We start from the raw sequence: 55,194 nt of genomic DNA, 5'->3' as shown, positions 1-55,194 counted from the left end.
GCCCTCCTCGAATATCGCTTCGGGGCGGAATGGTTACGGAATGAAGTGGTTACTTCGATCCGCTGCCGCTCATTGCCGCCGGCGCCCTGTGCCTTCTTTGCGCGTATCCGCGCCTTGCTGACTGAGGCAGATTAAGGGATATTCGAGTGGTCTGGAAGAATTAATGTCGGTATGCGCAATATAAGTAACTATTGCGGGCTAAATGACGTTCTGTCCATGGCCTGCTTGCGGAGCGAAGCGAGCCGTCTCCTTTAGGTACCCGCGCCGTCGCTGAGCGCATCGAATAGCGCGATACCAGTCAGTCCGTGTGTAGCGTCGTCGCGGGGGCGAAACATTGAGCCTTTTCCAAGCTGATCTTGCAGCTCAGGGCGGTTGCGGTAGGCCCGGTGATCGATGGGTGCGAGGCTCCAGGTAGGACAGCTGTCGACCAAGACTCGAAGCCCCGACCGGGAGCCTCGCCATGCTGTCCTACCCCGCCACGATTCCGTTGTCCAGCCGCACCCTGAACCACCTCGCCGAACGCATCCGCGGCCACCGTAAGCAGCGCCGATCCCGGTGGCGGCGTCTCGAACCCGGCCGGCAGGCGCTGCTCGCTCTCGCCCATCTGCGCAACGGCGACACCTACACCCGACTCGCGGCCGGATTCGAGATCGGCGTCGCCACTGCTTGGCGCTACGTCCAGGAAGCGATCGCCCTGCTCAGCTCGGCAGCCGATGACCTGGACACCGCGATGCGACGCATCCGGCTGCTGGCGTACGCGATCCTGGACGGCACGCTCATCCCGATCGACCGAGTCGCCGATCAGAGGCTCTACTACAGCGGCAAGCACAAACGCCACGGCGTGAACGTGCAGGTCATCGCGGACGCCGCCGGCCGGCTCGTGTGGGCATCACCGGCACTGCCCGGGTCGGTACACGACCTGACCGCCGCCCGCCATCACGGCATCATCGATGCTCTGACCCGCGCGGATGTGATGACCTTCGCCGATAAGGGCTACCAGGGCGCCCGTGGCAGCGTGCGCACCCCGTTCAAGCGACGCCGCTTCCGCCCGAAGCTGTCACGCCGGCAAAAGGCCGTGAACCGGGCCAACGCCAAGATCCGCGCCCGCGGAGAACGAGCGATCGCCACGCTCAAGACCTGGAAAATTCTGGTCAAGCTGCGCTGCTGCCCACGCCGAGCCACCGCGATCGTCCAGGCCATCCTCGCCCTGCACCACGTCGAAGCGAACCGCTACGCAGGATGAAAATGGCTCATTACAACCGTGCTTCGGGTGGCTTCGGCAGCCGTGTCGGACGAGGGCGGCGGCCAGCGTCTGGGCCCAGGGCAACACCTCTGTGACGAATCGATTACGCTGTCGCTTCGTGGTGGGCGGGTGCCCGCTGAGGCTGGAATAGCAGCATGGAAATCCGGGTTCTCGGGGGCTTGACGGCGCGACTCGGCGCCGTGGACCTTCCGCTTGGAACGCCCAAGCAGCAGTTGGTGTTCGCGCTACTCGTCACGCGGGCCAACCGGCTGGTTACGGTGCACGAACTGGTGGACGAGCTGTGGCCGGAAGCTCCGCCACGGTCGGCGATCGCAAACGTCCGGACCTACGCCGCCAATCTGCGGCGGAGTCTCGGCTCGGGTGTAGACGACGAACCGAGGATCGTCCGTGATCCGGGCGGCTACCGGCTTCTCATCGACGAGAATCTGATCGATCTGCACCGACTGGGCGTTCGCTCGCGCCGTGCCCGGGAGCTGATGCGGGAGGGGCGGTCGGCGCAGGCCGCCCCGGTGCTCGTCGAGGTGGTCGACGCGGCGGCCCCGCTACTGGCAGGGCTGGCACTGGGACCGGCGCTCACCGTTGAGCGCGAGGCCGTGAGTCAGGAACGCCAGGCGGCGCTAGAACTGTTGACAGAGGCATATCTCAACCTCGGGCGCCCCGAATCAGCGGTCTCGTTACTGCGTGACCACGTCTCGCATCAGCCGCTGCGCGAGCGGGCGCAGTGTCTCCTGATGCGCGCGCTCATCCAGGGCGGCGACGCAGGGGGCGCGCTGGCCGTCTACCGCGCCACTCGCGAGGCGTTGTCCGATCAGCTCGGGGTGCCACCCAGCGCGGAGATGGAACGACTTCGTGTGGCGGCGACCCGGGCGCGACGCCGGATTCCGGAATCGGTGCGCGAGGTCGAGACGATGCGGAGTGGTGCTCATAAGCGCAATTGGTTGCCGCGAACGGTGATGGATTTCGTCGGCCGGAAGGAAATGGTCGATCGATTGTTGTACGAAGTGCGCGAGGCATCCGGGCAGGGTCCGACGATCCGGGTGGTCGACGGCATGGCGGGCTGCGGCAAGACGACTCTCGCCCTGCACGTGGCCTCCCGGTCGGCCGAGCGCTTCCCCGACGGGCAACTCTTCGTCGACCTGCGGGGACACAGCGCGCGAACACGGATGCGTCCGGCGATGGCACTGGAAACGTTGCTTCGCCAACTGGGTGTGCCGGCCGGCCGGATACCGATGGAACTGCCCGACCGGCAGGAGATGTGGCGGCGCGAGCTGGCCACACGTTCCGTGCTTGTGGTGCTCGACAACGCCGCCGACAGCCGGCAGGTCGAGCCGCTGCTGCCCGTCTCCGGATCGGCCGCGGTGCTCGTCACCAGCCGGCGGCGTCTGCTGGCGCTCACCGAACGACCGCCGGTGTCTCTCACCGTCCTCTCCGAGGCCGAGGCGCTCGAGCTGCTCGCCACCCTCATCGGGGGCGGGCGGGTGGAGGCCGAACCGGAGGCCGCGCGCCAACTGGTCGGCATCTGCGGCTGCCTGCCTCTCGCTGTCGGATTGGCCGGCACCCGGCTCGCGCACCGCCCCGACTGGCGGATCTCCGACCTCGTCGACAGATTGAGCCACAGGTCGATGTTCCTTCCCGGTCTACGTGCCGAGGCGCGCAGCCTGATGGAGGCGTTCGCCGAGTCGTACGAGCCGCTCGACGAGGCGTGCAGGAAAGGTTTCCGATCATTCGGCCTGGTGGCCGGAAACCACCTCGACACCGCGATGGTGGCAGCCCTCATCGATCTCCCTCTGCGGGACACGGCCGACGTTCTCGACGAACTGGTGGACCGTCACCTCGTGCAGGAGACCTCGGCCGGCCGCTATCGTCTGCACGACCTGATGCGGCGTTACGCCGCCGAGCTGGCCCGTCAGGAGGGCGAGTCGACGGCCAGGCGATCGGCCGTCCAGAACCTGCTGGATCATGTGCTGCACTCGGTGGTGCGGGCGTCGGCGTCGATCGAGGACGGCCGCGTACTCTCGCAGCACTTACGGCTCGCGGAACCGCGTCGACCGGATCTGCTCGCGGGACGCGTCGACCGCGACCTGGATTGGCTGGAGGAGCAGCGGCCGAACCTGGACGCGTTCATCCGTCAGGCGGCCGACGAGGGTCATGAATCGATGGCGTGGCGGCTGGCTCGCGCCAGTTGGCGGTTCTTCTACATCCGCGGCTACTTCGACGACATATCGGCCACGAACGGAGTGGGCCTCGTCGCGGCGCAGCGGTGCGGGGACCGGCACGCCGTGGCCCTCATGCACAACTACCTCGCCTCGGCGTGCGTACGCACCGGCGCCTTCCAGGAAGCCTCCGCGCACCTGCACGAAGTCGTGTCGATCCTCACCGGGCTCGGCGACGAACCGGGCACGCAGCGGGCACGGTTCAATCTCGGTGCCGTGCACTGGGTGACGGGGCGACTCCACCAGTCGCTCGAAGCCAGCCGCGAGACGCTGCGCAGTCATGTGCTGGACATCCTTCCGGTTCTGCCGAACCTCGGCCTCACACTTCGCCATCTCGGTCGTTACGACGAGTCGATGGCGGTACATCGGCTTCATCTCTTCGCCGCCCGGATCAAGCAGGATCCGTTTCACATGTCGAACGCACTGGGGCACCTCGGCGGCGTCAGATACCGCCTGGGGCAGAACGTTGCAGCGGAGCGCCTGCTCCGAGCCTCGCTCGCGCTCCGGGATCGCACCGGCAACGGCTTCGCCCGCGCCGAGACGCTCAGCGACCTCGCCGGCACCTACCGGCAACTCGGCCGCCCCGAGGATGCGCTGCGGCACCATGAGGCGGCTATCGAGGCCGCCGCCGCTTCCGGGGAGCGGCATGTCCAGGCGCAGGCACGTAATGAGCTGGCCATCACCCTGGGTGCCATGGGGAGGGCCGATGAGGCCGTGGTCGTCTTCGAGGAAGCGCTCGCCATCGCCACCCGGATCGGCCACCCGTACGAGCAGGCCCGCGCCCTCGACGGCCTGGCCGGACATCTGGCGGAGAAGCAGCCGACCGAAGCGCGACGCTATCGGCAGCGCGCGTTGGCGATCTTCGAGCGGATGGGTGCGCCCGAGCGCCACGACCTGCGCCGACAGCTCGCCGAGACGCCGGCCTGAACCGGCTTATCGATTTCTTATCGCGGCGTTCGTTAGCGTCCCCGGCATCGGCCACGGGGAGGGTTCACCGCCAGAGCGGACCCGGCCGAACGAGCCCCCACCGTCAGTTCCCCCCAGCGAATCGACGGTGGGTAGGTGAGGGAGGGGCGTCGATGGTGCATCGGCACCCGCCACGGCGCTCCTCCCCGCCGCCGGCCGGGGCACCCGTGGCGTCGTACCCGGCGGATAGGGTCGGTCCGTGACCGAACCCGCGCAGCTCACCCACGTCGACCCGGCCGGTGCGGCCCGGATGGTCGACGTCTCCGCCAAGCCGGTCTCGGGCCGGCTCGCGGTCGCCGCCGGCCGCCTCCGCACCACCGCCGAGGTGGTGGAGTTGCTACGCCGCGACGGCCTGCCCAAGGGCGACGCGCTCGCCGTCGGCCGGCTCGCCGGCATCATGGGGGCGAAGCGCACGCCCGACCTGATCCCGCTCTGCCACCCGATCGCACTGCACGGCGTCACCGTCGACCTCGACCTCACCGCCGACACGGTGGAGATCACCGCCACCGCGAAGACCGCCGACCGCACGGGCGTGGAGATGGAGGCGCTGACCGCGGTGGCGGTCGCCGGCCTCGCCCTGGTCGACATGGTGAAGGCGGTCGACCCGGCCGCGTCGGTGGACGCCGTCCGGGTGCTCCGCAAGGAGGGCGGCAAGACCGGCGAGTGGGTCCGGCCGGAGGACCGGCCGTGATCCGGGCCCGGGTGATCGTGGCGTCCAACCGGGCCGCCGCCGGGGTGTACGAGGACACCAGCGGCCCGCTGCTCGTGGCCGGGCTGCGCGAGCTGGGGTGTGAGGTCGACGCTCCGGTGGTGGTGCCCGACGGCGAGCCGGTCGGTGACGCCCTGCGTGCGGCCCGTGCCGACGACGTCGACGTGGTGCTGACCAGCGGTGGCACCGGCATCACACCGACCGATCGCACGCCCGACGTGACGCGCGCGCTGCTCGACTACGAGATCCCCGGCATCGCCGAGGCGATCCGCGCGCACAGCCGCGACACCGTGCCGACGGCGGCGTTGTCCCGTGGTCTGGCCGGGGTGACCGGCCGGACGCTCGTGGTCAACCTGCCCGGCTCGCGCGGCGGTGCCCGGGACGGTCTGGCGGTGCTCGGGCCGATCCTGCGGCACGCCGTCGACCAGCTTCGCGGCGGCGACCACTGAACCCGCGAGGCACGCGCCCCGGCGTTAGGCTCGCCGGATGAGCACGGAAACCGGAGCCGCCGCGGCCGAGGCGGCCACGCCACCCCCGGCCGGGTGGGAGGAGGCCCGCTCCCGGGTGTACGCGGTGGGCCTGTCCGCCGCGCTCCCCGCGGTCGCCCGTCCGCTGGCCGAGGCCGACGGGCACACCCTCGCCGAGCCGCTGACCACGCGTACCGACCTGCCGGCGTTCCCCACGTCCAGCGTGGACGGCTGGGCGGTGCGCGGCGCGGGGCCGTGGCGGGTGGTCGGGCGGGTGCTCGCCGGGCAGACCGCGCCTCCGCTGGAGGCTGACGGCAGCACCGTGGAGATCGCCACCGGCGCGATGGTTCCCGAGGGCACGACGGCGATCCTGCGGATCGAGGAGTCGGCGCGTACGGCGGACGGCCTGGTGTCCGGCTCGCCCCGCCCGGCGCCGGAGTGGCGGGAGCCGGGCGAGGAGGCGTCCCTCGGGGAGGAGTTGCTGCCCGCGGGCACGCCGGTGGACCCGGCGGTGATCGGCCTGGCGGCCTCCTGCGGGCACGACACGCTGCGGGTCCGCCGCCCACCCCGGGCCGCGCTGCTGGTCTTCGGCGACGAACTGCTCACCTCCGGTCCGCCCGGCGCCGGGCGGGTCCGTGACGCGCTCGGTCCGTCGGTGCCGGCCTGGCTGCGCCGCTACGGCTGCCAGGTGCGTGCCGCCGACGTGGTCGGCCCGGTCGCCGACACGCTGCCCGCGCACGTGGCGGCGCTGCGGGGCGCGCTCGCCAACGCGGATCTGGTCTGCACGACCGGCGGCACCATGCACGGCCCGGTCGACCACCTGCACCCGACGCTGGAGGCGCTCGGCGCCGACTACGTGGTGAACACCGTGGCGGTGCGCCCGGGTTTCCCGATGCTGCTCGCCCGGCTGGTGGACGGCGACGGGCGGGTGCGGTTCGTGGCCGGTCTGCCCGGCAACCCGCAGTCAGCGGTGGTGGCGCTCGTGTCGCTCGTCGCGCCCCTGCTCGCCGGTCTCACCGGCCGGCAGATGCCGGTGCTGCCGCACGTGACACTGGCCGAGCCGATTCCCGGCCGCGGCGACTACACCCATCTGGCGCTGGCCCGGTGGGACCGGGTCGCCGGCACCGCGTACCCGGTGCGGCACGTCGGCTCGGCGATGCTGCGCGGGCTGGCCGGCGCGGACGGGTTCGCGGTGATCCGGCCCGGCACCAGCGGCGCGGCCGGTGACCGGGTGCCGCTCGTACCGCTGCCACTGACCTCCGGGGAGCGCTCGGGGTGAGCGCGACGAACGAGCCGACGGGAGACGTCGTGACAGTGGAATCAGGTGTGATGCTCGGCGCGGTGTCCGACCGGCCGCTCGACCTGGCCGCGCACGAGGCGGCGGTCGCCGACCGCCGGGCCGGCGCGGTGGTGTCCTTCCAGGGCGTGGTCCGCGACCACGACCACGGGCGGGGGGTCACCCGGTTGGAGTACGAGGGCCACCCCACCGCCGAGGCGGTGCTGCGCGAGGTGGCGGCCGAGGTGGCGGCCGACCCGCAGGTGTACGCGGTGGCGGTGTCGCACCGGATCGGCCCGCTGGAGATCGGGGACGTCGCCCTGGTGGCGGCCGTCAGCACGGCGCACCGGGCGGCCGCGTTCGCCGCCTGCGCACGGCTGGTCGACGAGGTGAAGGCGCGGCTGCCGATCTGGAAGCGCCAGGTCTTCGACGACGGCACCGAGGAGTGGGTGAACTGCCCCTAGAGTTCTCAGCGCCGGGCGGCGGGCGCGGCGGTGCGGCTCAGCCGGTCGTGGTAGAACGCCGGCTCGGCACCGGGACGCCACGGAAGCGCCGCGACGAGCACGATCAGCGCGATGGCCAGGGAGTTCTCCATCAGGGCGCCGAACAGGCCGTCCTGGTAGTGGGACACCTCGGGGAGCTGGTGCTCGTACGGCCAGATCGGTGAGATCACGAACAGCAGGTAGAGCCCGAGCGCACCGACGCCGTGGCGGAGCCCGGTCAGCGTCGGGTACCAGATCGGCGGGCGCAGTGCCGGCACCCCGTTGGCCGAGGGACCGCCGGTGGCGCGCGGCGGCAGGCCGCGGCTGGCTTCGCGTCGGCGTACCGCGGCGTCGGCCAGCACGATGATCGCCGGGATGACCCAGATCAGGTGGTGCGACCAGGAGATCGGGCTGATTACGTTGGCGGTGAGCCCGACCAGCGTGAACGCGGTCAGCTCGTCGCCGTCGGCGCGGGCGCTCATCGCCCGGGACAGGCCCAGCGCCAGGATCAGCACCGAGAACGCCAGCCAGAGCAGGCCGGGCGTCTCGATCGAGTCGTACAGCCGCGCCAGCAGACCGGCGAGGGACTGGTTGGCGGTCATGTCCGCCGCGCCGACCCGCTCGGTCTGCCAGAGCACGCCGGCGAAGTACGCGCGGGACTCCTCACCGAGCACGCCGAACGTCGCGATGGTCACGCCGATCGTGGTGCCCACAGCGGTGAGCGCGGCCCGCCACTGCCGGGTGAGCATCAGGTAGGCGACGAACAGCGCGGGGGTGAGCTTGACCGCTGTGGCGAGCCCGATGCCCACGCCGGCCCAGGCGCCGCTGTAGACGAACCGGGCCAGCGGCGAATCCGCCGTCTCGTAGTGGGTGCCCCGCCTGGCCCGCCAGCGCAGCCCCACCATGTCCGCCATGACCAGCGCGAAGAGCAGCAGGTTGACCTGCCCGTAGCCGAGCGTCTCCCGGGAGGGCTCGACTGCCGCGGCGAGCGGGGTGGCGATGCCGACGGTGAACCAGAGCGGCCAGCCGAGCCGGTCCACGATGGGGCGTAGCAGCGCGGCGAGGACGACAGCGAGCGCGCCGATGCTGGCGAGCGCGTTGACGAAACCGGCGCCGCCCACCGGCAGCCAGGACATCGGCAGCATGACCAGGGCGGCGAACGGTGGGTAGGTGAAGCCCAGCGTGGTCGACGGCGCGACGAAGTCGTACAGCTCGTTGCCGCCGGCCCACCACAGCACCGCGCCGTGGTAGATCTTCATGTCGAAGAAGTTGTACGGCCGCCCGAAGGCGCTGATGGCGAGCCACGCGGCGTACGACACGGCGGCGACGACGCCGAGACGTACCACGATCCGGCGGTCGACGCGGGAGGTCGGGGCGAGGCGGTTGGTCCGTCTACCGACTGTCGTCGGCATGGCGTGGCCACCCCCGTACCAAGATCGTCGTACCCGTCCAGGTCCAGAACGGAGCCTAGAACGGCGCCTCACGTTGCTGCCTCCCGCGTTACGCGACCGTGTCCGATCCCACACGTGTTTGCGACATTTCCGCCGCGTTAACGGGTCTCGGGCGGTTCAGGTGATTGGTGGCCTTGCGGGGGGTGGTAGGCCGTACGAAATGCCTGGTCAGCCGGGCATGCGTCGGGCGGTCGCCGCCGAGCGTACGGCGATCTTCGCCTCGCGGCGCGCGGTGCGGACCGCGCGCTTGACCGACCGGCGCGAGTGGTCGATCCGGTGGCCGGCGCGCCAGCGCAGGCCCGGCTTGCCCTCGGTGTCGGCGGCGGCGAGGAGGAGGCCACCGAGCAGGCCGAGGTTCTTCAGGAAGTGGATCTGGTTGTTGTTGCGGGCGGCCGGGTCGTCGTTCGTCCAGAAGGCGTGGCCGGCGGCGGTGGTCGGGACCAGCGTGCCCGCGAGCACCAGCGCGGCCGGACGGGTGAACCGGCCGGTGGCGAGCATCAGGCCGCCGACCAGCTGGGTGGCGGCATTGGCCCGGATGAGCGAGACCGTGTCGGTGGGGATGCGGGGGTGCACGTTCCGGATAAGCGGGGCGACCTTCCCGGTGACCGGTTCCGCGGCCTGCACCAGGCGTTCCGGGTTGCGCAGGTTACGGGCGCCGCTGACCACGAAGATGCCGCTCAACATGACTCGGGCGAGGGAGCGCACGGGCTTCATGCCTCAGTCTTACCCCGTCGGGGGCGTCGTCATCCCCGCAACACACGAAAGGTATCGGCCGACGTGGACGTCCGATCGGTATCGATTTCAGCGACCGTCGCGGATGGACCGGTCGCGTTCGGTAAGGTCGCGCGGGTGACGACGCTGCGACTACGCCCGGAGGGCCCGGCCGACGAGGCGCCGGTGGCCCGGGTGCTGGCCGCCGCCTTCGCCCGGCCCGACGTGGCGACCCCGCCCGAGGTCGGCCTGGTGGAGGAGCTGCGGCACAGCCCGGCGTGGATCCCGGAACTGGCCATGGTCGCCGAGTACGGCGGCGAGGTGGTGGCGTACGCGCTGCTCACCCGCGTCGGCGTCCGCACCGAACGCGGCACCTGGCCTGCGTTGGCGCTGGGTCCGGTGGCGGTGGCACGGCACCGGCAGCGGCTGGGGCACGGTACGGCGGCGGTGCAGGCGGCGCTGGAAGCCGCGACCGAGCTGGGCGAACGCCTGGTGGTGGTGCTGGGCGATCCGGCCTACTACCGCCGGTTCGGGTTCGGCCCGGCGGACCGGCTGGGCCTGACCAGTCCCTGGTCCGGGCTGGGGGAGCCGTGGCAGGCGCTGGTGCTGCCGCCGTCGACGAGCGAGGAGCCGCCGCCGGCCGGCGAGGTGGTCTTCCCGCCGCCGTGGTCACGCGTCTGAGCCTGCGACCAGGGCTGGCGCTGCCGGAGCCGTCAGGCGGGCTGGGTGCGCAGGTAGCGGCCGAAGTGCGGCACTGTGAACGCCACAGTTCCCCGTTCCCCGGAGTAGATCAGCCCTTTCTTGATCAGCGCGTCACGGGCCGGGGAGAGGCTGGCCGGCTTGCGGCCGAGCGCGCGGGCGATGTCGGCGGTCGGCACCGCCGCGTCCATGTCGTCCCGGCCGCCCTCCTCGCCGTCCACCAGCGCCAGCGTGGCCATCGCGCGCATGTACTCGCGTTCGGCGGGCGTGGCCCGCTCGAACCGGGAGCCGAAGAACCCCACCGCCAGTTCGGCCTCCGCCTCGGGCGCGGCGACCCGGACGTCCGCCGCGGTGATCGGCGAGCGGGGCGCGTGGTCCCAGGTGGCCTTCCCGTACGCCTGGACGAAGTAGGGATAGCCACCGGAGGACTCGTAGAGCAGGTCGAGGGCCTTCTGCTCGTACTCGACCTCCTCCCGCTCGGCCGGCGCGCAGAGCGCCTGGTCGGCGGCGATCCGGTCGAGCCGGTCGATGCGCTGGTAGCGGTAGAGCCGTTCGGAGTACGACTTGGCGGCGCTGAGCACGGCCGGCAGGTGCGGCAGTCCCGCGCCCACGACGATGAGCGGCGCGCCGAGCTGGGAGAGCTCGTGGCAGGCGGCGCAGAGCGCGGAGACGTCCTCGGCCCCGACGTCCTGCATCTCGTCGATGAAGACGGCGATGCCGGTGCCGACGTCGGTGGCGACCGCCGCCGCGTCGCTCAGCAGCTCGACCAGGTCGATCTCGATGTCGCCGGAGTCGGCACGGCCGCTGCTCGCCGGTACGTCGATGCCGGGCTGCCAGCGGTCGCGCAGCTTGGGCGCCGCGCCGCCCCGCCCGGTCGGTGCGGACCGTTGCGCGAACGCCTTGAGGACGCCGAGGAACGCGTCGATCCGGTCCGGGGCGCGGTGCCGGGGCGCCAGTTCGCGGACCGCCATGTGCAGCGCGGCGGCGATCGGCCGGCGCAGCGACTGGTCCGGCCGGGCCTCGATCTTGCCGGTGCCCCAGAGGTGGTTGATCGCCTCGGAGCGCAGCGTGTTGAGCAGGACCGTCTTGCCGACTCCACGCAGACCGGTGAGCATCAGGCTGCGTTCGGGTCGGCCGCGGGCGATCCGTTCCAGCACCACGTCGAAGACGTCCAGTTCCCGCCCCCGCCCGGCGAGTTCGGGCGGGCGCTGGCCGGCGCCCGGTGCGTACGGGTTGCGGACCGGATCCACGAATCGCACAGTATCGGGTTCTCTAGCGGCCAGGCTAGATGCGCGTAGAGGCGGCTACCGCGTGTCGGTCTCGATCAAAAACTAGGGCTGTCTAGCATCCACGCTAGACAGCCCTAGTTTTGGTTACCGGCGTCTCCGGAGTGTCAGCGGCGCTTCAGGCACAGCACGAAGTCGAGCGTGTCCAGCTCGCTGTCGAAGAAGTACCAGTCGGTGTAACCGGCCACCTTCCCGCACTTCGCCTCCGCGTCCTTCTTGCCGCTCGTCGCGCCGTCGATGCGGCGCAGCACCTCGTACGTCTTCGGGGCGCAGTCGGCGATCACCAGCTTCGGCTGGCCGCCGCCACCCTCGTTGGCGACGCACTGACCCGCCTTGACGAAGCGCGGATCGGTGGAGGACGCCGGGGCCGCCGTCGTGGGCGTCGTGTCGGCCGGCTCGCTCGGCAGCGCCTCGCTCGGATCCGCGGCCGGCGGGGTGGCAGCGGTGGTGCCGCCGGCCGGCGTCTGCTCGTCCCGGCCCAGCATCCAGTACGCCCCGGCGCCGCCCAGCAGCAGCACGGCCAGCACGATCACGACCACCAGCAGCGGACCCTTCCCGCGCTTCGGCGGCGCCGGCTCGGCGTACGGCGGCTGACCAGGGCCGTACGGCGACCCGGCGTAGGGGCCGTCGAAGTGGCCCTGCTGCGGCGGCCCGGCGTAGGGATCGCCCGGGTGGCCCTGCTGCGGCGGCCCGGGGAACCAGGCCGGTCCCGGCTCGTAGCGCTGCGTCGGCGGCCCGTACTGATCGGCCGGCGGGCCGTACCGGTCGTCGGGCCCGTACTGCTGGGTCGGCGGGCCGTACTGCGGGTCGGGCTGCGGGGCGTAACGCGGGTCGGGCTGCGGGGCGTAACGCGGGTCGCCCTGCGGGGTGTAGCGAGGATCGGGCTGCGGGGCGTAGCCGTCGTCGGGCCGTCCCCAGGGCTCGGGAGAGCCGCCGCCCGGTGAACCGAAGTTCGACATGAACGCCTCCTGCGTACGCCAGTGCTGAGAGGCCGGCCACCACCTGGGGACGCCGACGCCGTGGTCACCGTAGCGTGGTCCCACGATGAGCTCACGCCCCGAGAGTGCGACGAACGTTGTCGATTCCGCGACGCCCCCGGCCCGCACCGCGCTGATCTGGACCGCCCTCGTGCTGGTCTACCTGCTGTGGGGCTCGACCTACCTCGGCATCCGGGTCGCTGTCGAGTCGCTGCCGCCACTCCTCTCCGCAGCGATGCGATTCGCCGCCGCCGCGGTCGTGCTCGCCGTGGTGCTGCGTCTGCGGCGCGGACCCGGCGCGTTGCGGGTGCCCGCGCGTCGCGTCGGCTTCGCCGCGCTCGTCGGCGTGCTGCTGCTGGCCGGCGGCAACGGTCTGGTGGTGCTCGCCGAGTCCGGCCCGGCCGGGACCGCCGTACCCTCCGGGGTGGCGGCGCTGCTCGTCGCCACCGTGCCGCTGCTCGTGGTCCTGCTGCGGACGGCGGGCGGGGACCGGCCGCGACCGTGGACGTTCCTCGGGGTGGCACTCGGCTTCGCCGGCCTCGTCCTGCTCGTGCTGCCCCGCGACGGGGTGGACGGCGTGCCGGTGGCCGGCGCGCTCACGGTGGTCGCCGCCGCAACGAGCTGGTCGGTCGGCTCCTACCTGTCCGGGAAGCTCCGGATGCCCGCCGACCCGTTCGTCGCCACCGTCTACGAGATGCTGGCCGGCGCGGCGGTGCTCGCGCTCGTCGGCGTCGCCCGCGGCGAGCTGCGCGGATTCGGTCTCGCCGAGGTGACCGGGCGGTCCTGGGCGGCACTGGCCTACCTGATGGTGGCCGGATCGCTGATCGCCTTCACCGCGTACGTCTGGCTGCTCGCCCACGCGCCGATCTCCCTGGTGTCCACGTACGCGTACGTGAACCCGGTGGTCGCGGTGGCGCTCGGCGCGCTGTTCGTCGCGGAACCGATCACCTCGCAGGTGCTGCTGGGCGGAGCTGTCATCGTGGTCGGCGTGGCGGTGGTGGTGAGCACCGAGCGACCCCGCCGGTCCCCGCCACCAGCCGTCGACGGGACGGCCGGGGAGCCGGCCCGGCGGTAGCGTCCCGCCCGTGTCGGCGCTGCTGGTGACGGGAAGCGCGCTGCTGGGTGCGGCGGCCGGGTGGGCTTCGGTCCCGGTCGGCCGGTCGTGGGTCACCGTTCCCGCCGGCGGTGCTCCGCGCCGGTTCGCGTTCGCCCTGCTCGGCGTCGTGGTGTTCGGCGGGCTCACCGCCACCCGGGGCGCCGACCCGGCGCTGCCCGCACTGCTGCTGGTCGCCGCCGCCGGGTTGGTCCTCGCGGTCACCGACGTGACGGCGCTGCGGCTGCCCGACCCGCTCGTCGGCCTGGTCGCGCTCGGCGGTGGGCTCGGCCTGGCCGCTGCCACGGCGGCGACCGGTGAGCCGCGCCGCCTGGCCGTCGCGGTGGCCGGGGCCGCGCTCTCCTTCCTCGGGTACGCGCTGCTGGCGCTGCTGCCCCGCGCCCGGCTCGGCTTCGGCGACGTGAAGCTCGCCGCCGCGCTCGGGCTGCCGCTGGGCTGGCTCGGCTGGCCGGCGTTGCGGCTCGGGCTGCTCCTGCCGCACGTGCTCGCCGGGGTGGCGGTGCTCGTCCTGCTCGCCGCCGGCCGGGTACGCCGGGACACACCGGTGCCGTTCGGCCCGGCGCTGCTCGGCGGCGCGTGGCTCGCCGCCGTCCTCACCTGAGAAGTGCCGTCAGATCAACCGGAGCTGGTGGTCCTTCGGACGGCGGGGTTCGGTCGCGTCCAGGCGCTCGAACAGTGCCGGGTCGATCACGTCGAGGAACGGTGTCGGGCGGGTGTCGCGTTCCGCCCCGTGCCGGGCGCGGCGGCCCGCGTGGCTGACGTACAGCCGGTCCTGCGCCCGGGTCAGCCCGACGAAGAACAGCCGTCGCTCCTCGGCCACCGCGTCGTCGCCCGGCTCCGAGCCGGGCCACCGCAGCGGCAGCAGGCCGTCCTCGGCGCCCACCAGGAACACCACCGGGAACTCCAGCCCCTTCGCGGCGTGCAGCGTGAGCAGCGTGACTGCCTCGGCGCGCGGGTCGAGCGCGTCCACCTCCGCGCCGGTGGCGAGCTGGTTGAGGAACAGGTCGAGGTCGTCGCCGCAGCGCCGGGCCAGCGGGGTGAGCAGGTCCACCGCCGTGCGGACGTCCTCGGGGCGTACCGCGCCGGAACCGTCGAGCGTGGGCACGGCGAAGCGCTCGGCGAGGATCTGCCCGGCCTGGCGTACCCGGGCGGCGAGCGAACCGTCGAGACCGGCGTGGCGCAGTTCGCGAGCGATCGCCGGCACGCCGGGACGGTCGCGCAGCCGGTCGTGCGAGCGCTTCTGCACCGGGATGTTCGCCCGGGCCAGCGCGTCCACGATCGGTGCGGCCTGCGCGTCGGTGCGGTACAGCACCGCGATGTCGGAGAAGGACAGCGAGGTGGCCCGCCCGTCGATCCGCCCCGAGTCGAGCGAGCGGTGGGACAGGCCGCCGACCAGTTCGTCCACGGTACGGACCACGAAGTCGGCCTCGTCGTGGGCGGAACTCGCCGCGTACCGGCCGACCAGCGGCGCCTCCGGGTCGAGTCGGGCCGGGTCGAGGCGCCGGCCGCGCACCAGCGACGTCGGCGCGATGGCCTGCACGGCGGCGGCCAGGATCGGCGCCGAGGAGCGGTAGTTGCGGTTCAGCCGGACCAGCCGCGCGTCGGTGAAGTCCTGCGAGAACCGCAGGAAGTAGCCCACGTCGGCGCCCCGGAACGAGTAGATCGCCTGGTCCGGGTCGCCGATCGCGCACAGGTTCCCGTCCGGCGGGCTGAGTAGCCGCAGCAGGTCGTACTGCACCGCGTCGACGTCCTGGTACTCGTCGACGAAGATCCACTTCCACCGCTCGCGGTACTCCCGCACCAGCTTCCGGTCGCCCTTGAGCAGCGCCACCGGAAGCGTCAGCAGCTCGTCCAGGTCGACCAGGTCCCGCTTACGCAGCAACGCCACGTACCGCTCGTCGTCGTCACCGGCCTCGGCGCGCGCCGCCGCCCGGTCCGCGTCGTCGGCGATCCGGAAGTCCGCCGGCAGCCCGGCTGCCGCCGCGTTCTCCCGCAGCACGGTCAGGCCGAGCGAGTGGAACGTGCCGACTGTGACGTCCTCGGCGACCGGGCCGAGCAGCCCGTCCAGCCGGTGCCGCAGCTCCTCGGCCGCCCGCCGGGTGAACGTGATCGCCAGGCACTGATCGGGGAAGACGTTCAGTTCCGCACAGAGGTACGCGATCCGGTGGGTGAGCGTCCGCGTCTTGCCGGTGCCCGGACCGGCCACGATGAGCAGCGGACCACCCGGCGCGGACGCGGCCACCCGCTGCATCGCGTCCAGCCGGTCCAGCAGGCCGGTGCCGACCTCCTCCATCCCGGCGAGCATCGGCTCGAACGGCTCGTGCGGAGACGGCGGCGGCGCGATCGGAGGCGCGGGCGGCGGCGTGCGCTTCGGCTCCGGCCGGGCCGCCGCCGGGCGCTTGGCCTTCGGCTTCGGCGCCGGCTCCGCCGGTCGCCGCTGCGCGGGCACCGGTACGTCGAACAGCGTCTCCTGCCCCGCCCCGGCACCGGGGCCGCCCAGTTCCGCCGGGTCGAACAGCGTGATCACGCCGTACTCTCCGTCGAAGCCCGGCACCCGGCGCACGTCGCCGCGGCGCAGCCGGCCGATGCCCTCCGCGAGCAGCTCGCCGCCGACCCGGCCGATCTCCTCGATCGGGGTACGCGTGAGGATCTCCAGCTCCGGGCCGAGCGCGGCGATCAGCTCGTTGAGCTTGCCCTCGACCTTCTTCGACCGCGCGCCGACCCGGTTCAGCTCGCCCAGGATCTCGGCCAGCGGCACCAGATGGGTCACCTCGCGGGCGTGCGCCGGACGGTGCCCCGCCGGGCGGTCCGCCAGCTCCTCGACCCGGCTGAGCACGCCCACAGTCAGCGGCTTGCCGCACTCCGGGCAGCGTCCGCCCGCCTCGCGGGTCCGCTCCGGCGACCAGTTCACGCCGCACAGGCGGTGCCCGTCGGCGTGGTACTTGCCCTCCTCCGGGAAGAACTCCACGGTGCCTGCGAGCCCGTCGCCGGTCCGCAGCGCTTCGCGGATCGCGAAGTAGTCGCGGGCGGCGGTGAGGACCGTGGCCTCCCGGGCCAGCGCGGGCGGCGAGTGCGCGTCCGAGTTCGACACCAGCTGATAGCGGTCCAGGCTGCCGACCCGCCAGTTCATCTCCGGGTCGGACGACAGACCGGTCTCCACCGCGAAGATGTGCGAGGCCAGGTCGGCGTAGCAGTCGGCGATCGCGTCGAAGCCGGACTTCGAGCCGAGCGCGGAGAACCAGGGCGTCCAGATGTGCGCGGGCACCAGGTAGCCGTCCGGGCTCGCCTCCAGCGTGATCTCGAGCAGGTCGCGGGAGTCCAGCCCGAGGATCGGCCGGCCGTCCGAGCCGAGGTTGCCGATCCGGCCCAGCGCGGTGTTGAACCGGGCCACCGCGTCCAGGTCCGGCAGGTAGATCAGGTGGTGCACCTTGCGCGTGCGGTCGTCGCGCTTGTAGATCGTGGAGATCTCCACGCTCAGCATGAACCGGACCGGATCGGCCTCCGCCGCACTGGCGAGCCGGGGCGGCAGCCGCCGGGCCACGTCCCGCTCCGCCTCGGGCGAGAGCCGGTACAGTCCCGGCTCGGCCGGGTGCAGCGTCTCGCGCAGATGGTCGTACCAGGCGGGATGGGTGAAGTCGCCGGTGCCGAGCACGCCGATGCCCTTGCGCCGGGCCCACCAGGCCAGGTTCGGCAGGGTCAGGTCGCGGCTGCACGCGCGGGAGTACTTCGAGTGGATGTGCAGATCCGCGACGTACGGCGGGAGGCCACCGGGGGGTGCGGCGCTGAACGGAGGCACGCCGCATCCTGTCACGTCCGGTCCCCCGCCCGCCCGTCGCCACGCGTACGGGTGACCTGAGCAATGCGGTGCTGGACTCGGCGGCCCATGCACGCTATTGCGCGCGCAGCTCGACGAGCGTCACCTGGGGAGGTGCACCCACCCGCACCGGCGGGCCCCAGAAACCGGCGCCGTTCGTGACGTAGACCTTCGTGCCGTCGACCTCGCCGAGACCGGAGACCACCGGCTGTTCGAGCTTCACCGCCAGGTTGAACGGCACCATCTGGCCGCCGTGCGTGTGCCCAGAGAGCTGGAGGTCGACGCCGAACTTCGCCGCCTCCTGCGCGGCCACCGGCTGGTGCGCCAGCAGCACCACCGGCCGGCTCGGGTCACGGTCGCCGAGGGCGGCGGCGTAGTCGGCGGGCGCGGCCACCCCGGTGCCGGCGGCGCTCACGTCGTTCACCCCGGCCAGGTCCAGCACGCCGCCCCGGGCCTGGATCTCCTGCCGCTCGTTCTGGAGCACCCGCAGGCCGAGCCGGTCCACCTCGCGGATCCACTCCTCGACGCCCGAGTAGTACTCGTGGTTGCCGGTGACGAAAAAGCTGCCGTACCGGGACTGCAGGTCGCGCAGCGGCTCGGCGGCCTCGCCCAGCTCGGCCACCGTGCCGTCGACCAGGTCACCGACCACGGCGACCAGGTCGGCGTCCATCCGGTTGATCATCGCGACGATCCGCTCGGTGTGCGCCCGGCCGCGCAGCGGCCCGAGGTGGATGTCGGAGACGGTGGCGATGCGCAGCCCGTCCATGCTGCGGGGGAGCTTCGCCAGCGGGATCTGCACCCGGTCGAGCTGCGGCGGACCCATCGCGGTGCGGACGCCGTACCCGGTGACGCCGGCTGCGGTGAGCCCGGCGAAGATCGCCGCCCCGCGGGCGAGCAGCAGCCGCCGGGAGGGGTCGTGGTCCGGCGCGCTGGTGCCGGCCGGCGGCGCGTCGGCCGGGTCGACCGGCGGAGGCGCCGCACCCTCCGCCGACGCCGCGCCGACGAGCACGGGCTCGGGCTCCGGGCCGGCGGCGACCGCCGAGCGGGCCCGGCGGCGCAGCACGAGCCGGGCCACAGCGGTCGGTACCTCCAGCACCAGCAGCAGCACCAGCAGGTAGAACATGAGCGCGATCCAGAGGTAGCCGGGCCAGGCCAGCCAGTACCAGCCGTTGCGCGTGCCCGCCATGGTCACCGGTACGAGCACCGCCAGCGCCACGATCGCCACCCCACCGGCCCGGCGCCACCGCCCGGGCCGCGTGGTGTCCCGGACCAGCCGCTTCCACAGGTAGAGGTGGATCAGGCCGATCACGAGCACGACGAAGCCCAGGAATGTCGCCATGGCCAGCACGTGGGCCCCCCTCAGCCGCCCGCGAAGGGCGGCAGCACGTCCACCGTCACCCCGGCCGGCAACAGTGCCCGTCGATCATGACAGGCCACGCCGTCGACCAGGAAACTCGCCGCCTTCAGCACCACCGCGAGGCGCTCGCCGTGCCGGGCGGCCAGGTCGTCGAGGAGTTCGTCCAGGGACCGGCCGGCGGATGCGGTCTCCTCGGATCGTCCCGCGGCCGCGCGGGCGCCGGCGAAGTAGCGGACCGTCAGTTCCACGCTCAGCCTCCGATCGCCGACATCGAGCGTGCGGGCTGGAGGAACGTCGGGTCGTCGATGCCGTGCCCGGCCCGCTTGGCCCACATCGCGGCACGCCAGCGGCGGGCCAGCTCCTCGTCGTCCGCGCCGTCGCGCATCGCGCCGCGCAGGTCCGACTCCTCGGTGGCGAACAGGCAGTTGCGCACCTGGCCGTCGGCGGTGAGCCGGGTGCGGTCGCAGTCGCCGCAGAACGGTCGGGTCACGCTGGCGATCACCCCGACCCGGGCCGGCCCGCCGTCCACCAGCCACGTCTCGGCCGGCGCCGCGCCGCGCTCGGACGGGTCCGGCGTCAACGCGAACGCGGTGTGCAGGGAGGCCAGGATCTCGTCGGCCGTGACCATCGTCGAACGGTCCCAACCGTGCTGGGCGTCGAGCGGCATCTGCTCGATGAACCGCAGCTCGTAGCCGTGCGCGAGCGCGAACCGGAGCAGCGGGGGCGCCTCGTCGTCGTTCGTGCCGCGCATGAGCACCGAGTTGATCTTCACCGGCGTCAGCCCGGCTTCCGCGGCCCCGGCCAGCCCGGCGAGCACGTCGGCGAGCCGGTCCCGGCGGGTCAGCGCGGCGAACCGGTCCCGGTCCAGCGTGTCGAGCGAGACGTTGACGCGGTCCAGCCCGGCGGCACGCAGCGCCGGCGCCATGCGGGCCAGGCCGATGCCGTTCGTGGTCAGCGAGATGCGCGGCCGGGGCGTGAGCGCGGCGACCGCCGCCACGATGCCCGGCAGGCCCGGCCTGATCAGCGGCTCACCGCCCGTGAAGCGCACCTCGGTGATGCCGAGCCGGGACACCGCGACACCCACCAGCCGGACGATCTCGTCGTCGGTGAGCAGTTGCGGACCGGCCAGCCAGGGCAGGCCCTCGGCCGGCATGCAGTAGGTGCAGCGCAGGTTGCACTTGTCGGTGAGCGAGACCCGCAGGTCTCGGGCGACGCGGCCGTACCGGTCGGCGAGGTCGCCGTCGGCCGTCCGGGGGGCGCTCATCTGTCGACCGTAGCGCGGTCGGGCCCCCGGAGGGCGGCACGGGCGGTGGAGCGGACCGCGTCCGCGTACGCCGCGCCGAAGGTCGCGGTGTGCACGAGCAGCAGATGCAGCTGATGGAGCGGCACCCGTTCCCGCCACCCGTCGGCGAGCGGCCACGCCTCCCGGTAGGCGGCCATGATCCGGTCCAGGTGCGGTGGGCCGCCGAACAGGGCGAGCTGCGCCAGGTCGGTCTCGCGGTGGCCGCCGTGCGCGGCCGGGTCGACCAGCCAGACCTGGCCGTCGGCGGCCCAGAGCAGGTTGCCCGGCCAGAGATCACCGTGCAGCCGGGCCGGCGGCTCGTCGCCGCCGAACTCGCCGATCCGGTCGGCGACCTGCTCGACGAGCGCCGCCCCGGCGCCGTCGAGCCCGCCACCGTCGACAGACATGCGCAGGTAGGGCAGCAGGCGGCGGCGGGCGAACCAGTCCGGCCAGGGGCCGGGGTCGGGCGTGTTGTCCTGCGGCAGCGCGCCGATGAACCCGTGCCAGTCCGCGCCGAACGTGGGCGCGCCGGCGCGGTGCAACCCGGCCAGGTCGCGGCCGAACGCATCCGCGGCCTCCGGCGTCGGCTCGCCGGGCTCCACCCAGCCGAGCGCCAGCAGGTCGGGCAGAGCGACGAGGACATCCGGTACGGGCACCGCTCCGGCCTCGCGTAGCCACCGCAGCCCGGCCGCCTCGGCGGCGAAGAAGCCCTCCGGCAGGGGACGCGCCGACCGTTCCGGCCAGGTCTTGGCGAACACCGAGTTCCCGTCGTCGAGCGTGAGCCGGGAGGCCGCGCAGATGTCACCGCCGGAGACCGGGGTCTCCCGGATCCGCTGGTGGGTCAGGAAGGTCGGCAGGTGCTCCGGGTGTGCCCGCAGGTACGCCAGGTCCATGTGCGCAAGGTAGCGGTTACCCGGACATCCGTGTGCCGAGCGGCACCGCCGATCGCCGCTGAGCTGGGCGGATACGCTCCGTATCTGTGGATGGACCGCGTGTCGTCCACAGGGGCGGACGCGGCGGGGCGCGACCCCGGACGCTTCCGGCATGAACTCCACCGAGCCAGCGCGCCTCTCCGTCCGCTCGCCGGCCGACATGGTCGCGGCCGTGCCCTACCTGCTCGGCTTCCATCCCGCCGACAGCGTCGTGGTGGTCGCGGTACGCGGCCGGCGCGTCGTCTTCGCCGCCCGTGGCGACCTGCCGGCACCGGGTGCCGACCCCGGCCCGGCGGCCCGGCACCTGGCGCAGGTGGTGGCTCGGCAGGACGCCGACGCCGCCACCGTCGTCGGCTACGGTCCGGCCGCCCGGGTGACGGGCGTCGTGGACGCGATCGGCGACGCGCTGACCGCCACCGGCCTGGTCGTGCTCGACGCGCTGCGGGTCACCGAGGGCCGTTGGTTCTCGTACCTGTGCGCCGAGCCGTCCTGCTGCCCGCCCGAGGGCACCCCGTACGACCCGGCCGCCAGCCAGGTCAGCGCGGCGGCGGTGTTCGCCGGTCAGGTCGCCCTGCCCGACCGGGCCGCGCTCGCGGCGCAGGTGTCCCCGCTCGACGGGCCGGTCCGGCTCGCCATGCGCCGTGCCACCGGTCGGGCGCGCCTCCGCCTGGCCGCGCTCACCGGGCGTCCGTCCCCGTCGTCGGGGAGCCCGGGGGGCGGCGTGCCGACCGGCGGCCGCGAGCCGGGCGGACAGTCGCCGGTTCCGACCGGTGGCCCGGGACCGGACGGGGAGTCGCCGGTTCCGGCCGACGGACCCGGATCGGGAGCGGTGCCGCGTGCGGTGCGGACGGCGGGCACTGCGGCGGTGCGGGCCGCCTTCCGCCGACAGCGGCGCGGCGAGCGACTTGACGACGACGAGGTGGCCTGGCTGACAGTGCTCCTCACCCACGTGGCGGTACGCGACCACGCCTGGTCCCGCACCGACGGCCGGGACGCCGACATCAGCCTCTGGACCGACGTGCTGCGACGTGCCGAGGCGGACCTGATCGCCGCGCCGGGCTGCCTGCTCGCGTTCGCCGCCTGGCGCTCGGGGCACGGGGCACTGGCCGCTGTCGCGCTGGAACGGGTGCTGTCCGCCCACCCCGGCTACTCGCTCGCGGTGCTGCTGGACGAGGCGCTCCGGCGGGGCGTCGCGCCGTCCGCGCTGGACGGCCGGCCCGGTTCCGACGACGGCGGGGTGCTGCGGCGCCGCCGACGCCGGCCCCGCCGGTGACCGCTCTCACCCCGTCCGCCGGACCGGACCCGTCTAGGACCGCGGTCAGCCGCCGACGCGCGTCGCCCCGGAGTAGACGTTCATGGTCGGACCGCGCAGGAAGCCGACCAGCGTCATCCCGGCCTCCTCGGCCAGTTCGACCGCGAGCGTGCTGGGTGCGGACACCGCCGCGAGCAGCGGCACGCCCGCCATCCACGCCTTCTGGGTGAGTTCGAAGCTGGCCCGTCCGGAGACCAGCAGCACGTACCCGGCCAGCGGCAGCCGCCCTTCCCGGGTGGCCCAGCCGAGCACCTTGTCCACCGCGTTGTGCCGCCCGACGTCCTCGCGGAGCACGACCAGCTCCCCGGTGGGGGTGAAGAGTCCCGCGGCGTGCAGGCCGCCCGTGCGGTCGAAGGCGCGCTGCGCGGCGCGCAGCCGGTCCGGCAGTCCGGCGAGCAGGTCGGCGTCGACCACCAGCGGGTCGTCCCGCACCGCGAACTGCGAGCGGGTCCGCACCGACTCGATGCTCGCCTTGCCGCACACGCCGCACGAACTGGTGGTGTAGAAGTTGCGCGCCGGGTCGGTCACGGGCTCCGGCACGCCGGGCGAGAGCACCACGTCGACCACGTTGTAGGTGTTCGGGGTCTCCGCCCCGGCGCAGAGCTGCGCCGTGTGCACGTCCTCCGCCGACCGGATCAGCCCTTCGGTGAGCAGGAATCCGATCGCCAGGTCCAGGTCGTCGCCGGGCGTACGCATCGTCACCGCCAGCGGACGGCGTCGGCCCGGCCCGGCCGCGCCGACGCGGATCTCCAGCGGCTCCTCCACGGCCAGGGTGTCCTGGCGGCGGACCCGCCCCCGTCCGTCACCGGCCGCGTCGAGGTCGATCCGCAGCACACCACGCCGATCCGTCGCCCGTCCCATGCCGCCATCCTTCCCGGGCACTCCGCCGCCCGCACATCGCCCCGCACCTTCCCGCCCTCGCCGCCCCGGCCCGGTCCCGGCCGGCCCAGGCCCGATGATCGACACCAGTCCGGCGAGGTGGCGGTATCGGAGGGCCCTGGATGCCACCACTTCGGCGGAAAGCAGTGGATCAACGTCGGAAAGCCGCCAACCACGCCGGGCGGAGGTCCGAGCCGGGATGCGGCGGTCGCGGCTGTGGCTAGGGTGAGGCGGTGACGGGGTACGCGGCGATCCTGCTCGCCGGTGGCGCGGCCCGGCGGATGGGCGGCGTGGACAAGCCGGCCCGCGCGGTCGGCGGCCGGTCGATGCTGCACCGGGTGCTGGCCGCGGTGGCCGACGCGGACCAGCGGATCGTGGTCGGCCCGTCCGGCCCGGTGCCCGAGGGAGTCCGGACGACCCGGGAGGAGCCGCCCGGCGGCGGTCCGGTGGCTGCCACAGCAGCCGGGTTGGCGTTGCTCGACCCCGGTACGACGACAGTCGCAGTGCTCGCCGCCGACCTGCCGCTGCTCACCACCGCAGCCGTGGCCGGGCTGCGACGCGCCCTCGCCGACCCGACTGCCGGACCGGACGACGGCTCGAAGAACGCCTCCGCCGCCGGACCGGACGACGGCTCGAAGAACGCCTCTGCTGCCGGGCCGGACGACGCGTCTGCCGCCGGACCGGACGAGCCCGCGACGGCCGGACCGGAAGACGCTCCGGCCGCCGCCCGGCGGGAGGCGCTGAAGGGTCGGACCGCCGCGCTCGCCTGTTACGTGGACGGGGACGGCCGCCGCCAGCACCTCTGCGCGATCTGGCGGTTCGCGGATTTGCGAGCCGCCCTCGACCGGCTCGCCGCGACGCGGGACGGCTCGCTCGACGGCGCGCCGGTACGCGGGCTGCTGGCCGACCTCGTCGTACGGGAGGTGTCCTGGTCCGGCTCGGGGCCGCCCCCGTGGTTCGACTGCGACACTGACGAGGACGTACGCCGGGCGGAGGAGTGGACGAGATGACGGTGCTGGACGACTGGGTCACGGCGGTCTGCGCCGAACTGGACCTGGACCCGACGGGGGTGCCCGTGCCGATGGTGCTCGACGTGGCCCGGGACGTGGCCCACCAGGTGGTCCGGCCGGGTGCGCCGGTCACGGCGTACCTGCTCGGGCTGGCGGTGGGGCGCGGCGCGGACCCGGCCGCGGCGGCCGAGCGGCTCGGCGCGCTGGCCGGTTCCTGGCCCGTCGACCTGGGCGGTTCCACACCTGGGGATTAGCGCCTCGCGCGGGATTCGGTCCCCCTCGCGCCTGGGTAGGGTGGCGGGAACGGACGGAGGCGATCATGACGGCAGACCACCCCTCGGCGCCGGTCGACAAGCCTGCCGGCGGCAAGCCGGAGCACCACGCCACCGGCAGCGCGCCGGAGCACCACGAGTCGATCCTGCTCGACGAGCCGACCACTGCTGATCTGCGGGCCAAGGTCACCGAGGCCTGGCGGGAGTTCGCCCGGGCGCTCGCCGACCGGTTGCGCGGGCTGCCCTCCGGCGGGCACCTGGAGGTCACGCTCGACCCGACCGCCTCGGGCACCGGCGACGCCGTCTACTCGGTGAGCGTGGACGCGGGCGAGGAGGGTCGCCTCTCGGCCCGCGCGGTGGGCAACGCCATGCTCCCGCAGGGCTACCGGCTGGACCGGGCCGCGGTGGCCGACATGGTGGCGCTCGGCTGGTCGCCGCCGGGTGTGGTGCCGGGCTCCGGTGAGCAGTTCGGGCTGGACTGCGGCACCGACGAGGCGACGCGGCTGGCCGCCGTGCTGTCCCGGACGCTGCGTGACGTCTACGGCGCCCCGCATCCGGCCTTCCTCGTCTATCTGGTGCACGACGCCGAGGGCGAGGCGTTGCCGGTGGAGCCGCTCGGTACCGCGCGCGGCGAGTTCGGCCCGGACCGGGACGTGGAGGCCGACCTGGACGAGGCGCTGGCCGCGGCGGCGGCCGCGCAGTCCGGCGAGAACGACGTGCTGGCCCTGGAGGAGCGGGTCCGCACCGTCGTGTCGACCATGCTGAAGTCCGCGTCCGACCAGCTCCAGGTCGACTCCGACGGTGACATCAACATCCGGGCCGGCTCGGCCATGGTCTTCGTCCGGGTACGCGACAACCCGCCGCTGGTGGACGTCTTCTCGCCGGTGCTGACCGAGGTCGAGCCGACCGAGCGCCTCTACGTGAAGCTCTCCGAGCTGACCAACCGGATGCCGATCGGCCGGCTGTACTGCGCCGACGACACGGTGTGGGCCTCGATCCCGGTGTTCGGCCGCAACTTCCAGGCCACCCACCTGATGCTCGCGGTGCAGGTGATGACCGGGCTCGCCGACGAGCTGGACGACCGTCTGCACGGCGAGTTCGGCGGCAAGCGCTTCTTCGGCGAGGGCGACAAGCCGGCCCGGGCGCAGGAGCACCGCACCGGCATGTACCTCTGAGCCCGGATCAGCGCACGTCGAGCAGTGTCTTGCCCACTGTCTCCCGGGCCTCGATCGCGGCGTGCGCGTCGGCGGCGCGTGCCAGCGGGAAACGCTGCCCGATCACCGGTCGCAGCCGTCCGGCAGCGCCCTCGGCGAGTGCCGCCTCGGTGAGGGCGCGCAGCTCGTCCGGGCCGGGCCGGGGGCTCAGCAGTGTCACCCCGCGCGCGGCGGCCGACTCGGCGGGGATGTCCGCCCAGGCGCCGCCGGCCAGCCCGAAGCTGAGCATCCGCCCGCCGGGGTCCAGCAGGTCGAACGCCTCCCGGGCGAGCGACCCGCCCACGCCGTCGAACACCACGTCGACCGCGCCCGCGGCGTCCCGGACCCGGTCGGTCCAGCCGGCCTGCCGGTAGTCGACGACCACGTCGAGGCCGGCGGCGCGGAGCACGTCCACCTTGCGGGCGCCGCCGGCCGCGGCCACCACAGTCGCCCCGGCGGCCGCCGCCAGCTGCGTGAGCAGCGATCCGACGCCGCCGGCCGCCGCCTCCACCAGGACGCGGTCGCCCGGCCGCAGCCCGGCCGCCCGCGCCAGCATCAGGGCGGTCCGGCCGTCGGCCATCAGCGCCACCGCCGCGTCCAGCGCCAACCCCGGGGGTACGGGGACAGGCGCGCCCCGGTCGACCACGACGCGCTCGGCGTACCCGCCGGTGCCGCCGGTGGCGGTGACCACGACGCGGCCGGCGAGCGCCGGCTCGACGCCCGGGCCCAGCGCGGTGATCGTGCCGCCGACCCCGTTGCCGGGGATCACCGGCAGTTCGGCGCCGAACGGCCCGAAGCCGCTGGCCCGGAACATCGTCTCGACGAACGTGATGTTCGCGTGTGCCACGTCGACGAGCACCTGGCCCGGTCCGGGTGCCGGGTCGGGTGCCGTCCCGGGGACGAGCACCTCCGGTCCGCCGAACTCCCGCAGCCACACCGCACGCATACCGCCCCCTCGCCGCTCGTCGGTCACGGGTGTCAGTGCACGACATGAAGCGGGGTTGAGGTCAAGGCGTGGACGGGCCGACGCCGGGGGACTCGACCAGCCGGGAGAGCACGATGGTGCTGCGCGACGAGGTGACGAACGATTCGGCGCGCAGCCGTTCGAGGGCCTCCTCCAGGTGGGCGATGTCCGCGGCGCGCAGGTGCACGAGCGCGTCCGCCTCGCCGGAGACGGTGTACGCGCCGACCACCTCGGGGTGCCGGCGGGCGGCGGCGCCGATCTGCGCCGGGGTGGTCCGGCCGGCGCAGAACAGCTCGACGAACGCCTCGGTGGTCCAGCCGACCGCGGCCGGGTCGACGACGGCGGTGAATCCCCGGATCACCCCGGCGGATCGGAGGCGGTCGACCCGTCGCTTGACAGCGGGGGCGGAGAGTGACACCCGGCTGCCGATGTCCGCGTACGAGGCGCGGGCATCCGCGACGAGTAACGCAATGATTCGCTGGTCGACCGCGTCTATCTGCAACGTTCTGCTCCCGGGAAGCAATGCTTGTGGCTGTTACCAAAGTTGTACCGTACCTACTCTTGGTGACCGTGAACCAGCAGCGAGTCTCGCGAAAGCGGACATATCTCATGTGCTCGCCCGAGCACTTCACGGTCGAGTACGCGATCAACCCGTGGATGGACGTGACCACGCCGGTCGACGCCGGCCTGGCCGTCAAGCAGTGGGACCGGCTGCGGGAGACGCTCGTCGCGCTGGGGCACGAGGTGCACCTGCTCACCCCCGAGGCGGGCCTGCCGGACATGGTCTACGCGGCCAACGGTGCCTTCGTGGTCGACGGCACCGTCTACGGCGCCCGGTTCAAGCACGAGCAGCGGTCCGCCGAGGCCGCCGCGCACCGGGCGTTCTACGAGGAGCACGGCTGGCGGTTCATCGCGCCGAACGAGACCAACGAGGGTGAGGGCGACTTCGCGTACCTGCCGGACGCCCACGGCGGCCTGGTCCTCGCCGGGTACGGCTTCCGGACCGAGCCGGCCGCGCACGCCGAGGCGCAGGAGGCGCTCGGGCGGCCGGTGGTCTCGCTGCACCTGGTCGACCCGCGCTTCTACCACCTGGACGTCGCGCTGGCCTCGATCGACGACGAGAACGTCGTCTACTACCCGGGGGCCTTCTCCCACGCGAGCCAGAAGGTGCTGGCCCAGCTGTTCCCGGACGCGGTCGTCGCGGACGACGAGGACGCGCTGGCGTTCGGCCTCAACCTGGTCAGCGACGGGCTCAACGTGGTGCTGAACAACGAGGCGACCCGGCTCGCCGGCAAGTTGAAGGCGGCCGGCTACCACCCGGTCCCGGTGGAGCTGGCCGAGCTGAAGAAGGGCGGTGGCAGCGTGAAGTGCTGCATCGCCGAGCTGCGGCACTGAGCCACGCCTCGACGCGAAGGGCGGCCTCCCGGTGGGAGACCGCCCTTGCGCGTGTACGGGGGCCGGTCAGCCCAGCGTCGCCAGCTCGTTGATCACCACGTTGGAGAGCAGCCGGCCGTCGGTCTGCACCCGGCGCAGGTACCACTTCTGCTGCGGGGTACGGGTCTGGTTGAACTGCCAGGCGCCGCGCGGGCTGTCCACCTGGCCGATCTTGCCCAGCGCCAGGTTGACCTGCTGCGGCGAGGGGTTCGACCCGGCCAGCCGGATCGCCTTGTCCAGCACCAGCGCGGCGTCGTACGAGGCCATCGCGTACGTGGTGGGCGTCGAGTTGAACGTCTTCCGGTACGCCGAGGCGAAGATCCGGTTCGCGGTGTTGTTGAGGTCGGCCGAGTAGTTCAGCGCGGTCTCGATCCCGTACGACTGGATCAGCTTGCGCTCGCGGCCCTTCTCCCCGTCGTCGAGCTGGTCGAGTGCGGTGCCCTCGGTGAGGAACCCGGGGGCGTAGATCGGCCCCCGGTAGCCCTGGGCGTAGAGCTGCTTGACGAACTGCACGGCCTGCGCGCCGGAGTAGTGGCAGAAGACCGCGTCCGGCTCGCGCTCCAGCGCCTTGCGGATCGGCCCGGAGTAGAGCGACCGGGAGGGGTTGGGGTCGTCGTCGGTGAAGATCGGGTCCTCGGTGAGCCGGCGGCCCCGCTCGTACGCGCGCCGCAGCCCTTTGATGACGTCCTGGCTGCCCAGGCCGCGAGTGCCGAAGATGGCGATCCGGCTCGACGCGTCCAGCTTCTGGCGCAGGTACTCGCCGAGCGCCTCACCGGGTTCGGTCAGCACGTACGACGTGCGCCAGATGTAGACGACGCCCTGGAGCGTCGACGGGGAGGCGTTGGAGCCCAGCAGGGGTACCCGGGCCTCCTCGACCGCGTCCTTGATGCCGGTCATCACGGTCGGGCTGACCACGCCGGTGAGCGCGAGTACGCCCTCCTTCAGCAGCCGGTCGACGGCGGCCTTGCCGGTGGCGGCGGTGTCGCCCTCCTCGGCGGTCACGAGCGTGACCGGGTGGCCGGCGATCTGCTGACCTCGCATGCTGAGGAAGAGCTGGAAGCCGTTGGTGATCTCGTCGCCGACGGCCTTGTTCGCCCCGCTGCCGGGCACGATCAGCCCGACTTTGATCGGGCTGCCGGATCCGGTCTGCTCCCCGGAGTCGTCCCCGGATCCGCAACCCGCCGCCAGTCCGGTGGTACCCAGCGCGGCCAGCAGTTGCAGCGCCCGCCTGCGGTTCATCTGTGCCACCGATTTCCTTCCCGACAGGGTGGCCATGGTGCACACCCCTTCGGCGTTCTACCTGCTCGGCGACGCTGCGTCAATGCCCGGAAGATCATCGTGAAGCGACCGCAACGCCTCGACGACCAGGGGCCATGCGGCGGAGCCCGGTGCGATCAGCCCGAAATGCTCGCATTCAGGCAGCTCAACGAGCGTGGCGGCGCCTCCGGCGGCCCGATCCGCTGCCACCCAGGACCGGCTGATCGCGATCGGAACCTGGACATCTCGATCGCCGTGGATGACTACCGTGCGTGATTGGATGGGTACCAATGCCGATGGATCCGCCGCCGCGTACCGGTCCGGCACGTCGTCCGGGCCGCCGCCGAGGAGCGCGGCCACCGCCCCACCGTCCAGGTCCAGCCGGTACGCCTGCGCGAGGTCGGCCACCGGCGCCAGCGCGAGCACCCCGCCGACCGTCTCCGGGGCGTGCGCGGCCACGTACAGGGCCAGGTGCCCGCCCGCGGAGTGACCGACCAGGATCGGCGGCACGGGCGCCACCCGGCCGGGCAGCGCGGCGGCGGCGAGTCCCGGCAGCGCGGCGATCCCGGCGCGCACGTCGGTGAGCGTGTGCGGCCACCCTCCGCCCGGCTGGCCGGTCCGCCGGTACTCGATCTGCGCGACCGGGTGGCCGAGCGCGGCGAGCGCCGCCGCCATCGGGCCGGTGTGGGTGCGGTCGTACTCCGCCCGCCAGAAGCCACCGTGCACCACCACCACGAGCGGCCGGGGCGGCCCGTCACCGGCCGGGAGGCGCAGGTCGGCGCGCTGGTCCGGGTGGTCGCCGTAGGAGACCATGGCGTCCGGGGGCGGGGACGGGCGGGTCAGCACCTCGCGCGGGTCGGAGAGCATGCGGCGACGGTAGCGTCACCCGGTCCGGCCGAGTGCGCGTGGCCGGGGTGGGTAAAGATGGGTGCCATGACCGAAGCGCACTCCGCCGGACACGACGACGAACAGGGCAACGATGGCATCCCCGGCACCGTGGTGGTGGTCGGGCCGGACGGCCGCCCGGTCGGCACGGTGCAGACCGACGAGGGCAAGGGCGAGGATCCGACCCGTCTGGTCGAGCAGCCGGCCAAGGTGATGCGGATCGGCAGCATGATCAAGCAGCTGCTGGAGGAGGTGAAGGCGGCGCCGCTCGACGACGCGAGCCGGCACCGGATGCGGGAGATCCACGAGCGCTCGATCGTCGAGCTGAAGGAGGGCCTCGCCCCCGAGCTGCGCGAGGAACTGGAGCGGATCTCGCTGCCGTTCACCGAGCAGCAGGCGCCGAGCGAGGGTGAACTGCGCATCGCGCACGCCCAGCTGGTGGGCTGGCTGGAGGGGCTGTTCCACGGCATCCAGGCCGCGCTGGTGGCACAGCAGATGGCCGCCCGGGTCCAGCTGGAGCAGATGCGGTCCGGCCGCCAGGCGCTGCCGAGCGGCCCGGCCGGGATGATGCCGGGCATGCCGGGGATGCCCGGCAACAACGAGGGCCACGCCCCCGGCCAGTACCTGTGACCCGCCGGCCGGGGCGCGTCACGCGCCCCGGCCGGTCAGTCCAGCTCGAAGACCTTCTCCAGGTACGCCGCGACGCCGTCCTCGGTGTTCGGCCCGGTGACCTCGTGCGCGATCTCTCGTACCGCCGGGTGGGCGTTGGCGACGGCCACCGCACGTCCGGCCCAGGCCAGCATCGGCACGTCGTTGGGCATGTCGCCGAAGGCCAGCACGTCCCGCTCGTGCACGCCCAGCCGCTCCGCGTACCAGGCGAGGCCGGCCGCCTTGGTCACACCGGCCGCCGAGATCTCGATCAGCCCGCTGTACGACGAGTGGGTCGCCTCGGCCAGCCCTTCCAGCGCGCCCGCCACCACCCGCACGAAGACGTCCGGATCCTGCTCACCGGCCCGCGCCAGCAGCTTCACCGCGGGTGCGGCCAGCAGTTCCTCAGGCGACTCGATCGCCCGGATCGCATCGTGGTCGGCGTCCCACCGCAGCGGGTAGTGCACTTCGTGCCGCATCTGCCGGCTGTCCACGATCTCCACCGCGAGGCTCACCCCGGGCACCTCGGCGCGCAGCCGCCGGGCCACCTCCGCCAGCAGTTCCGGGGCGAGCGGGTCGGCGCGCAGCACCTGGTCGGTGACCGGGTCGTACACCACCGCACCGTTGGCGCAGATCGCCGGTAGCGGCTCGGTGAGCTGCTCGTACACCATCTGGAGCCAGCGGATCGGACGGCCGGTGACCAGGACCACGGGGGTGCCGGCGGCGTTGACGCGGGCCAGCACCGCGGCGGTACGCGGGCTGAGCGTCCGGTCGTCGCGCAGCAGCGTGCCGTCGATGTCGGAGGCGACGAGCCGAGGTGGATCTTCCATCACCGGGAGAGTAGCCGGTCCAGGTAGACCGCGACCCCGTCGTCGTCGTTGCGCAAGGTGATCTCGTCCGCCGCGGCGCGCACGTCCGGGTGGGCGTTCGCCACCGCCACCCGGGCCCATCCCGCCCAGTCGAACATCGGCAGGTCGTTCGGCTGGTCGCCGAAGACCAGGACGTCGGCCGGGTCGACGCCGAGCCGCTCGGCGACGACACTCAGCCCGCTGGCCTTGTCGGTACGGGGCGGGCAGATCTCGATGAAGCCGAGCCCGGCCTGGGTGAGCGTGGCCACGTCCGGCGGCACGATCGCCCGCGCGACCGCCAGCAGTTCGTCCACGTGGTGATCGGCGGTCCGGGCGAACGCCTTGATCACGTCGCAGGACAGGCACTCGACCCGGCTGCGCGCCTCGAACCGGTCCGGGTAGGGCCAGCTCGGGTGGTAGTCGCCCCAGAGCGGCGCCTCGTGCTCGTCCGACGCCTCCACCATCACGGTGAGCGGGCCGACCGCCGCCTCCAGGTCGGTGAGGATGCGGGCCAGCACCTCGCCGGGCAGCCGCTCGTCCCGCAGCACCAGGGGCCCCTCCGGGTCGCTCTGGTCCACCACCCGGCCACCGCCGGCCATCACCAGGAAGTCGGCGGCCCGGATGTCGTTGCGGGTGAGTTCGGTCAGGCGCGGTCCGCGGCCGGTCGCGCCGACCACCGGAATACCGGCGGACCGCACCCGGTCGAGCACCCGGTGGGTGTACGCGGAGACGGTCTCGTCGCTGCGGACGAGCGTGCCGTCGAGGTCGGTGGCGATCAGCTTGGGCAGTCCCGGGCGGGTCATGGTTCCTCCTTCGCCCTCCGCCGTCACGCCGGCCGACCAGATCCTCGGTGCCGCGACCATGGGACGGCGGGCAGCAACCGTATCTCGCGGAACGGGCGGCAACCACGGCTTTCCGGCGAATCGGCGGCGAAGCCCCGGTGGCCGCCGGACGCGCTGCCGGACCTGGTTCAGTAGGAGCGTTCGGGGCCGGCGAAAGGCACTGTGGGCTGCACCGTCAGGTCCGCCGGGGCCGGCGGCACGTCGTCGGTGTCGGCCCGGCGGCGGTCGGGCCGCTCGTCGTCCGGCTCCCCGTCGGCAGGCGACCCGCCGGCCGCCCGCCCGGCCAGGTGCAGCGCGGCCGCCAGCAGGGCGACCGCGACGAACGCGCTGACCAGGCCGCGTCCGTGCTCGACCTGCAGGCGTTGCTCGCCGACGAAGAACAGGATGCGCCGGGCCAGCTGTTCGAGGGAGGTGGCGGTCGCGACGAGCACCCCGAGCACGCCCGCCGCGAGACCCAGCCCGGCCAGCCGGGCGTGCTGCCGCACCGCCGGTGCGCCGCGCAGCGCCAGCCCCACCGCGACCGACAGCCCCAGCAGGCCCACCAGGTACGCCGTCCCGAACCCGCCGATCTCGGAGATCCCGCTGGTCAGGCGGGTGGGCCCCTCGTCGCCCCGGGTCTCCGCCGGCACCGTGATCGCCAGCCACTCGCCGATCAGCGAGGCGATCGCGGCCACCGCGCCGAGCCCGGCGAGCACGGGCGGCAGGCGACGGTCCCGGCCCAGCGCGGCGAGCGAGCGCGCGGCGCGGCCGGACGACTCCGGCTCGGCGTCCCCCCACTCGACGATCGTGGTGTCGTCGGACCTGTTGTCCTGCATGGGGATTCGCTTGTCCTGCCGGGGAACGGGGAGATCCTGCGACATGGCCACCCTTCCCGTGCGCGGGCCTGCGTCGAATCATGGCACAGCCCGCTCCCGCCGGCCGGGATCGCGACCCCGGGGTCCGGTGCGGGGCGGCCCGCTTTCGGTTAGCGTCGGTGCCATGCCTATCCGTACCGCATCCGCTCGCTGGCAGGGCAACCTCACCGAGGGGTCCGGCACCGTCCGCACCGGCAAGGGCGGCCTGTCCGGCAACTACTCCTTCAAGTCGCGCTTCGAGGAGGGCGAGGGCACCAACCCCGAGGAGCTGATCGGCGCCGCGCACGCCGGCTGCTTCTCGATGGCTCTCTCCAAGCAGCTCGCCGACGCCGGCGCGCAGGAGACGGCGGTGGAGACCACCGCCAAGGTGCACTTCGACAAGACCGACGCCGGCATGACCGTGACCCGCATCGACCTGGAGACCGTGGGCCAGGTCCCGGGCATCGACCAGGCCGAGTTCACCAAGCTCGCCGAGGCGGCCAAGGAGAACTGCCCGATCTCCCGGCTGCTGTCGCCGGGCGCGCAGATCACGCTGAACGCCCGTCTGGCCTGACATCGCGTACGGCACGGCGGGGGTGTCCTGCGGGACGCCCTCGCCGTGCGGTGTGCCCGACCGGGAGGAAGTGACCGGGCCGCGTGGCCGTGGAGATGAGCCGGGACCGGTTCGAGGAACTGGTCGGCGAGGCGCTCGACGAGGTGCCCGAGGAACTGCTCGGGTTGATGAGCAACGTGGTCATCCTGGTGGAGGACGACCCGCCGCCGGGTGAGAACCTGCTCGGCCTGTACGAGGGGCACGCGCTCACCTCTCGCGGCTGGGACTACTCCGGGGTGCTGCCCGACCGAATCCTGATCTACCGCAACCCGATCCTGGCGATCTGCGACACCGACGACGACGTCGTCGACGAGGTGGCGGTGACCGTGGTGCACGAGATCGCTCACCACTTCGGCATCGACGACGAGCGCCTGCACGCCCTGGGCTGGGGCTGACCGGTCTCCGGCGCGTCCCCGCCCGGCTGGTCCCGGTGGTTGCGCCGGTCCCCTAACCTGCGGATCAGGCAGATCCTGATGCAGGAGGAAAACCCATGCGCAGCGCGCTGTTCTCCGCGGAGAACCTTGAGAAGGAGTCCCAGCAGCCGGGCATGCGGTTGCAGAACTCCAAGATGCTGAAAATCGAGCTGAACGGCGAGGCGATGGCCCGGGTCGGGTCGATGGTCGCCTACCAGGGGCAGGTGCAGTTCCAGGCCCTCGGCTCCGGCGGCATCGGCAAGTTCATCAAGCAGCGGCTCACCGGTGAGGGCGTGCCGCTGATGAAGGTCTCCGGGCGCGGCGACGTCTTCCTCGCCGACTTCGCCAAGGACGTGCACGTCATCGACCTGGAGCCGGGCGACGCGTTGTCCATCAACGGCTCCAGCGTGCTGGCGTTCGACTCGACGCTCCAGTACGACATCAAGATGGTCGGCGGCGCCGGTTTCGCGTCGTCGTCCGGCCTGTTCAACTGCGTCTTCACCGGCCACGGCCGGATCGCGGTCACCACCAAGGGCACCCCTGTGGTGCTCAACGTGGACGCGCCGACGTACGTGGACCCGCAGGCGGCGGTCTGCTGGTCGGCGAACCTCCAGACCGGCTACCACCGCGCCGAGCAGCTCGGCCTGGGCACGCTGCTCGGCCGCAGCACCGGTGAGGCGTTCACGATGAGCTTCGCCGGTCAGGGCTTCGTCGTGGTCCAGCCGTCGGAGGAGCCTCCGGTGGCCGGCAGCGGCTCCCAGCAGCAGGGCGGCGTGCTCGGCGGCCTGCTGCAGTAGACCTCCGGTGCCCGGGGCGTCCGCCGAGGTCGCCCCGGGCCGGTCAGCTCAGCTCGCCGGACCGCAGCCGGGCCACCCAGGCCGCCGCGTCGGCGTAGTCGGTGTCGGTCAGCCCGGGCGGCACCGGCGCCTGCTGGTCACCCGCCGCCGTGCTCCAGCGGTGCCGGGGGTACGACCCCAGGAACCGCACGTCCGCGCAGACCCGGCGCAGCCCCTGCAAAGCCTCACCGAGGCGTACGTCCGCGACGTGCCCGGCGCAGTCCAGGAAGAACACGTAGCGGCCGAGCGCCTCGCCGGTCGGGCGGGACTCGATCCGGGTCATGTTGACGCCGCGTACCGCCAGCTCCATCAGGACCGCCAGCAGCGCGCCCACCCGGTCGTGGGCGAGGCACACCGCGAGCGAGGTGAGGTCGTCGCCGGTGGGCGGCGGGGGCGGGCCGGGGCGGGACACCAGCGCGAACCGGGTCACCGCGTCCGGGTGGTCGGCGATCTTGTCGGCGAGCACTGCCAGTCGGTGCCGGGTCGCGCCGATCGGGGCGCAGATGGCGGCGTCGTACTCGCCGCTCGCCGCGCCGGCCGCGGCGGCGCCGTTGGAGAGTACGTCGACCACTGTGGCGTCGGGCAGGTGCTCCCGCAGCCAGCCCCGGCACTGGGTGGACGCCTGCGGGTGGGCCGCGACGGAGCGGACGTCGGTCAGCGTGGTGCCGGTGCGGGCGGCCAGCACGAACTCCACCGGCAGGACCACCTCGCGGGTGATCACCAGCGGGTCGCCCTCGACCAGTTCGTCGAGCGTCACCCCGACCGCGCCGCCGATGGAGTTCTCCAGCGGCACCAGCGCCGCGTCCGCCTCCCCGGCGCGTACCGCGTCGAGCGCCTCGCCGACGCTGCGGGCGGGTGTGCGGTCCCCGCGCTCGGCGGCGGGCACGGTACGCAGGGCCTGTTCGGCGAAGGTGCCCTCGGGGCCCAGGTAGACGAAGCGGGTCGGCGGTGTTCCCGGCATGCCGACCAGCCTACGCACCCGGCGTGCCGTCGCAGGCCAGGGTGCGGATGCCGACCGGCGCCACGGTCCGCACCTCGACGCCGCACACGTCCGTGCCGGCGGTGACCAGCTTCGGCGTACCGCTCTCGCCGCGCGTGACCACCTGCAACTCCTCGTGCCCGGTGACCGTCAGCACTGTGTACTGCCAGCCCTCGGCGCAGAGCGGACCGGTCGCCACGGTGACCCGGACGTCGCGGGGCAGTACACCGGCGGATCCGCGCAGCAGCGCGACGATCCGGTCGCCGGACGGCCGTCCCCGGCAGGGTGCCGCCGAGGCCGGTACGGACGGGGAGGGCGTGGGCGGGAGGACCGGCGCCGGTGGGGTAGGGGTCGCGCTCGGGGTGGGCGTGGCGGAGACCGGCGGGACCGGGACGGGCGTGGCGGCGGCGGGTGGTGCGCGCAGCTCGGGCGGGGTGCCGCAGGCGGCGAGGGCGAGCAGCGTCAGCAGCGCCAGCGGGCGGTGGCGGCGTCGGGGGTGCGGGGTGCGGGGCACGGGGGCGTCCTCGGGCATCGAGGGATGTCGTCGTGGGGTGGGGCCGAGGTCATCGTAGGAGGACGACCGGCCCGAGTGAAGGGCGGCGGGTCTCGGCGCGGGTCAGACCGCGGAGAGGAAGGTGAGCGAGCCGGCCACCGCGCCGTCGGTGAGCACCGGCGTGGAGATGGCGTCGACCGTCCGGCCGGCGTCGGAGCCGGGCCCCTGCACGCGTAGCAGGCCGCGGGCGAGCCGCTCGGAGTGCAGCGCGAGCAGCGGCGGGATCTTGTCGGTCTCCTGCTCGGTCAGCTCGCTCGGGCTCGCCGTGAAGTCGACCAGCCGCAGGCCGCCCTCCAGCAGCGGCAGACCGATCACGTCCTCCGGGGCGCCCAGACAGAGCAGGTCACAGCCGGACGAGGAGATCGCCACGACGGTGGTGTCGGCGTCGATCAGCAGGCACGGCTCGGTGGCCCGGGAGACCATGCCGGACCACTGCCCGAAGTTGTCGGACTCCTGCTCGGTGGATGCCGCGGGCGCGAACACTTCCGAGAGTGAGAGTTCGACGTGGGCCACCGCGCCTCCTATGTACACCGACGGTCTGTCCACGCTAGCCGGTCGGTGCGGCGGAAGCATCGGCTGCCGGGCGGCCGGCGACGGCGCGGACCGGCGGAACCAGTCGGGGGCGGTGCCGCGGGCCGCGTGGCGTCGCCGGAGACGTTACCGGCGGGCGGCCCGCTTGTCAGCGGCCGTTCGGCCCTCGTCATACCACCGGTAGTCGGCAGTTGGACGGTACGTGCCGTTGAACCATGTCGCGGGCGCCTGCGCGACGCGGGAGAGCTTCTCGGCGGTGGCCGGACTGATCCGGTTTCCACCGGCCACGAGCAGGCGGTCCAGCTCGCGGTGGGTGGCCATGAGGCAGTCCTTCGGCAGGCCGTAGACGCTGATCACCCCGGAGCCGACGAACGTCAGCACCGGGGTGACCGGGATCGGCAGGCCGACCGCGTCGGAGAGTGCCTTGCTGGCCCGCTTGGCGTCCCGGCGCGCCTCCGCCACGTACGGCGGGCGCTTGCCGTTGATCTGGACCACGTCTCCGGCCACGAGCACGCGGGCCCGGCCGTGGTCGGCGATGGTGACCGCGAACAGACCGCTCGGGCCGATGGCCAGGAATCCGGCCCGGTCGTCGCGGGCGCGGTCGAGCAGCATGTCCGCCGGGTCCGTCCGGGGCCACTCGATGACGTGCCAGGCGGGACCGAGATGGTCGAGCTGGCCCAGGGCGCGGGCCCCTGCCGCTTCCAACCGGCGGGCCCCCCGCTCCGCCCGGCGACGCCGGGCCCACTCCAATGGAGTCGGTCGGGCCGGTTCGAGCACCGAGGTGGGCTCGACCCGGGAGTGCGGCACCGTGCGGGGCGGCAGTGCCCTGCTCGGTACGGCTCGACGAGCGGGAAAGACAGTCATCGCGACCTCCGGCAAAAGGTCTCTCGAAGTTATGTCTCCACTACCCTACGTTGCGCCCCCCGGGGCTCGGCAAGTTGGACCGCCGGAGTGAGTGTGGATGAATGCCATATTCATCCTCACTTCTCTTCCAGATGGTGCGCAAGCCTGCCCTAGGCTGCGGGGGTGACCCACTATGTGGACAGCGAAGTCGCTCGGCTCGGAACGGTGCTGCTGCACCGCCCGGGACCGGAACTGGCCCGCCTCACCCCGCGCAACAACGACAGCCTCCTGTTCGACGCTATCCCATGGGTGGGACGCGCGCAGGAGGAGCACGACGCGTTCGCGGCGGCGCTGCGGTCCCGCGGAGTCGAGGTGCTCTATCTGGCCGACCTGCTGGTCGAGACGCTCGCCGTGGCGGACGCCCGGGCCGAGCTGACCGACCAGGTGCTGCGATCCCGCCGGCTCGGCCACACGCTGCGGCGCCGGGTCGCCGACCACCTGGCGTACCTCGACCCGGCCGGGCTGGCCGACGTGCTCACCGCCGGGCTCGCCCACGAGGAACTGCGGATCGGCGCCGACCGTCCCGGCGGTCTGGTCTGGACGCTCATGGACCGGCACGACTTCGTCATCGACCCGCTGCCCAACCTGCTGTTCACCCGCGACTCGTCGGTCTGGATCGGCGACCGGGTCGGAGTGACCAGCCTCGCCATGCCGGCCCGGCGGCGGGAGACGACGCTCACCGACGCGATCTACCGCTACCACCCGCGCTTCGCCGGCACCGAGTTCGTCTACCACCCCCGGCTGGAGCACCTGGAGGGCGGGGACGTGCTGCTGCTCGCGCCGGGGGTGCTCGCCGTCGGCGTCGGCGAACGCACCACACCGGCCGGCGCGGAACGGCTGGCCCGGCAGGTGTTCGCGGCCGGGCTGGCGCACACCATCCTGGTGGTGCCGATCGCGCAGGAGCGCGCCACCATGCACCTGGACACGATCTGCACCATGGTCGACGTCGACGCCGTACTGATGTACGCGAACGTCGCCGACGAGCTGTCCGCGTACACGGTCATCGCCGGCGCGGACGGCGACGACCTGCGGGTCGACGGCCCGGCGCCGTTCCTGCGGGCCGCCGCCGACGCGATGGACCTCGACCAGCTCCGGGTGATCGACACCGGCCTCGACCCGGTCACCGCCGAACGCGAGCAGTGGGACGACGGCAACAACACGCTCGCGCTCGCGCCCCGGCTGTGCGTCGGGTACGAGCGCAACGTGGAGACCAACGCGCAACTGGAACGAGCCGGCATCGAGGTGATCGCCATCGCCGGGTCGGAGCTGGGCTCCGGGCGGGGCGGCCCGCGCTGCATGTCCTGCCCGCTGGTGCGCCAGAAGGGCGGGGCCGCCTGACCCGGAGACGTCAGCGCAGCGTCAGCTGGCGGCCGAGCAGGCCCTGGCGGGCCCGGCGGCCGGCCGCGTCGAGCGGCTCCCGCTCCGCGACCGCCTCGGCGTAGCGCTTGGCGAACTCCGCCACCGGCGCCTCCCACTCGCCTGCCGGGGTGTCCTCCGGCAGATCCCAGACCGGCGCGAGGCGCCCGTGCGCCCGGAACATGCCCGCGAACTTCGTGTCGTCGCCGAGCGTCAGCGCGCCAGCCGCGGCGAGCCGGGACAGCGCGTCCAGCGCAGCGTCCTCGTCCTCCGGCAAAACCAGCCGTACGTGGGCCTTCTCCGGCACCTGGCACCAGTACGCGGCCGGCGCGGCGGCCAGCTTCACGGTCGGGTAGATCGCCGAGTTGGCCCGCTCCAGGGACGCCTGGACGTTCGGGTCGTCGGCGGCGCCGGGGTCGAGCCAGAAGTCGAACCCGTCGTGCATGGTGATCTCCAGCGGGCCGTCCACCAGGATGTCCTGGAGGCGGGGGCCCGGCCCGGGCAGCGGCGGCACGCTCACCTGACCGCCCGGCTCGGTCCGCAGCGCGGAGATCAGCGCGTCGGCCAGGTCGCGGGAGACGTCGCCGGACTGCTGGTGCCGTTGCAGGCCGATGAAGACCCGCCCGTCCGGCTTGGTCATCGCCGGGGCGGCCATCGGCAGCACCGTGGCCAGCGTGACCGGCCGGTCGCCGTACTCCTCGATCAGTTCCTGGGTCAGCCGCAGCGGCGCGGACGCGGCCGGGACCAGCTCGCGCAGGGCGATCCACTCCGGCTCGTCGGCGAGGCCCTCGAACGGCCGGGGCACGAAGACGTCGCGCACCTTCTCCCGCTTCGGGGTGGCCTCGACGTTCCGCTGGTTCTTCCGACGCTTGCTCATGCGCCCGCTCCGCTCCGCTCGCTCATGGCGAGACAGCCTAGATGCCGGGTCTCGGCGGTGGGGGCCGGACCCGCCCGCCGCGTGTCAGCCGGCGGCGACCAGGTCCGTCCGCTGCACCGGGACCGGGTCGAACCGTGCCCATACGCTCTGGCCCAGGCCGTCGCGTTCCACGCCCCAGCCGCTGGCCAGCCCGGCGACGATGTGCAGTCCCCGTCCGTCCGCCGCGTCCGGCGAGGCGATACGCATGCACGGGCCGGTGCCTGATCCGCCGTCGGTGACCCGGAGTTCGACACTCGGCCCCTGCTCGGTCGCGCGCAGGCGCCAGGCGACCCGCACCACGCCGCCGGGCAGGGCGTCGGCGTGCCGGACCGCGTTGCCGACCAGTTCCGCGAGGACCGCGACCAGGTCGGCCACCAGGACCGGGGGTACGACACCGGTCAGCTCGTCGGCGAGCCGGTGCCGGGCCAGGCGCGCGCCGGTGGCGTCGTGGGGCACCACCACGCACCACGACCGTTCGGCCGGACCAGTCGACACGTCGTTCCTTCCCCGCCTGGAAGCGCCCGGTCAACCCCGGGGCAGCCGCACCTCTGCGACCGTACCGCCACCGGCTCTGGGCCGGAGGGATACCCATCCATTCTGCTGTTCAACGATCTGGCGGACGAGGTAGAGACCGAGCCCGGCGCCGGGATACCGGCGGCGGTCGCCGGACTCCCCCTGCCAGAACCGGTCGAAGGCCCGCTCCACGTGCTCCGGCCGGATGCCGATGCCCCGGTCGGCCACCCGGAACGAGACGGTCCGCTCGTTCGCCTCGGCGGTGATCTCGATCGGGGTGTCCGGCAGTGAGTACTTCCCGGCGTTGGTGCCCAGTTCGGTGAGCACCGTGGCGAGGCTGTGCCGGTCGCCGAGCGCCTTGGGCAGGTCGGCGGGCAGGGCGAGCACGATCCGGTGCCGGACGTCGGCCGGCAGGTCCGCCACCGCCGCGCGTAGCGCATCGACCAGGTCGAACGGCGCCGCGGGTTCACCGCCGGGACGGTTCTCGGTGGCGGCGGTCAGCAGGCGGTCGACCAGGCGGGCCAGTTCGTTGGCGCGCTGGCCGATGATCCGGGCGGCCTGCCTGCGGTCGCCGTCGTTCAGTGAGTCCCAGTGGTCGGTGAGCGTGTCCGCGTACCCCTTGATCACGGTGACCGGGGTCCGCAGCTCGTGGCTGGTCACCGCGACGAACAGATCCCGGTCGTGGTCGCGCCGCTGCTGGTCGGTGGTGTCGCGGAAGCTGACCGCCCGAAGCGCGTTCGGGCCGGGCAGCTCGCCGGAGGTGATCCGCAGCCAGCGGCCGTCGGGCAGCCGGTGGTCGAGCACCTGGCCGGGCGGCGGCAGCGGGAACGGCAGCGGACGGCTCAGCGCCTCGTCCGCGGGCCGGCCGGTCACCTCGACGGCGGCCGGGTTCCAGAGCCGGACCCGCCCGTCCCGGTCCACCACCGCCAGTCCGTCGGCCAGTGCCGCCACGACCGGGCCGTCCCCGTGTACGGGCAGGCCGGTCTGGTCGCCGTACATGTGGGCGACGCACGCGGCGACGTAGCCGATGACGGCGCGTTGCGCGGATTGCAGCGGCTCGCCCAGCGGGTAGAGCGCGTGCAGGCTGCCGACTGTGAGCCCGCCGATCTCGGCGCGCGCCACGATCATCCGGCAGAGGCCCCGGCCGGCGACCTCGTCGGCGAGCGCACCAGGGATCGCGTCGACCCGGACCTCCCGCACCGGCGGGCCGGCGAGCAGGCAGACGGTGGCCGGGTCGGTGGCGGGCAGCGGGCGGCCGAGGACGAACTCGGCGCGGCCGGTCGCCGCGATCACCCGCCCTCCGGCCGGGGTGAACTCCACGAAGACCAGCCCGGCCGCGCCGACCGCCGGTTCGACCTCGCGGAGCAGCCGGCTGAGCACGGCGAGACCGGACTCGCCCGAGTTGATCATATTGATCACTGCGGTGTGGCCGGCGATGAAGGCGGGGTAGTCGGTTCGCTCCGGCATGTCCCGAGTGTGCCGCGTCGTCCGCGTCCGGGACACCCCCGGGCGGTGGACGGTCCCCGGTACCGATCGACGGGACTCACCGGCCCAACCGGGCCAGCGCGTGGGCCGGCCGGTCCGTGATCACCCCGTCCACACCGGCTTCGAGCACGAGTTCCAGATCCTCCGGCTCGTTGACGGTCCAGACGTACACCGAGTTGCCGGCGGCGCGCAGCGCGGGCACCAGCCGTGGACGGGCCCGGACGAGCTCCACGCCGGGACCGGCGATCCGGGTGCCGAACGGCAGCCGGCCCAGCGGCAGCAGGCGCGGCAGCATCTCCAGCAGCAGCACGGTGGGCAGCGCCGGGGCGAGTTCCCGGACCCGGCGTACAGCGAGCGGCGAGAACGACATCACTGTGACCTGGACGGGATGGTCCGGGCGGGGCTCGGCCAGCCCGTACCGGCGCAGCATCTCGACCAGGCGGCGCTCGACGTCGCCCCGGTAGCGCGACGGGTGCTTGGTCTCGATCAGCAGCCGGACCGGCCGCCCGGCGGCCAGCACCGCGTCGAGCAGCCGCTCCAGCGTGAGCAGCCGGGTGTGCGACTCGTCGAGCGGCGCGTCGTCCTCGGCGAGCGTCGCGGCCCGGTGCCAGGAGCCGAAGTCGAGCGCCTCCAGCTCGGCGAGCGTCCGCGCGCTCACCAGTCCACGGCCGTTGCTGGTGCGGTCCAGCCGGCGGTCGTGCACGCAGACCAGGTGCCCGTCGCGGGTCAGCCGGACGTCGCACTCCAGCCCGTCCGCGCCCTCGTCGAGAGCGCGCAGGTAGGCGGCGAGCGTGTGCTCCGGCAGGTCGTACGAGGCGCCGCGATGGGCGAAGACCAGGGGGACGGTCATGGCCGCGTCACCGGCTCAGGCGACCCGGCCCGGCTGCCCGTCGTCGGTGACCACCGGACGGCCGGCGGCGGCCCAGTCGCCCATCCCGCCGTCGACGTTGCGCACCTGGTCCCAGCCGTTACGCATGAGGTAACCGACCACCTGGGCGGAACGTCCGCCCGAGCGGCAGATCACCGCGACGTCGCGGTCCTGCGGGATCTCGGCGAGCCGGCCGGGCAGCTCGGTCATCGGCAGGTGATGGGCGGCCGGCGCGTGGCCGGCGGCCCACTCGTCGTCCTCCCGGACGTCGAGCAGGTAGACGTCGTCGGGCACGGCCGACGCGGGCACGCTGGGTAGTGAGGCTCCGAACACGATCACCAAGCTTAGTCGCCCACACCCCTCACAGCCGGGTGACCCAGCGCGGGTTGGCACCGGCCCATTCCGGCACGCGCGTGTCGCGCAGCGCGGTGAACAGCCCGCCGCCGCCGTTGTCCAGCACCACGTACGAGACGCCGTCGATGGTCTGCGGGTAGGAGGGCACCTGGACCCCGCGCAGGGCGTCCGCGGGCAGGCCCCGCAGCGCGAACAACAGCTCGTCCAGGGGTACGCCGTTGGTGTCCACGGTCAGCGCCCCGCCGGCCGCGCGCAGCACCCGGTCCAGCTTGACCGGGTCGCTGCGCAGCCGCGTCTCACCCGCCCGGTCGAGCACCGCCCGCAGCATCTGCTGCTGGTGCCGCTGCCGGTCGTAGTCGCCGCCGGGCAGGTCGTAGCGCTGCCGCACGTAGTCGAGCGTCCGCGCGCCGTCCATCTGCTGGCAGCCGGTGTCGAACTGGTGCCGGGTGTGGATCGAACGTACCGGGGTGTCCACGCACATCCGGATACCGCCGAGCTGGTCGATCACCTGCTTGAAGCCGGAGAAGTCGACGAGTGCCGCGCCGTCGAAACGGATCCCGGTGAGCCGGCTCAGCGTGGTGCTGAGCAGCCGTGCGCCGCCCTCACCGCCGCCACCGTGCTCGTACGCCGCGTTGACCTTGTCCTGGCCGCCGGGGAAACCGGGTGCCGCGGGGAGCGCGACCAGCAGGTCGCGCGGCACGGAGATCAGGTACGCCTGCCGCATCCCGGCCGGTACGTGCACGATCAGGATGCTGTCGGAGCGCTGGTCCTCCGGGTCTGCGCCGGGCCGGTGGTCCGAGCCGATCAGCAGGTAGTTGAGCGCGCCGTCCAGGTCTGTCCGCTTCTTCCGGGCGGCCGGGTCGAGCAGTTGCTCCTTGGCCACCGTGCGGTCGTAGCGCGAGGTGAGCCAGTGCAGCCCGGCGACGCCGAGCGTGGCGAGCAGGACCAGGACGAGCCCGGTGCCGAGCAGGAACCGGGCCCAGCGGGCGGGTCCACCCCGCCCGCGTCGGTTCCGTGCTGGCCTGGACGTGACGATCCCCCCGTAGCCGCGACATGAGATCCGCTCACGTCAGGCTATGGGGGGATCGGCCGACCGGTGGTGCTTTCGCGCAGGTCAGCAGGTCATTTTCGGGTGGAGAGGACGTCCGGGTTGTTCACCACGAAGTCGGCCAGCTTGTCGTTCTTGACCGCCTGGAACATGTCCATCGTCGTCTCGTTGAACGTCTCCCGGCCGTTGCCGTTGCCGGCGAAGGTGCCGCCGTTCGTCCGCAGGGTGACCAGGTCGTTCCCGTTGAGGTTCTTGAGCGTGAAGATGAAGTCGGCGATCGGCACGCCGCCGGTGTCCAGGACGAACGCCTTACCCGCCGCCTTCATCAGCGAGTTGAGCTTGATCGGGTTGGTCAGCATGCCGCCCTCGGTGGCCTTCTTGGCCATCGCCTTGATCAGCTGCTGCTGGTTCTGCTGCCGGTCGTAGTCGCTGTTCGGCAGGCCGTAGCGCTGGCGGGAGTAGTCGAGCGCCTCCCACCCCTCCATCTCCCGGCAGCCCTTTTTGTGCACCACTGCCTTGTACGGCTTGCCGGACTTCTTGGCGTCGGCGTTCCACATCGGCTTGCCGTCGACGTACGACATGTGGTGCGACTTGACCTCGTGGCTCACGCAGATCCGCACCGAGCCGAGCGCGTCGATCACGCTCTTGAAGCCGCCGAAGTTGATGATCGCGGCGCCGTCGAAGCTGATGCCGGTCATGCCCTTGATCGTCTTGGCCATGAGCTGGGCACCGCCCTCCCAGCCACCGCCGTTCTGGGCGCCGTGGAAGAAGGCTGCGTTGATCTTGTCGGTGCCGCCCGGGTAGCGGCTCTTCTCAAAGGCCGGGATGCGCGCCTCGGTGTCCCGGGGGATCGAGATCAGGTACGCCTGGTCGTGGCTGGCCGGGATGTGCAGGATGATGATCGTGTCCGACCGGACGTCGTCGGCGGCCCACCGTGCCCGCGCGTCCACGCCGAGCAGCAGCATGTCGATCGGGCCTTCGAGGCTGCTGCCGCCCTCGGCGTCGGACTTGCCCGCGCCGCCGAGCAGGTCGCGCTGGGCGATGTTGTTGGTGGCCTGGCCGATGACCGCCTTGCTGCCGACGATCGCGACGCCGCTCGTCACCATCAGCACCGCGCCCAGCACCAGCGTGAGCTTCGCCCACAGCGGATCCTTGCGCTTGGTGCGCTTCTTCTTCGGACCGCCGGGGCCGCGACCGCCGGAACCGGGCTGTGTGGGGATGACCGGAGGAACCCGCCCGGATGATCCGGGTGCCGGTGACTGCGGGCGACGGCTGGTCTGGACCGACATGCGTGCTCCAGCTCGGTGATCGGGGGCGGGACCACTTTACGTATCTGTTCCCGTTCTCGCGACCTCGAAGGGGCGCAATTCCCGTCAATACCCCCCGACATCCCCGGGTTGTGGCCGAACGGGCAGCGGTAAGGGGCCGGTCAGCGGTTGGCCCCGGTGGTGGCGAGATCCTAACGCGCGACACCGGTCATGTCGTGCCGGCGTCAGCCGCCCGCGTTGGCGCCCGAACCCTTCTGGTTGGCCTGCATCCACTCGGCCATCCGGTCCGCGGCGATGGCCTTGTACATCGCCAGCGCCTTCTCCCGGTCGGAGACCACCACCGACTGGCCGTCGACGGTCTGGCCGCCCAGGTGCGGGCTGGTGACGAACGTCAGGTTCTCGCCCCGCAGGCTGCGGAACTGCACTGCCATGTCGGTCAACGAGAATCCCTGGTCGACCGTGACGGCGGCGGTCACCGCCCGGAGGAAGTCGTTCAGCTTCTTCGGGTTGGTGAGCGTCCCGGTGCTCGCCGCCTTGTCCATCAGCGCCTTCAGGAACTCCTGCTGGTGCCGCATCCGGGCGAAGTCGCCGTCCGGGAACTGCTTGCGCTGCCGGACCCAGTCCAGCGCCTCGGCGCCGTTCATGTGGTTCACGCCCTTGGTAAACGTCCGGTACGGCTTGTGGATCGAGGTGATGGTCCGCTCCACCTTGAGGTCCACCCCGCCCAGGGCGTCGGTGACCTCCTTGAAGCCGCCGAAGTCGATGGCCATGACGTGGTCGATCCGTACGTCGGTGAAGCACTCCACGGTCTTCACGGCCAGCGGCAGGCCGCCGAACGCGAACGCTGCGTTGATCTTGTTGCGCGAACCGGAGTCGCAGGCCGCGCCGGCGCTCTCCGGGATCGGCACGTACAGGTCACGCGGCACCGAGACCAGGTAGGCGCTCTTGTGGTCGGCCGGGATGTGCATGACGATCACGGTGTCCGCGCGCCACTTGCCGCTCCCGTCGACCGGGGCGTCCGGATCCCGCGAGTCGCTGCCCACGAGCAGGATGTTGAACGCGCCCTCGACCTGCTTGGCCGGCCGCCCCCCGGTGATCCCGGCGAAGGGGTCGGTGCGCGCCAGGTCGTCGTTCAGGTTGCGGGCGTAGAACCAGGCACCGAGGCCGCCGAGCAGCGCCAGCACCAGCACCGCGACGCCGGCCACCAGGCCGATGCGCCCCCAGCGCGGCCGGGGGCCACGTCGGCCGGGCCCGCCCGGACCGCCGCCGCCCGGACCACCGGGGCCGGACGGTCCCGCCGGGCCGCCGGGACCGCCGGAGCGGGGCGCCTCGTCGTGTGCGGGGTACCACCTGGTTTCCGAGGGCCGGGCGCGCCCGGTGGCGGCCCGGCCGGAGCCGGGAACCGGGGCGCGGCCCGCGCCCCGGCTCAGGTGTCGGGGGATCGGGGCGCCGGCAGACGAGGTCGCTGACATGTAACCGAGGGTAGGTCGGCCGGACCACCATCGCCCTCGTACGCGCGCCGATGTCGGCCGCGTCCCCGGCGGGCTCAGTACCCGAGCCGCCCGCGGAAGTACTCGATCGTGCGTCGGAGGCCATCTTCGGGCGTGACGCTCGGCTCGTATCCGAGCAGTTCGCGGGCGAGGGTCAGGTCGGGGCGGCGCATCTCCGGGTCGTCGGAGGCGCGAGTGATGTAGCTCACCTCGGACGTGCTTCCGGTGAGTGACACGATGGTCTCGGCCAGTTGCCGCATCGACATCTCGTGCTCGGTGCCGCAGTTGATCGGCCCGGTCTCCGTCGAGTCGAGCAGCAGCAGGATGCCGCGCACCAGATCGTCGACGTAACAGATCGAGCGGGTCTGGTTGCCCGTGCCGTGCACCGTGATCGGCTCGCCGCGCAGCGCCTGGGAGATGAACGTCGGGATGGCCCGGCCGTCGTCCGGGCGCATCCGCGGACCGTACGTGTTGAAGATCCGCACGATCGCGGTGTCGGTGCCCCGGCTCCGGTGGTAGGCCATGGTGGCCGCCTCGGAGAAGCGCTTCGCCTCGTCGTAGACGCTCCGGATGCCGATCGGGTTGACGTTGCCCCAGTACGTCTCGCGCTGCGGGTGCTCCTTCGGGTCGCCGTACGCCTCGGAGGTGGAGGCCATCAGGAACCGCGCGCCGTCGTCGGTGGCCCGCTCCAGCAGCGCCAGCGTGGCCACCGAGCCGACCCGGAGGATCTCCACCGGCAGCTTCTCGAAGTCGGTGGGGCTGGCCGGGGACGCCATGTGCAGGATCGCGTCGAACCGCTCGGCCATCGCCGGGTGCTGCGGCAGGCCGTCGGAGATGTCCGCCTCGACGAGCGTGAAGGTCGGCTCGTCCAGCAGGTGGGCCACGTTGTCCTTGGACCCGGTGACGAAGTTGTCCAGCACCACGACGTCGCAGCCGCGCTCGACGAGGCGGTCGACCAGGTGGGACGGAACGAAACCGGCGCCGCCGGTGACGAGGATGCGGTGTCCGGTACCGAAGCGGGGAGCGACCTTCATGGCGGTCAGCCTATACACGCGAGGCGGGGCCCCCGCGTAAGGCAGGGGCCCCGCTCGACCGTGGTGATCAGTGCGCGCCGGCTCCGGTGAGCGAGCGCACCTCCAGCTCCGCGTACTTCTCCTCGTCGCTCTCCTTGGACAGGATCGTGCCGAGCCAGCCGCACAGGAAGCCGAACGGGATCGAGATGATGCCCGGGTTGGACAGCGGGAACCACTGCCAGTCGTGGTCGGGGAACATCGCCGTCGGCGCGCCGGAGACCACCGGCGAGAAGAAGACGAGCACCACGGCGGCCAGCAGGCCGCCGTAGATCGCCCAGACCGCGCCCGAGGTGTTGAACCGCTTCCAGAACAGGCTGTAGAGGATCGCCGGCAGGTTGCCCGAGGCGGCGACCGCGAACGCCAGCGCTACCAGGAACGCCACGTTCAGGTTCTGCGCGTAGATCGACAGGACGATGGAGACCGCGCCGATCACCAGCGCGGAGATCCGGGCGACGTTCACCTCCTGCCGCTCCGACGCCTGCCCGTTCTTCATCACGTTGGCGTAGAAGTCGTGCGCGAGGCTGGACGACGACGCCAGGGTGAGCCCGGCGACCACCGCGAGGATCGTGGCGAACGCGACCGCCGCGATGATCGCCAGCAGTGTCGCGCCGCCCAGGTCCCCGCCGAGGAAGTCCACCCCCAGCGCCTCGGCGAGCTGTGGTGCCGCGGTGTTGCCCGCCTTGTCCTGCTCGGTGATCGCCTGCCCGCCGACGATCGCCGCCGCGCCGAAGCCGAGCGCCAGGGTGAGCAGGTAGAACGTGCCGATGATGCCGATCGCCCAGAGCACGCTCTTGCGGGCCGCCCGCGCGGTCGGCACGGTGTAGAAGCGGATCAGGATGTGCGGCAGGCCGGCCGTGCCGAGGACCAGCGCGATGCCCAGCGAGAGCAGGTCCATCTTGCTGTAGAACGTCTTCAGCGCGTCGCCGGGTGTCTCCACGCCGTAGCGCAGCCCGGGTTCCAGGAACGCCGCTCCCTTGCCCGAGGCGCTGGCCGCGTCGCCGAGCAGCGAGGAGAGGTTGAACTTGTACTTGGCGAGCACCAGCAACGTCATCGCCAGCGCGCCGCCCATGAGCAGGAACGCCTTGACGATCTGGACGTACGTGGTGCCCTTCATGCCGCCGACCGTCACGTAGATGACCATCAGAGCGCCGACCAGGATGATGGTGGCGACCTTGGCGGTGTCGGCGTCCATGCCGAGGAACGTGGTTCCCGGCTTGATGCCGAGCAGCAGGGCGACGAGCGCGCCGGCGCCGACCATCTGGGCCAGCAGGTAGAAGATCGACACCGTGATGGTGGAGACCGCCGCCGCGGTCCGCACCGGCCGCTGCCGCATCCGGAACGCCAGGACGTCGGCCATCGTGTACCGGCCGGAGTTGCGCAGCAGTTCGGCCACGAGCAGCAGCGCCACCAGCCAGGCGACCAGGAAGCCGATCGAGTAGAGGAAGCCGTCGTAGCCGTAGAGCGCGATGATGCCGGCGATGCCCAGGAAGGACGCCGCCGACATGTAGTCGCCGCCGATCGCCATGCCGTTCTGGAAACCGGAGAACGACCGGCCGCCGGCGTAGAAGTCGGTGGCGGTCTTGGTCTGCCGGCTGGCCCAGACGGTGATCGCCAGCGTGATCGCCACGAAGATCAGGAACAGCGTGATGGTGAGGTTCCGGGCGGTGGTGCTGCCCGCCTCAGCCGCGAGGACCGTGTTCATGGGTCACCTCCCCGATCTCGCCGCGGATCCGGTCGGCGACCGGGTCGATCCGGCGGTTGGCGAACCGCGAGTAGAGCCAGGCGATGACGAACGTGGAGACGAACTGAAGCAGGCCGAAGACCAGGGCGATGTTGATGTTGCCGATCAGCTTCGTGCCCATGAATCCCCGCGCGTACGCGGAGAGGATGACGTAGAGCGCGTACCACAGGAAGAACGCGACGGTCATCGGGAAGACGAAGCCGCGTAGCGCGCGACGTAACCCGGCGAACTCGTCCGACCGCTGGACGGCGAGGTACCGTTCCGCCGCCGACTCGGCGGGTGCGGACGCGGGTGTGTCCGTGGACATCTGTGGATCACCACCTTCGCAGGCGTGGGGGAGTTTCGCGCACGGTAGAGAGCGCGCTCCCGGCCCGGGAAGGCTCCGCCGAGGGCCGGTCGACGCTTGCGCCGAACGGCACCCCCGCTGCGCCCAGTGACCCACGTCACTCCGCTAACCGGTCACCGCCGAAGCGAGGGGTCAGCCGGGGAGGTCGTGGTAGCGGCCCCGGTAGTGCAGCAACGGGAGTGTGTCCGCAGGCAGGTCCACCGACTCGATGGTGGCCTCGACCAGCAGACCCCAGCCGTACTCGCGGGCGGTGTCCAGGCGGCAGCCCGCCCACCCGCCGGCGTCGGCGGGCACCGGGCCGTACGGCGTCCCGGTCCAGGCGTCGAGCGCGAACAGGCCGCCGGGCGACGGGAACAGGCCCGCGAAGCGGTCGGCGAGCTGCCGGTGCTGCGGGCCCAGCGGGGCCACCGCGAACCGTCCCGCCTCCTCGACCGCCGCCCACAGGTCCGACTCCGGGTCGATCAGGCCGAGCAGCCGGTCCGGCTCCCCCTCGGCCACGAGCGTGGAGGAGACGGTCAGCCCGGCCGGACCGGGTGCGGTCCAGAGCGTCACCGGCGCGGCCAGCCGCCCGCGCAGCCGGCGTACCGGCGAGCGTCGCGCGGCCGGTGCCGCGAACGGATCGGTGGAGTGGATCTGCGCGCCCGGCTCTGGATTCACGTGAAACATTGTGCCGCCCGCGACCGGGCGAGGCTCGGCGGAACGCCCGAACGCCGGCGACCGCCACCTCGTCCACGCGGCGATGCGCCGCACCGCCTGACGGCAGCCCGAGACACGCGGATCAGTCCTCGGCGAGCAACCGGCGGGCGGCGGCCAGCACCTCCGGGTCGGCGCAGCCGGCCGCGTACCCGGCGATCCGGCGGCGGATGTCGCGCCCGAGCAACCACTCCCCGATCCGCTCGGCGACCGGGCGCAGGAACGCGGGCCGGCAGCGGAAGTTGTACCGCCACGTCGCGATCGTGGTGTCCGGCTCCGGGCCGGGCGCGAAACGCCAGCCGCCGCCGAACCGCTCGAAGAACCACGGTCCGCGCACCATCTTCATGCCGACGTTCGTCGGCGGCGACCAGGAGACGTACTCGCTGACCATGACCAGTCCGTGCCGGGAGCGGGTGTACGTGCGCACGCCCCGGCCGGGCCGCGTCGCGCCGTCGACGAAGTGCTGCTCGCGGACGAACGGATCCCAGCGGTAGCGCACCGGGGCGGTGGTCTGGGAGACCGCGAACGCCAGCTCCGGTGGAACCGGGACGGTGGTGACCGCTTCGACGACAGGCATCAGCGCCTCGGCGTGACATGGGCCAGCAGCTCCGGCTGCCGGTGGTCGAGCGTGTCCCCCGCCATGTACGCGCCGAGCAGCGCCGCGCCCCCGCCGTACGCCATGCCGACCGGCAGCGCCAGCCAGAGCCACACGTCGCCGAGCAGCGCGGCGGCCACCACGAACGGCACCGCCACCACCGCCGAGCCGACCATGGAGACCAGGGTGAGCAGGCCCTTGGTGAATCCCGCGCCGCTGTTCAGGGCGAACGGGTTGCTCGACTCGGGCAGCGAGTAGGCGCCGAGCACGGATACGAGCGCGTTGATCGCCAGCCCGCAGCCGTACGCGGCGAACAACGCGCCGCCCATGACGCCGAGCCATTCGGGCCGGCCGAGGACGACGGCCAGCGCGATCGCGATCACGACGAGCATCGGCACGACGTAGATCGAGAAGGCGGCCATCCGAGCCCGCAGCTCCACCCGCCCGGGCACGCCGGCGATCAGGTTCGCGGCGTACGAGCTGCCGTCGAAGCCGAACTGGTTGGCGAGCGTCACCACCGCGAGCGCCCCGACGAAGATCATGGTGAGGCTCACCAGCGCCGGCGACGAGTCGGCGGTGGCCTGCTCGATCGCGGCGCCGCCCTCGGACAGGAACGCGGGGCCGCCGAGGTTGACCATCAGCGGCACGAACACACCGACCACGGCGACGGTGATCAGGTTGGCCCGACGCCGGGCGTCCCGCCACCAGTAGCGGCACTCGCGGGCGACGAGCGCGCCGAACCGGTCCCGCCGGGCCCACCCCACCGCGCGAGGGAAGAGCTGCGCGACCGCGCCGCCGCCCACCCCGCGCGGCGTCCGCGCGGGGCCGCTGCTCGCGGTGCCCACCATCGCCGACTCCAGCGACCGCGACCACCAGAACAGGAGTACGCCGAGCGTCGCGGCCGCGATCAGCAGCTTCACCACCGCGGCGCCGGCCCGGCCCTCGGCCACGTCGACACCGGCGGTCCACGGTGCGCCGAACGGCGTCCAGCCGACCACCCGGGCTACGCCGTCCAGCCGATCCCAGTCGGTCTGCCGTACCGCGGCGAGCACCAGCAACTGCAGCGGGCCGAGCAGCGCGGCCAGCACCGCCAGCAGCACGGCGGCCAGGTCGCGTACCCGGCGGGACCGCAGCATCGCCGCGAACGCGCTTGTGAGCGCGCGGGCGCCGGCCAGGCAGACGAGCAGCCCGAGGACCACGCCGAGCGCGCCGACCAGGGCGGCCGCCCATCCACCGAGTGCGCCCGCGGTGACCACCAGCCCGGCCGACGTGATCGCCGTCGCCAGGGCCGGCACGCTGACCAGGGCGGCAGCGAGCAGACCGGTGACCAGGGTGCGGCGGGACAACGGCAGTAGCGCGAACCGGGCCGGGTCGAGGGTCTCGTCCACGCCGAAGAAGACGAGCGGCAGGAGCAGCCAGCCGAGCGTCAGCAGACCCCCGCCGAAGGCGGCGATCATCAGCGCGTACCGCGGCTCCCCGGCCAGCCCCGGCACGGCGAGCAGGAAGAACCCGACGGCGGCGAACCAGAGCCCGAACAGCACACCGAGGACGAACAGCGCGACCCGCCAGGTCTGGCCCCGGAAGTTGTTGCCGAGCACCCGCAGCTTGAGCCGGACGAAGTGCCAGGCCGACACGCGCCGGGCCGGACGCTCGGGGACGGTCACCGGGACAGCCACGACAACTCCTCGCCGGTCGCGGTACGGCCGCCGACCACCTCGACGAAGACGTCCTCCAGCGACCGGTCGCCGCGCACCTCGGCCAGCGTGCCGACCCGCTTGATCCGGCCCTCGGCCAGGATCGCCACGTGGGAGCAGAGCCGCTCGACCACCTCCATCACGTGGCTGGAGAAGATCACCGTGCCGCCGCCGCCGACGTACCGGTGCAGGATGTCGCGGATCAGCGCCGCCGAGACCGGGTCGACAGCCTCGAACGGCTCGTCCAGCACCAGCAGGCGCGGGCCGTGCAGCAGCGCGCAGGCCAGCCCGATCTTCTTCTTCATGCCCGCCGAGTAGTCGACCACGAGCGTGCGGCCGGCGTCGGAGAGCGCCAGCACGTCGAGCAGCTCCGCCGCCCGCTGGTCGACCACCGCCGGGTCCATGCCGCGCAGCAGACCGTGGTACGCCAGCAGCTCCGCCCCGCTCAGCCGGTCGAAGAGGCGTACGCCGTCCGGCATCACGCCGAGCAGGCTCTTGGCGCGGACCGTGTCCGCCCAGACGTCGTACCCGAGCACCCGAGCCTCACCGGCGTCGGGCCGCAGCAGGCCGACGGCCATGGAGAGGGTGGTGGTCTTGCCCGCTCCGTTCGGGCCGAGCAGGCCGTAGAACGAGCCGGTCGGCACGGCGAGGTCGACGCCCGCCACCGCGACCTTGGTGTCGAAGCGCTTGGCCAGACCACGAAGGGAGAGCGCCGGGTGCTGATCGGTCATGGTCCGACCGTATCGGGCTCCGGCCAGCGTCCGCTCCCGCCGGAGGACGATGTTCCCGTCCTCCCTGAGACGGACCACGCCGAGGTGTTAAGCGGGGGCCCCTGCTCTACCGCAGGCGTTAAGAGGGGGCCCTTCCTTACAACCGCAGCGACTCCGGGGTGTGCAGGCGGAGCATGGTGGCGCCGACGTCGCGGGGCAGCCGCCGCCGGCTCGCCATCGACACCACCACCATGACGGTGAACGCCAGCGGCACCGTCCACGCGGCGGGCTGGGTGGTGAGCGTCGCCGGCCACCCGCTCAGCGGCGGGCCGAGCACGGTGAGGAGCACCGCCGCGACCGCCGCGCCGCCGCCGACCAGCACCCCGGCGGCGGCGCCCAGGTCGGTCAGACCGCGCCACCAGATGCCGAGCACCAGCAGCGGGCAGAAACTGGACGCGGCCACCGCGAACGCGAGCCCCACCACCTGCGACACGTCGAGCCCGGAGACGTTCAGGGCGAGCACCGCCGGCACCGCGCCGGCGATCATCGTGGCGATCCGGAAGCCGCGCACCGAGCCGCGTCCCAGCACATCCGTGGAGATCACCCCGGCCACGCTCGTGAGCAGGCCGGACGAGGTCGACAGGAACGCCGCGAACGCGCCGGCCGCGACGAGCGCGGCGAGCAGCCGGCCGGTGGTGCCGTCGCCGAGCGCCGCCCCGGGCAGCAGCACCACCACCGCGTCGGTCTGGCCGCTCACCAGCAGTTGCGGGGTGTAGATGCGGCCCAGCACGCCGTAGACGGTGGGCAGGAGGTAGAAGACGCCGACGAGCGCCAGCACC

At 73.0% G+C, this 55,194-nt stretch carries 56 protein-coding genes (1 of these 56 cut by a window edge); 19 read left to right on the top strand and 37 right to left on the bottom strand.

The window, feature by feature from the left end; genetic code table 11:
* Positions 1 to 460 precede the first annotated feature (460 nt).
* The 6 genes from KSK32_RS11830 (at position 461) to KSK32_RS11805 (ending at position 7,359) form a co-directional block, all read left to right on the top strand.
* Complete coding sequence (locus KSK32_RS11830) at positions 461 to 1,243, top strand: transposase family protein (RefSeq protein WP_216930649.1); 783 nt, start codon at positions 461 to 463, stop codon at positions 1,241 to 1,243.
* A gap of 155 nt (positions 1,244 to 1,398) precedes the next feature.
* The gene (locus KSK32_RS11825) at positions 1,399 to 4,404 is read left to right on the top strand and encodes a tetratricopeptide repeat protein (RefSeq protein ID WP_216931251.1); all 3,006 of its coding nucleotides are present in this window, start codon (positions 1,399 to 1,401) and stop codon (positions 4,402 to 4,404) included.
* A gap of 238 nt (positions 4,405 to 4,642) precedes the next feature.
* The gene (gene moaC / locus KSK32_RS11820) at positions 4,643 to 5,134 is read left to right on the top strand and encodes a cyclic pyranopterin monophosphate synthase MoaC (RefSeq protein WP_013289345.1); all 492 of its coding nucleotides are present in this window, start codon (positions 4,643 to 4,645) and stop codon (positions 5,132 to 5,134) included.
* Complete coding sequence (locus KSK32_RS11815) at positions 5,131 to 5,601, top strand: molybdenum cofactor biosynthesis protein B (protein ID WP_216931250.1); 471 nt, start codon at positions 5,131 to 5,133, stop codon at positions 5,599 to 5,601. Before moaC ends, KSK32_RS11815 begins: the two co-directional genes overlap by 4 nt.
* A gap of 37 nt (positions 5,602 to 5,638) precedes the next feature.
* Positions 5,639 to 6,898: a molybdopterin molybdotransferase MoeA gene (locus tag KSK32_RS11810; protein ID WP_216931248.1), complete on the top strand. Its 1,260-nt coding sequence runs from the start codon at positions 5,639 to 5,641 to the stop codon at positions 6,896 to 6,898.
* Between the two features lie 50 nt (positions 6,899 to 6,948).
* Positions 6,949 to 7,359: a molybdenum cofactor biosynthesis protein MoaE gene (locus tag KSK32_RS11805; RefSeq protein WP_216936023.1), complete on the top strand. Its 411-nt coding sequence runs from the start codon at positions 6,949 to 6,951 to the stop codon at positions 7,357 to 7,359.
* Positions 7,360 to 7,364: 5 nt separating this feature from the next.
* Here the strand turns inward: KSK32_RS11805 and KSK32_RS11800 are convergent, their stop codons facing one another.
* Complete coding sequence (locus KSK32_RS11800; protein ID WP_216931247.1) at positions 7,365 to 8,789, bottom strand: glycosyltransferase 87 family protein; 1,425 nt, start codon at positions 8,787 to 8,789, stop codon at positions 7,365 to 7,367.
* A 207-nt stretch (positions 8,790 to 8,996) separates the two neighbouring features.
* Entirely contained in the window at positions 8,997 to 9,542 is a 546-nt protein-coding gene (locus KSK32_RS11795; RefSeq protein ID WP_216931245.1) for a DoxX family protein, read from the bottom strand.
* A gap of 135 nt (positions 9,543 to 9,677) precedes the next feature.
* Here KSK32_RS11795 and KSK32_RS11790 point away from each other — a divergent pair, with 135 nt between their 5' ends.
* Positions 9,678 to 10,220 carry a GNAT family N-acetyltransferase gene (locus tag KSK32_RS11790; protein ID WP_216931242.1) on the top strand — a complete coding sequence of 181 codons (543 nt, stop codon included), beginning with the start codon at positions 9,678 to 9,680 and terminating at the stop codon, positions 10,218 to 10,220.
* Between the two features lie 32 nt (positions 10,221 to 10,252).
* Here the strand turns inward: KSK32_RS11790 and KSK32_RS11785 are convergent, their stop codons facing one another.
* Together KSK32_RS11785 and KSK32_RS11780 are read right to left on the bottom strand one after the other, a co-directional pair.
* Positions 10,253 to 11,488, bottom strand: coding sequence for an ATP-binding protein (locus KSK32_RS11785; RefSeq protein ID WP_216931240.1), 1,236 nt, complete (start codon positions 11,486 to 11,488; stop codon positions 10,253 to 10,255).
* A gap of 143 nt (positions 11,489 to 11,631) precedes the next feature.
* Complete coding sequence (locus KSK32_RS11780) at positions 11,632 to 12,483, bottom strand: flagellar basal body protein FliL (RefSeq protein ID WP_216931238.1); 852 nt, start codon at positions 12,481 to 12,483, stop codon at positions 11,632 to 11,634.
* An 85-nt stretch (positions 12,484 to 12,568) separates the two neighbouring features.
* Here KSK32_RS11780 and KSK32_RS11775 point away from each other — a divergent pair, with 85 nt between their 5' ends.
* Both KSK32_RS11775 and KSK32_RS11770 read left to right on the top strand, forming a co-directional pair.
* Positions 12,569 to 13,576 (top strand): EamA family transporter, encoded by a 1,008-nt coding sequence (locus tag KSK32_RS11775; protein ID WP_254187024.1) that lies wholly within the window; start codon positions 12,569 to 12,571, stop codon positions 13,574 to 13,576.
* Between the two features lie 10 nt (positions 13,577 to 13,586).
* A complete protein-coding gene (locus KSK32_RS11770) occupies positions 13,587 to 14,216 on the top strand; it encodes an A24 family peptidase (RefSeq protein ID WP_216931236.1) in 630 nt (209 codons plus the stop codon).
* Between the two features lie 9 nt (positions 14,217 to 14,225).
* Here the strand turns inward: KSK32_RS11770 and KSK32_RS11765 are convergent, their stop codons facing one another.
* The 5 genes from KSK32_RS11765 to KSK32_RS11745 form a co-directional block, all read right to left on the bottom strand.
* The gene (locus KSK32_RS11765; RefSeq protein ID WP_216931235.1) at positions 14,226 to 17,411 is read right to left on the bottom strand and encodes a UvrD-helicase domain-containing protein; all 3,186 of its coding nucleotides are present in this window, start codon (positions 17,409 to 17,411) and stop codon (positions 14,226 to 14,228) included.
* Positions 17,412 to 17,505: 94 nt separating this feature from the next.
* Positions 17,506 to 18,768 (bottom strand): metallophosphoesterase, encoded by a 1,263-nt coding sequence (locus KSK32_RS11760; RefSeq protein ID WP_254187023.1) that lies wholly within the window; start codon positions 18,766 to 18,768, stop codon positions 17,506 to 17,508.
* A gap of 20 nt (positions 18,769 to 18,788) precedes the next feature.
* On the bottom strand, positions 18,789 to 19,034 hold the full coding sequence (locus KSK32_RS11755; RefSeq protein ID WP_013289332.1) for a MoaD/ThiS family protein: 246 nt from the start codon (positions 19,032 to 19,034) through the stop codon (positions 18,789 to 18,791).
* A gap of 2 nt (positions 19,035 to 19,036) precedes the next feature.
* Positions 19,037 to 20,050 (bottom strand): GTP 3',8-cyclase MoaA, encoded by a 1,014-nt coding sequence (gene moaA, locus KSK32_RS11750; protein WP_216931231.1) that lies wholly within the window; start codon positions 20,048 to 20,050, stop codon positions 19,037 to 19,039.
* On the bottom strand, positions 20,047 to 20,961 hold the full coding sequence (locus KSK32_RS11745) for a fructosamine kinase family protein (protein ID WP_216931229.1): 915 nt from the start codon (positions 20,959 to 20,961) through the stop codon (positions 20,047 to 20,049). Before KSK32_RS11745 ends, moaA begins: the two co-directional genes overlap by 4 nt.
* 151 nt (positions 20,962 to 21,112) lie before the next feature.
* Here KSK32_RS11745 and KSK32_RS11740 point away from each other — a divergent pair, with 151 nt between their 5' ends.
* Positions 21,113 to 22,273 carry a DUF4192 domain-containing protein gene (locus tag KSK32_RS11740; protein ID WP_216931227.1) on the top strand — a complete coding sequence of 387 codons (1,161 nt, stop codon included), beginning with the start codon at positions 21,113 to 21,115 and terminating at the stop codon, positions 22,271 to 22,273.
* Positions 22,274 to 22,318: 45 nt separating this feature from the next.
* Here KSK32_RS11740 and fdhD read toward each other — a convergent pair whose 3' ends face one another.
* Positions 22,319 to 23,173 carry a formate dehydrogenase accessory sulfurtransferase FdhD gene (gene fdhD / locus KSK32_RS11735; protein ID WP_216931225.1) on the bottom strand — a complete coding sequence of 285 codons (855 nt, stop codon included), beginning with the start codon at positions 23,171 to 23,173 and terminating at the stop codon, positions 22,319 to 22,321.
* 251 nt (positions 23,174 to 23,424) lie between these two features.
* On the opposite strand from fdhD, the gene KSK32_RS11730 reads away from it, so the two are divergent.
* The 3 genes from KSK32_RS11730 (at position 23,425) to KSK32_RS11720 (ending at position 25,648) form a co-directional block, all read left to right on the top strand.
* The gene (locus KSK32_RS11730) at positions 23,425 to 24,201 is read left to right on the top strand and encodes a molybdenum cofactor guanylyltransferase (protein ID WP_216931224.1); all 777 of its coding nucleotides are present in this window, start codon (positions 23,425 to 23,427) and stop codon (positions 24,199 to 24,201) included.
* Positions 24,198 to 24,455, top strand: a complete 258-nt coding sequence (locus KSK32_RS11725) for a DUF6457 domain-containing protein (protein WP_216931222.1) — start codon at positions 24,198 to 24,200, stop codon at positions 24,453 to 24,455. The genes KSK32_RS11730 and KSK32_RS11725 overlap by 4 nt, the downstream gene beginning before the upstream one ends.
* Positions 24,456 to 24,520: 65 nt before the next feature.
* Complete coding sequence (locus KSK32_RS11720; RefSeq protein ID WP_216931220.1) at positions 24,521 to 25,648, top strand: YbjN domain-containing protein; 1,128 nt, start codon at positions 24,521 to 24,523, stop codon at positions 25,646 to 25,648.
* A gap of 7 nt (positions 25,649 to 25,655) precedes the next feature.
* On the opposite strand, the gene KSK32_RS11715 is transcribed toward KSK32_RS11720, so the two are convergent.
* Positions 25,656 to 26,612: a zinc-binding dehydrogenase gene (locus KSK32_RS11715; protein ID WP_216931218.1), complete on the bottom strand. Its 957-nt coding sequence runs from the start codon at positions 26,610 to 26,612 to the stop codon at positions 25,656 to 25,658.
* Positions 26,613 to 26,673: 61 nt separating this feature from the next.
* On the bottom strand, positions 26,674 to 27,132 hold the full coding sequence (locus tag KSK32_RS11710) for an Lrp/AsnC family transcriptional regulator (protein ID WP_026268389.1): 459 nt from the start codon (positions 27,130 to 27,132) through the stop codon (positions 26,674 to 26,676).
* Between the two features lie 59 nt (positions 27,133 to 27,191).
* Between KSK32_RS11710 and ddaH the strand changes: the two genes are divergently transcribed.
* Positions 27,192 to 28,025, top strand: a complete 834-nt coding sequence (gene ddaH / locus KSK32_RS11705; protein WP_353939630.1) for a dimethylargininase — start codon at positions 27,192 to 27,194, stop codon at positions 28,023 to 28,025.
* 66 nt (positions 28,026 to 28,091) lie between these two features.
* On the opposite strand, the gene KSK32_RS11700 is transcribed toward ddaH, so the two are convergent.
* Positions 28,092 to 29,312 carry an ABC transporter substrate-binding protein gene (locus KSK32_RS11700; RefSeq protein WP_216931216.1) on the bottom strand — a complete coding sequence of 407 codons (1,221 nt, stop codon included), beginning with the start codon at positions 29,310 to 29,312 and terminating at the stop codon, positions 28,092 to 28,094.
* 48 nt (positions 29,313 to 29,360) lie between these two features.
* The gene (locus KSK32_RS11695) at positions 29,361 to 30,188 is read right to left on the bottom strand and encodes a S9 family peptidase (protein WP_216931214.1); all 828 of its coding nucleotides are present in this window, start codon (positions 30,186 to 30,188) and stop codon (positions 29,361 to 29,363) included.
* 57 nt (positions 30,189 to 30,245) lie between these two features.
* On the opposite strand from KSK32_RS11695, the gene KSK32_RS11690 reads away from it, so the two are divergent.
* Positions 30,246 to 30,836, top strand: coding sequence for a bacterial proteasome activator family protein (locus KSK32_RS11690; RefSeq protein WP_128137661.1), 591 nt, complete (start codon positions 30,246 to 30,248; stop codon positions 30,834 to 30,836).
* 35 nt (positions 30,837 to 30,871) lie between these two features.
* Here KSK32_RS11690 and KSK32_RS11685 read toward each other — a convergent pair whose 3' ends face one another.
* From KSK32_RS11685 to KSK32_RS11675, 3 genes are all read right to left on the bottom strand, one after another.
* Complete coding sequence (locus tag KSK32_RS11685) at positions 30,872 to 31,684, bottom strand: Cof-type HAD-IIB family hydrolase (protein WP_216931212.1); 813 nt, start codon at positions 31,682 to 31,684, stop codon at positions 30,872 to 30,874.
* Positions 31,684 to 32,505 (bottom strand): HAD family hydrolase, encoded by an 822-nt coding sequence (locus KSK32_RS11680; RefSeq protein ID WP_216931210.1) that lies wholly within the window; start codon positions 32,503 to 32,505, stop codon positions 31,684 to 31,686. Before KSK32_RS11680 ends, KSK32_RS11685 begins: the two co-directional genes overlap by 1 nt.
* Before the next feature lie 167 nt (positions 32,506 to 32,672).
* Positions 32,673 to 33,359: a hypothetical protein gene (locus KSK32_RS11675; protein ID WP_254187022.1), complete on the bottom strand. Its 687-nt coding sequence runs from the start codon at positions 33,357 to 33,359 to the stop codon at positions 32,673 to 32,675.
* A 163-nt stretch (positions 33,360 to 33,522) separates the two neighbouring features.
* On the opposite strand from KSK32_RS11675, the gene KSK32_RS11670 reads away from it, so the two are divergent.
* The 3 genes from KSK32_RS11670 (at position 33,523) to KSK32_RS11660 (ending at position 35,200) form a co-directional block, all read left to right on the top strand.
* On the top strand, positions 33,523 to 33,951 hold the full coding sequence (locus KSK32_RS11670; RefSeq protein WP_013289315.1) for an OsmC family protein: 429 nt from the start codon (positions 33,523 to 33,525) through the stop codon (positions 33,949 to 33,951).
* An 89-nt stretch (positions 33,952 to 34,040) separates the two neighbouring features.
* The gene (locus tag KSK32_RS11665) at positions 34,041 to 34,385 is read left to right on the top strand and encodes a metallopeptidase family protein (protein ID WP_216936017.1); all 345 of its coding nucleotides are present in this window, start codon (positions 34,041 to 34,043) and stop codon (positions 34,383 to 34,385) included.
* 95 nt (positions 34,386 to 34,480) lie between these two features.
* Positions 34,481 to 35,200 (top strand): AIM24 family protein, encoded by a 720-nt coding sequence (locus tag KSK32_RS11660; RefSeq protein ID WP_120572570.1) that lies wholly within the window; start codon positions 34,481 to 34,483, stop codon positions 35,198 to 35,200.
* Between the two features lie 43 nt (positions 35,201 to 35,243).
* Here the strand turns inward: KSK32_RS11660 and pheA are convergent, their stop codons facing one another.
* The 4 genes from pheA to KSK32_RS11640 form a co-directional block, all read right to left on the bottom strand.
* Positions 35,244 to 36,200 (bottom strand): prephenate dehydratase, encoded by a 957-nt coding sequence (gene pheA, locus KSK32_RS11655; protein WP_216931206.1) that lies wholly within the window; start codon positions 36,198 to 36,200, stop codon positions 35,244 to 35,246.
* 10 nt (positions 36,201 to 36,210) lie between these two features.
* Complete coding sequence (locus tag KSK32_RS11650; RefSeq protein ID WP_216931204.1) at positions 36,211 to 36,750, bottom strand: hypothetical protein; 540 nt, start codon at positions 36,748 to 36,750, stop codon at positions 36,211 to 36,213.
* An 84-nt stretch (positions 36,751 to 36,834) separates the two neighbouring features.
* Positions 36,835 to 37,284, bottom strand: coding sequence for a hypothetical protein (locus KSK32_RS11645; protein ID WP_216931202.1), 450 nt, complete (start codon positions 37,282 to 37,284; stop codon positions 36,835 to 36,837).
* A 144-nt stretch (positions 37,285 to 37,428) separates the two neighbouring features.
* Positions 37,429 to 38,166: a hypothetical protein gene (locus KSK32_RS11640; protein WP_216931200.1), complete on the bottom strand. Its 738-nt coding sequence runs from the start codon at positions 38,164 to 38,166 to the stop codon at positions 37,429 to 37,431.
* A 162-nt stretch (positions 38,167 to 38,328) separates the two neighbouring features.
* Between KSK32_RS11640 and KSK32_RS11635 the strand changes: the two genes are divergently transcribed.
* Entirely contained in the window at positions 38,329 to 39,543 is a 1,215-nt protein-coding gene (locus KSK32_RS11635) for an arginine deiminase (RefSeq protein ID WP_216931198.1), read from the top strand.
* 10 nt (positions 39,544 to 39,553) lie between these two features.
* Here the strand turns inward: KSK32_RS11635 and KSK32_RS11630 are convergent, their stop codons facing one another.
* The 16 genes from KSK32_RS11630 to KSK32_RS11555 form a co-directional block, all read right to left on the bottom strand.
* Positions 39,554 to 40,438, bottom strand: a complete 885-nt coding sequence (locus tag KSK32_RS11630; RefSeq protein WP_216931196.1) for a DUF5926 family protein — start codon at positions 40,436 to 40,438, stop codon at positions 39,554 to 39,556.
* A gap of 84 nt (positions 40,439 to 40,522) precedes the next feature.
* Entirely contained in the window at positions 40,523 to 40,972 is a 450-nt protein-coding gene (locus KSK32_RS11625; protein ID WP_216931194.1) for an ATP-binding protein, read from the bottom strand.
* A 30-nt stretch (positions 40,973 to 41,002) separates the two neighbouring features.
* Positions 41,003 to 42,457, bottom strand: coding sequence for an ATP-binding protein (locus KSK32_RS11620; RefSeq protein ID WP_216931192.1), 1,455 nt, complete (start codon positions 42,455 to 42,457; stop codon positions 41,003 to 41,005).
* Positions 42,458 to 42,533: 76 nt separating this feature from the next.
* A complete protein-coding gene (locus KSK32_RS11615) occupies positions 42,534 to 43,325 on the bottom strand; it encodes a glycerophosphodiester phosphodiesterase family protein (RefSeq protein ID WP_216931185.1) in 792 nt (263 codons plus the stop codon).
* Between the two features lie 15 nt (positions 43,326 to 43,340).
* On the bottom strand, positions 43,341 to 43,676 hold the full coding sequence (locus KSK32_RS11610; RefSeq protein ID WP_216931183.1) for a rhodanese-like domain-containing protein: 336 nt from the start codon (positions 43,674 to 43,676) through the stop codon (positions 43,341 to 43,343).
* A gap of 28 nt (positions 43,677 to 43,704) precedes the next feature.
* Positions 43,705 to 44,640, bottom strand: coding sequence for an LCP family protein (locus KSK32_RS11605; RefSeq protein ID WP_216936015.1), 936 nt, complete (start codon positions 44,638 to 44,640; stop codon positions 43,705 to 43,707).
* Between the two features lie 179 nt (positions 44,641 to 44,819).
* Positions 44,820 to 46,034 carry an LCP family protein gene (locus tag KSK32_RS11600; RefSeq protein ID WP_216931181.1) on the bottom strand — a complete coding sequence of 405 codons (1,215 nt, stop codon included), beginning with the start codon at positions 46,032 to 46,034 and terminating at the stop codon, positions 44,820 to 44,822.
* Between the two features lie 203 nt (positions 46,035 to 46,237).
* A complete protein-coding gene (locus tag KSK32_RS11595) occupies positions 46,238 to 47,485 on the bottom strand; it encodes an LCP family protein (protein ID WP_216931179.1) in 1,248 nt (415 codons plus the stop codon).
* Positions 47,486 to 47,559: 74 nt separating this feature from the next.
* Positions 47,560 to 48,537, bottom strand: coding sequence for an NAD-dependent epimerase/dehydratase family protein (locus KSK32_RS11590; protein ID WP_216931177.1), 978 nt, complete (start codon positions 48,535 to 48,537; stop codon positions 47,560 to 47,562).
* A gap of 67 nt (positions 48,538 to 48,604) precedes the next feature.
* Positions 48,605 to 50,278, bottom strand: coding sequence for a cation acetate symporter (locus KSK32_RS11585; protein WP_216931176.1), 1,674 nt, complete (start codon positions 50,276 to 50,278; stop codon positions 48,605 to 48,607).
* Positions 50,256 to 50,624 (bottom strand): DUF485 domain-containing protein, encoded by a 369-nt coding sequence (locus tag KSK32_RS11580; RefSeq protein ID WP_216931167.1) that lies wholly within the window; start codon positions 50,622 to 50,624, stop codon positions 50,256 to 50,258. The genes KSK32_RS11585 and KSK32_RS11580 overlap by 23 nt, the downstream gene beginning before the upstream one ends.
* A 171-nt stretch (positions 50,625 to 50,795) precedes the next feature.
* Positions 50,796 to 51,329: a flavin reductase family protein gene (locus tag KSK32_RS11575; RefSeq protein ID WP_216931166.1), complete on the bottom strand. Its 534-nt coding sequence runs from the start codon at positions 51,327 to 51,329 to the stop codon at positions 50,796 to 50,798.
* 112 nt (positions 51,330 to 51,441) lie between these two features.
* Positions 51,442 to 51,933 (bottom strand): SRPBCC family protein, encoded by a 492-nt coding sequence (locus KSK32_RS11570; protein WP_216931164.1) that lies wholly within the window; start codon positions 51,931 to 51,933, stop codon positions 51,442 to 51,444.
* Complete coding sequence (locus KSK32_RS11565; RefSeq protein WP_216931162.1) at positions 51,933 to 53,627, bottom strand: ABC transporter permease; 1,695 nt, start codon at positions 53,625 to 53,627, stop codon at positions 51,933 to 51,935. The genes KSK32_RS11570 and KSK32_RS11565 overlap by 1 nt, the downstream gene beginning before the upstream one ends.
* A complete protein-coding gene (locus tag KSK32_RS11560) occupies positions 53,612 to 54,376 on the bottom strand; it encodes an ABC transporter ATP-binding protein (RefSeq protein ID WP_216931160.1) in 765 nt (254 codons plus the stop codon). Before KSK32_RS11560 ends, KSK32_RS11565 begins: the two co-directional genes overlap by 16 nt.
* 136 nt (positions 54,377 to 54,512) lie before the next feature.
* Positions 54,513 to 55,194, bottom strand: partial view of a cation acetate symporter gene (locus KSK32_RS11555; protein WP_216931158.1) — the 3' portion only. It continues 959 nt past the right edge of the window; 682 of the gene's 1,641 nt are visible here — the last part of the coding sequence; the start codon falls outside the window, past its right edge; the stop codon is at positions 54,513 to 54,515.

The organism is Micromonospora sp. WMMB482 (assembly GCF_019038635.1).
GTDB lineage: Bacteria > Actinomycetota > Actinomycetes > Mycobacteriales > Micromonosporaceae > Micromonospora > Micromonospora marina.
Note: the sequence above shows the minus strand (reverse complement) of the source record. Positions and strands in the feature narration are given on the sequence as shown.

What these genes read in the sequence shown, in the direction of transcription:
- KSK32_RS11830 (WP_216930649.1), top strand. Translation starts at nt 461, where the DNA reads ATGCTGTCCTACCCCGCCACGATTCCGTTGTCCAGCCGCACCCTGAAC.
- KSK32_RS11825 (WP_216931251.1), top strand. Translation starts at nt 1,399, where the DNA reads ATGGAAATCCGGGTTCTCGGGGGCTTGACGGCGCGACTCGGCGCCGTG.
- KSK32_RS11810 (WP_216931248.1), top strand. Translation starts at nt 5,639, where the DNA reads ATGAGCACGGAAACCGGAGCCGCCGCGGCCGAGGCGGCCACGCCACCC.
- KSK32_RS11805 (WP_216936023.1), top strand. Translation starts at nt 6,949, where the DNA reads ATGCTCGGCGCGGTGTCCGACCGGCCGCTCGACCTGGCCGCGCACGAG.
- KSK32_RS11800 (WP_216931247.1), bottom strand. Translation starts at nt 8,789, where the DNA reads ATGCCGACGACAGTCGGTAGACGGACCAACCGCCTCGCCCCGACCTCC.
- KSK32_RS11795 (WP_216931245.1), bottom strand. Translation starts at nt 9,542, where the DNA reads ATGAAGCCCGTGCGCTCCCTCGCCCGAGTCATGTTGAGCGGCATCTTC.
- KSK32_RS11780 (WP_216931238.1), bottom strand. Translation starts at nt 12,483, where the DNA reads ATGTCGAACTTCGGTTCACCGGGCGGCGGCTCTCCCGAGCCCTGGGGA.
- KSK32_RS11775 (WP_254187024.1), top strand. Translation starts at nt 12,569, where the DNA reads ATGAGCTCACGCCCCGAGAGTGCGACGAACGTTGTCGATTCCGCGACG.
- KSK32_RS11760 (WP_254187023.1), bottom strand. Translation starts at nt 18,768, where the DNA reads ATGGCGACATTCCTGGGCTTCGTCGTGCTCGTGATCGGCCTGATCCAC.
- moaA (WP_216931231.1), bottom strand. Translation starts at nt 20,050, where the DNA reads ATGAGCGCCCCCCGGACGGCCGACGGCGACCTCGCCGACCGGTACGGC.
- KSK32_RS11745 (WP_216931229.1), bottom strand. Translation starts at nt 20,961, where the DNA reads ATGGACCTGGCGTACCTGCGGGCACACCCGGAGCACCTGCCGACCTTC.
- KSK32_RS11740 (WP_216931227.1), top strand. Translation starts at nt 21,113, where the DNA reads ATGAACTCCACCGAGCCAGCGCGCCTCTCCGTCCGCTCGCCGGCCGAC.
- fdhD (WP_216931225.1), bottom strand. Translation starts at nt 23,173, where the DNA reads ATGGGACGGGCGACGGATCGGCGTGGTGTGCTGCGGATCGACCTCGAC.
- KSK32_RS11725 (WP_216931222.1), top strand. Translation starts at nt 24,198, where the DNA reads ATGACGGTGCTGGACGACTGGGTCACGGCGGTCTGCGCCGAACTGGAC.
- KSK32_RS11720 (WP_216931220.1), top strand. Translation starts at nt 24,521, where the DNA reads ATGACGGCAGACCACCCCTCGGCGCCGGTCGACAAGCCTGCCGGCGGC.
- KSK32_RS11715 (WP_216931218.1), bottom strand. Translation starts at nt 26,612, where the DNA reads ATGCGTGCGGTGTGGCTGCGGGAGTTCGGCGGACCGGAGGTGCTCGTC.
- KSK32_RS11695 (WP_216931214.1), bottom strand. Translation starts at nt 30,188, where the DNA reads ATGCTCTCCGACCCGCGCGAGGTGCTGACCCGCCCGTCCCCGCCCCCG.
- KSK32_RS11690 (WP_128137661.1), top strand. Translation starts at nt 30,246, where the DNA reads ATGGGTGCCATGACCGAAGCGCACTCCGCCGGACACGACGACGAACAG.
- KSK32_RS11685 (WP_216931212.1), bottom strand. Translation starts at nt 31,684, where the DNA reads ATGGAAGATCCACCTCGGCTCGTCGCCTCCGACATCGACGGCACGCTG.
- KSK32_RS11680 (WP_216931210.1), bottom strand. Translation starts at nt 32,505, where the DNA reads ATGACCCGCCCGGGACTGCCCAAGCTGATCGCCACCGACCTCGACGGC.
- KSK32_RS11675 (WP_254187022.1), bottom strand. Translation starts at nt 33,359, where the DNA reads ATGCAGGACAACAGGTCCGACGACACCACGATCGTCGAGTGGGGGGAC.
- KSK32_RS11670 (WP_013289315.1), top strand. Translation starts at nt 33,523, where the DNA reads ATGCCTATCCGTACCGCATCCGCTCGCTGGCAGGGCAACCTCACCGAG.
- KSK32_RS11660 (WP_120572570.1), top strand. Translation starts at nt 34,481, where the DNA reads ATGCGCAGCGCGCTGTTCTCCGCGGAGAACCTTGAGAAGGAGTCCCAG.
- pheA (WP_216931206.1), bottom strand. Translation starts at nt 36,200, where the DNA reads ATGCCGGGAACACCGCCGACCCGCTTCGTCTACCTGGGCCCCGAGGGC.
- KSK32_RS11650 (WP_216931204.1), bottom strand. Translation starts at nt 36,750, where the DNA reads ATGCCCGAGGACGCCCCCGTGCCCCGCACCCCGCACCCCCGACGCCGC.
- KSK32_RS11640 (WP_216931200.1), bottom strand. Translation starts at nt 38,166, where the DNA reads ATGACTGTCTTTCCCGCTCGTCGAGCCGTACCGAGCAGGGCACTGCCG.
- KSK32_RS11630 (WP_216931196.1), bottom strand. Translation starts at nt 40,438, where the DNA reads ATGAGCAAGCGTCGGAAGAACCAGCGGAACGTCGAGGCCACCCCGAAG.
- KSK32_RS11620 (WP_216931192.1), bottom strand. Translation starts at nt 42,457, where the DNA reads ATGCCGGAGCGAACCGACTACCCCGCCTTCATCGCCGGCCACACCGCA.
- KSK32_RS11615 (WP_216931185.1), bottom strand. Translation starts at nt 43,325, where the DNA reads ATGACCGTCCCCCTGGTCTTCGCCCATCGCGGCGCCTCGTACGACCTG.
- KSK32_RS11600 (WP_216931181.1), bottom strand. Translation starts at nt 46,034, where the DNA reads ATGTCGGTCCAGACCAGCCGTCGCCCGCAGTCACCGGCACCCGGATCA.
- KSK32_RS11595 (WP_216931179.1), bottom strand. Translation starts at nt 47,485, where the DNA reads ATGTCAGCGACCTCGTCTGCCGGCGCCCCGATCCCCCGACACCTGAGC.
- KSK32_RS11590 (WP_216931177.1), bottom strand. Translation starts at nt 48,537, where the DNA reads ATGAAGGTCGCTCCCCGCTTCGGTACCGGACACCGCATCCTCGTCACC.
- KSK32_RS11585 (WP_216931176.1), bottom strand. Translation starts at nt 50,278, where the DNA reads ATGAACACGGTCCTCGCGGCTGAGGCGGGCAGCACCACCGCCCGGAAC.
- KSK32_RS11580 (WP_216931167.1), bottom strand. Translation starts at nt 50,624, where the DNA reads ATGTCCACGGACACACCCGCGTCCGCACCCGCCGAGTCGGCGGCGGAA.
- KSK32_RS11575 (WP_216931166.1), bottom strand. Translation starts at nt 51,329, where the DNA reads ATGTTTCACGTGAATCCAGAGCCGGGCGCGCAGATCCACTCCACCGAT.
- KSK32_RS11570 (WP_216931164.1), bottom strand. Translation starts at nt 51,933, where the DNA reads ATGCCTGTCGTCGAAGCGGTCACCACCGTCCCGGTTCCACCGGAGCTG.
- KSK32_RS11560 (WP_216931160.1), bottom strand. Translation starts at nt 54,376, where the DNA reads ATGACCGATCAGCACCCGGCGCTCTCCCTTCGTGGTCTGGCCAAGCGC.